The sequence below is a fragment of the Agromyces sp. GXS1127 genome (genome assembly GCF_050565425.1).
Taxonomy (GTDB): Bacteria; Actinomycetota; Actinomycetes; order Actinomycetales; family Microbacteriaceae; genus Agromyces.
In genome coordinates, this window is record NZ_JBOCIG010000010.1 from 55356 (window position 1) to 111765 (window position 56410).

General features: G+C 72.5%; 50 protein-coding genes and 3 tRNA genes (1 of these 53 running past the window's edge). 31 read left to right on the top strand and 22 right to left on the bottom strand.

Annotated elements, in window-relative coordinates; genetic code table 11:
* Positions 1 to 917, top strand: the 3' portion of a protein-coding gene (locus ACQ393_RS16520; RefSeq protein WP_430647954.1) for a nucleotide disphospho-sugar-binding domain-containing protein. It extends 397 nt beyond the left edge of the window; 917 of the gene's 1314 nt are visible here — the last part of the coding sequence; its start codon lies beyond the left edge, outside the window; its stop codon occupies positions 915 to 917.
* Between the two features lie 9 nt (positions 918 to 926).
* On the opposite strand, the gene pgm is transcribed toward ACQ393_RS16520, so the two are convergent.
* On the bottom strand, positions 927 to 2561 hold the full coding sequence (pgm, locus tag ACQ393_RS16525) for a phosphoglucomutase (alpha-D-glucose-1,6-bisphosphate-dependent) (RefSeq protein ID WP_430647955.1): 1635 nt from the start codon (positions 2559 to 2561) through the stop codon (positions 927 to 929).
* 164 nt (positions 2562 to 2725) lie between these two features.
* Positions 2726 to 4012 carry a DUF445 domain-containing protein gene (locus tag ACQ393_RS16530; protein ID WP_430647956.1) on the bottom strand — a complete coding sequence of 429 codons (1287 nt, stop codon included), beginning with the start codon at positions 4010 to 4012 and terminating at the stop codon, positions 2726 to 2728.
* A 126-nt stretch (positions 4013 to 4138) separates the two neighbouring features.
* Between ACQ393_RS16530 and pheA the strand changes: the two genes are divergently transcribed.
* Genes pheA through ACQ393_RS16545 form a run of 3 tightly spaced genes read left to right on the top strand, consistent with a single transcriptional unit; the run spans position 4139 to position 6074 of the window.
* A complete protein-coding gene (pheA, locus tag ACQ393_RS16535) occupies positions 4139 to 5107 on the top strand; it encodes a prephenate dehydratase (protein ID WP_430647957.1) in 969 nt (322 codons plus the stop codon).
* Entirely contained in the window at positions 5104 to 5736 is a 633-nt protein-coding gene (locus ACQ393_RS16540) for a hypothetical protein (RefSeq protein WP_430647958.1), read from the top strand. Before pheA ends, ACQ393_RS16540 begins: the two co-directional genes overlap by 4 nt.
* Complete coding sequence (locus tag ACQ393_RS16545) at positions 5736 to 6074, top strand: hypothetical protein (protein ID WP_430647959.1); 339 nt, start codon at positions 5736 to 5738, stop codon at positions 6072 to 6074. Before ACQ393_RS16540 ends, ACQ393_RS16545 begins: the two co-directional genes overlap by 1 nt.
* Before the next feature lie 6 nt (positions 6075 to 6080).
* Here the strand turns inward: ACQ393_RS16545 and ACQ393_RS16550 are convergent, their stop codons facing one another.
* On the bottom strand, positions 6081 to 7328 hold the full coding sequence (locus ACQ393_RS16550) for a diacylglycerol/lipid kinase family protein (protein WP_430647960.1): 1248 nt from the start codon (positions 7326 to 7328) through the stop codon (positions 6081 to 6083).
* Positions 7329 to 7421: 93 nt separating this feature from the next.
* Here ACQ393_RS16550 and serS point away from each other — a divergent pair, with 93 nt between their 5' ends.
* The 13 genes from serS (at position 7422) to ACQ393_RS16615 (ending at position 24089) form a co-directional block, all read left to right on the top strand.
* Positions 7422 to 8690 carry a serine--tRNA ligase gene (serS, locus tag ACQ393_RS16555; RefSeq protein ID WP_430647961.1) on the top strand — a complete coding sequence of 423 codons (1269 nt, stop codon included), beginning with the start codon at positions 7422 to 7424 and terminating at the stop codon, positions 8688 to 8690.
* Complete coding sequence (locus ACQ393_RS16560; protein WP_430647962.1) at positions 8687 to 9499, top strand: HAD family hydrolase; 813 nt, start codon at positions 8687 to 8689, stop codon at positions 9497 to 9499. The genes serS and ACQ393_RS16560 overlap by 4 nt, the downstream gene beginning before the upstream one ends.
* A 115-nt stretch (positions 9500 to 9614) precedes the next feature.
* Positions 9615 to 11003 carry an LCP family protein gene (locus tag ACQ393_RS16565; RefSeq protein WP_430647963.1) on the top strand — a complete coding sequence of 463 codons (1389 nt, stop codon included), beginning with the start codon at positions 9615 to 9617 and terminating at the stop codon, positions 11001 to 11003.
* A gap of 141 nt (positions 11004 to 11144) precedes the next feature.
* Positions 11145 to 11232: transfer RNA gene (locus ACQ393_RS16570), tRNA-Ser, on the top strand.
* Between the two features lie 45 nt (positions 11233 to 11277).
* Positions 11278 to 12585: an LCP family protein gene (locus tag ACQ393_RS16575; RefSeq protein WP_430647964.1), complete on the top strand. Its 1308-nt coding sequence runs from the start codon at positions 11278 to 11280 to the stop codon at positions 12583 to 12585.
* A 90-nt stretch (positions 12586 to 12675) separates the two neighbouring features.
* Positions 12676 to 12764 (top strand) — tRNA-Ser (locus tag ACQ393_RS16580).
* A 104-nt stretch (positions 12765 to 12868) separates the two neighbouring features.
* On the top strand, positions 12869 to 14155 hold the full coding sequence (locus tag ACQ393_RS16585) for a cytochrome P450 (protein WP_430647965.1): 1287 nt from the start codon (positions 12869 to 12871) through the stop codon (positions 14153 to 14155).
* 152 nt (positions 14156 to 14307) lie between these two features.
* Positions 14308 to 16317 carry an acetate--CoA ligase gene (gene acs / locus ACQ393_RS16590; RefSeq protein WP_430647966.1) on the top strand — a complete coding sequence of 670 codons (2010 nt, stop codon included), beginning with the start codon at positions 14308 to 14310 and terminating at the stop codon, positions 16315 to 16317.
* A gap of 94 nt (positions 16318 to 16411) precedes the next feature.
* Positions 16412 to 16879, top strand: a complete 468-nt coding sequence (locus ACQ393_RS16595; protein ID WP_430647967.1) for a hypothetical protein — start codon at positions 16412 to 16414, stop codon at positions 16877 to 16879.
* Positions 16880 to 17075: 196 nt separating this feature from the next.
* Positions 17076 to 19283 (top strand): glycogen debranching protein GlgX, encoded by a 2208-nt coding sequence (glgX, locus tag ACQ393_RS16600; protein ID WP_430647968.1) that lies wholly within the window; start codon positions 17076 to 17078, stop codon positions 19281 to 19283.
* A 101-nt stretch (positions 19284 to 19384) separates the two neighbouring features.
* Positions 19385 to 21772 (top strand): malto-oligosyltrehalose synthase, encoded by a 2388-nt coding sequence (gene treY / locus ACQ393_RS16605; RefSeq protein ID WP_430648017.1) that lies wholly within the window; start codon positions 19385 to 19387, stop codon positions 21770 to 21772.
* The gene (gene treZ, locus ACQ393_RS16610; RefSeq protein ID WP_430647969.1) at positions 21769 to 23538 is read left to right on the top strand and encodes a malto-oligosyltrehalose trehalohydrolase; all 1770 of its coding nucleotides are present in this window, start codon (positions 21769 to 21771) and stop codon (positions 23536 to 23538) included. The genes treY and treZ overlap by 4 nt, the downstream gene beginning before the upstream one ends.
* Positions 23539 to 23582: 44 nt before the next feature.
* Positions 23583 to 24089 (top strand): ClbS/DfsB family four-helix bundle protein, encoded by a 507-nt coding sequence (locus tag ACQ393_RS16615; RefSeq protein ID WP_430647970.1) that lies wholly within the window; start codon positions 23583 to 23585, stop codon positions 24087 to 24089.
* A 9-nt stretch (positions 24090 to 24098) separates the two neighbouring features.
* Here the strand turns inward: ACQ393_RS16615 and ACQ393_RS16620 are convergent, their stop codons facing one another.
* The 3 genes from ACQ393_RS16620 to ACQ393_RS16630 form a co-directional block, all read right to left on the bottom strand.
* The gene (locus ACQ393_RS16620; protein WP_430647971.1) at positions 24099 to 24416 is read right to left on the bottom strand and encodes a hypothetical protein; all 318 of its coding nucleotides are present in this window, start codon (positions 24414 to 24416) and stop codon (positions 24099 to 24101) included.
* A gap of 51 nt (positions 24417 to 24467) precedes the next feature.
* A complete protein-coding gene (locus tag ACQ393_RS16625; protein WP_430647972.1) occupies positions 24468 to 25442 on the bottom strand; it encodes a Ku protein in 975 nt (324 codons plus the stop codon).
* A gap of 96 nt (positions 25443 to 25538) precedes the next feature.
* Entirely contained in the window at positions 25539 to 26891 is a 1353-nt protein-coding gene (locus ACQ393_RS16630) for a glucose-6-phosphate dehydrogenase (protein ID WP_430647973.1), read from the bottom strand.
* Positions 26892 to 27071: 180 nt separating this feature from the next.
* Between ACQ393_RS16630 and ACQ393_RS16635 the strand changes: the two genes are divergently transcribed.
* Entirely contained in the window at positions 27072 to 29606 is a 2535-nt protein-coding gene (locus tag ACQ393_RS16635; protein WP_430647974.1) for an ATP-dependent DNA ligase, read from the top strand.
* 52 nt (positions 29607 to 29658) lie between these two features.
* Positions 29659 to 30000 (top strand): hypothetical protein, encoded by a 342-nt coding sequence (locus ACQ393_RS16640; protein WP_430647975.1) that lies wholly within the window; start codon positions 29659 to 29661, stop codon positions 29998 to 30000.
* 69 nt (positions 30001 to 30069) lie between these two features.
* Here ACQ393_RS16640 and ACQ393_RS16645 read toward each other — a convergent pair whose 3' ends face one another.
* The 4 genes from ACQ393_RS16645 to ACQ393_RS16660 all read right to left on the bottom strand — a co-directional run bounded on the left by ACQ393_RS16645 (position 30070) and on the right by ACQ393_RS16660 (position 33480).
* Complete coding sequence (locus ACQ393_RS16645; protein WP_430648018.1) at positions 30070 to 31170, bottom strand: fatty acid desaturase family protein; 1101 nt, start codon at positions 31168 to 31170, stop codon at positions 30070 to 30072.
* A 138-nt stretch (positions 31171 to 31308) separates the two neighbouring features.
* Positions 31309 to 32283, bottom strand: coding sequence for a DNA topoisomerase IB (locus ACQ393_RS16650; RefSeq protein WP_430647976.1), 975 nt, complete (start codon positions 32281 to 32283; stop codon positions 31309 to 31311).
* A gap of 10 nt (positions 32284 to 32293) precedes the next feature.
* Positions 32294 to 32566 carry a DUF7218 family protein gene (locus ACQ393_RS16655; RefSeq protein WP_430647978.1) on the bottom strand — a complete coding sequence of 91 codons (273 nt, stop codon included), beginning with the start codon at positions 32564 to 32566 and terminating at the stop codon, positions 32294 to 32296.
* 32 nt (positions 32567 to 32598) lie between these two features.
* Positions 32599 to 33480: an SDR family oxidoreductase gene (locus tag ACQ393_RS16660; RefSeq protein WP_430647979.1), complete on the bottom strand. Its 882-nt coding sequence runs from the start codon at positions 33478 to 33480 to the stop codon at positions 32599 to 32601.
* Between the two features lie 141 nt (positions 33481 to 33621).
* Between ACQ393_RS16660 and ACQ393_RS16665 the strand changes: the two genes are divergently transcribed.
* A complete protein-coding gene (locus ACQ393_RS16665) occupies positions 33622 to 33969 on the top strand; it encodes a hypothetical protein (protein ID WP_430647980.1) in 348 nt (115 codons plus the stop codon).
* Here the strand turns inward: ACQ393_RS16665 and ACQ393_RS16670 are convergent.
* Complete coding sequence (locus tag ACQ393_RS16670; RefSeq protein ID WP_430647981.1) at positions 33966 to 34496, bottom strand: SRPBCC family protein; 531 nt, start codon at positions 34494 to 34496, stop codon at positions 33966 to 33968. The two genes, ACQ393_RS16665 and ACQ393_RS16670, sit on opposite strands and share 4 nt — an antisense overlap.
* A 131-nt stretch (positions 34497 to 34627) precedes the next feature.
* Positions 34628 to 34951, bottom strand: a complete 324-nt coding sequence (locus ACQ393_RS16675) for an ATP-dependent DNA ligase (RefSeq protein ID WP_430647982.1) — start codon at positions 34949 to 34951, stop codon at positions 34628 to 34630.
* Positions 34952 to 35086: 135 nt separating this feature from the next.
* Between ACQ393_RS16675 and ACQ393_RS16680 the strand changes: the two genes are divergently transcribed.
* The 8 genes from ACQ393_RS16680 (at position 35087) to ACQ393_RS16715 (ending at position 43795) form a co-directional block, all read left to right on the top strand.
* Positions 35087 to 36268, top strand: a complete 1182-nt coding sequence (locus ACQ393_RS16680; protein WP_430647983.1) for an alcohol dehydrogenase catalytic domain-containing protein — start codon at positions 35087 to 35089, stop codon at positions 36266 to 36268.
* Positions 36269 to 36407: 139 nt separating this feature from the next.
* Positions 36408 to 37793: an ABC transporter substrate-binding protein gene (locus ACQ393_RS16685; RefSeq protein WP_430647984.1), complete on the top strand. Its 1386-nt coding sequence runs from the start codon at positions 36408 to 36410 to the stop codon at positions 37791 to 37793.
* Positions 37793 to 38812, top strand: a complete 1020-nt coding sequence (locus tag ACQ393_RS16690) for a carbohydrate ABC transporter permease (protein ID WP_430647986.1) — start codon at positions 37793 to 37795, stop codon at positions 38810 to 38812. The genes ACQ393_RS16685 and ACQ393_RS16690 overlap by 1 nt, the downstream gene beginning before the upstream one ends.
* Positions 38809 to 39738: a carbohydrate ABC transporter permease gene (locus ACQ393_RS16695; protein ID WP_430647987.1), complete on the top strand. Its 930-nt coding sequence runs from the start codon at positions 38809 to 38811 to the stop codon at positions 39736 to 39738. Before ACQ393_RS16690 ends, ACQ393_RS16695 begins: the two co-directional genes overlap by 4 nt.
* 169 nt (positions 39739 to 39907) lie before the next feature.
* A tRNA-Arg gene (locus ACQ393_RS16700) sits at positions 39908 to 39980 on the top strand.
* A gap of 180 nt (positions 39981 to 40160) precedes the next feature.
* Entirely contained in the window at positions 40161 to 42041 is a 1881-nt protein-coding gene (locus ACQ393_RS16705; protein ID WP_430647989.1) for a glycoside hydrolase family 15 protein, read from the top strand.
* A gap of 156 nt (positions 42042 to 42197) precedes the next feature.
* Positions 42198 to 43439: a DUF998 domain-containing protein gene (locus ACQ393_RS16710; RefSeq protein ID WP_430647990.1), complete on the top strand. Its 1242-nt coding sequence runs from the start codon at positions 42198 to 42200 to the stop codon at positions 43437 to 43439.
* Between the two features lie 41 nt (positions 43440 to 43480).
* Entirely contained in the window at positions 43481 to 43795 is a 315-nt protein-coding gene (locus ACQ393_RS16715) for a GNAT family N-acetyltransferase (protein ID WP_430647991.1), read from the top strand.
* Between the two features lie 271 nt (positions 43796 to 44066).
* Here ACQ393_RS16715 and ACQ393_RS16720 read toward each other — a convergent pair whose 3' ends face one another.
* The 3 genes from ACQ393_RS16720 to upp all read right to left on the bottom strand — a co-directional run bounded on the left by ACQ393_RS16720 (position 44067) and on the right by upp (position 46841).
* Positions 44067 to 44537 carry a MarR family winged helix-turn-helix transcriptional regulator gene (locus ACQ393_RS16720; protein ID WP_430647992.1) on the bottom strand — a complete coding sequence of 157 codons (471 nt, stop codon included), beginning with the start codon at positions 44535 to 44537 and terminating at the stop codon, positions 44067 to 44069.
* A 317-nt stretch (positions 44538 to 44854) separates the two neighbouring features.
* Positions 44855 to 45667: a winged helix-turn-helix domain-containing protein gene (locus tag ACQ393_RS16725; protein ID WP_430647993.1), complete on the bottom strand. Its 813-nt coding sequence runs from the start codon at positions 45665 to 45667 to the stop codon at positions 44855 to 44857.
* 541 nt (positions 45668 to 46208) lie between these two features.
* Entirely contained in the window at positions 46209 to 46841 is a 633-nt protein-coding gene (gene upp, locus ACQ393_RS16730; protein WP_430647994.1) for a uracil phosphoribosyltransferase, read from the bottom strand.
* A gap of 49 nt (positions 46842 to 46890) precedes the next feature.
* Between upp and tadA the strand changes: the two genes are divergently transcribed.
* Entirely contained in the window at positions 46891 to 47370 is a 480-nt protein-coding gene (gene tadA / locus ACQ393_RS16735; protein ID WP_430647995.1) for a tRNA adenosine(34) deaminase TadA, read from the top strand.
* A gap of 35 nt (positions 47371 to 47405) precedes the next feature.
* Here the strand turns inward: tadA and ACQ393_RS16740 are convergent, their stop codons facing one another.
* Both ACQ393_RS16740 and ACQ393_RS16745 read right to left on the bottom strand, forming a co-directional pair.
* Positions 47406 to 48155, bottom strand: a complete 750-nt coding sequence (locus tag ACQ393_RS16740) for a glutamine amidotransferase-related protein (RefSeq protein ID WP_430647996.1) — start codon at positions 48153 to 48155, stop codon at positions 47406 to 47408.
* Positions 48152 to 49114, bottom strand: coding sequence for a cation diffusion facilitator family transporter (locus ACQ393_RS16745; protein WP_430647997.1), 963 nt, complete (start codon positions 49112 to 49114; stop codon positions 48152 to 48154). Before ACQ393_RS16745 ends, ACQ393_RS16740 begins: the two co-directional genes overlap by 4 nt.
* A gap of 23 nt (positions 49115 to 49137) precedes the next feature.
* Between ACQ393_RS16745 and proC the strand changes: the two genes are divergently transcribed.
* The gene (gene proC / locus ACQ393_RS16750) at positions 49138 to 49983 is read left to right on the top strand and encodes a pyrroline-5-carboxylate reductase (RefSeq protein ID WP_430647998.1); all 846 of its coding nucleotides are present in this window, start codon (positions 49138 to 49140) and stop codon (positions 49981 to 49983) included.
* Positions 49984 to 49987: 4 nt separating this feature from the next.
* On the opposite strand, the gene rlmC is transcribed toward proC, so the two are convergent.
* The 3 genes from rlmC to ACQ393_RS16765 form a co-directional block, all read right to left on the bottom strand.
* A complete protein-coding gene (gene rlmC, locus ACQ393_RS16755; RefSeq protein WP_430647999.1) occupies positions 49988 to 51118 on the bottom strand; it encodes a 23S rRNA (uracil(747)-C(5))-methyltransferase RlmC in 1131 nt (376 codons plus the stop codon).
* 67 nt (positions 51119 to 51185) lie between these two features.
* Positions 51186 to 52817: an ABC transporter permease gene (locus ACQ393_RS16760; protein ID WP_430648000.1), complete on the bottom strand. Its 1632-nt coding sequence runs from the start codon at positions 52815 to 52817 to the stop codon at positions 51186 to 51188.
* The gene (locus ACQ393_RS16765; protein ID WP_430648001.1) at positions 52814 to 53746 is read right to left on the bottom strand and encodes an ATP-binding cassette domain-containing protein; all 933 of its coding nucleotides are present in this window, start codon (positions 53744 to 53746) and stop codon (positions 52814 to 52816) included. The genes ACQ393_RS16760 and ACQ393_RS16765 overlap by 4 nt, the downstream gene beginning before the upstream one ends.
* 110 nt (positions 53747 to 53856) lie before the next feature.
* On the opposite strand from ACQ393_RS16765, the gene ACQ393_RS16770 reads away from it, so the two are divergent.
* Positions 53857 to 54255, top strand: coding sequence for a hypothetical protein (locus ACQ393_RS16770; RefSeq protein WP_430648002.1), 399 nt, complete (start codon positions 53857 to 53859; stop codon positions 54253 to 54255).
* A gap of 35 nt (positions 54256 to 54290) precedes the next feature.
* Here ACQ393_RS16770 and ACQ393_RS16775 read toward each other — a convergent pair whose 3' ends face one another.
* Positions 54291 to 54959, bottom strand: coding sequence for a potassium channel family protein (locus ACQ393_RS16775; RefSeq protein WP_430648003.1), 669 nt, complete (start codon positions 54957 to 54959; stop codon positions 54291 to 54293).
* On the bottom strand, positions 54952 to 56397 hold the full coding sequence (locus ACQ393_RS16780; RefSeq protein WP_430648004.1) for a TrkH family potassium uptake protein: 1446 nt from the start codon (positions 56395 to 56397) through the stop codon (positions 54952 to 54954). The genes ACQ393_RS16775 and ACQ393_RS16780 overlap by 8 nt, the downstream gene beginning before the upstream one ends.
* Positions 56398 to 56410 lie beyond the last annotated feature (13 nt).

Below are 56410 nucleotides of genomic sequence, written 5' to 3' on the forward strand. Positions count from 1 at the left end.
TCAGCGCGCGCATCGGGCTCCAGGCCGCGGGGACGCCCCACGGCGACGTCGTGCTCGGCCACCCGACCGCGCTGCCCGTCGGCGACGAGGTCTACGGGGTCCCGCCGGCGTGGCCCGCGGCGTTCCGGCCCGACCCGGCGGGGCTCGACGAGCTGCGCGCCACCTGCCTCGAGGTGGCACGACGCTTCACGGACGCGTGGAACCGGACCGCGGCCGAGCTCGACCCGGCTCACCGTCCCGTCTCCGACGCGTTCGCCGAGCACGGGCCGCTGGTGCTGTACAATCACCCGTCCGAGCTGGTCGACGACGCGCGGCGTCGGCGGCTTCCCCCGCACCGGTTCCTGGGCTCCGCCCGCCGCGACGAACCGCAGGACCCCGAGGTGGAGGCGTGGCTCGCGGACGGACGCCCCTTCGTGTACGTCAGCTTCGGCAGCTTCCTCTCCGTCCGCGACGACGTCCTCGCACGCGTCGCGGCCGCACTGCGGTGCAGGGGCCTCCGGGCCGCCGTCGCCACGGGATCGACGGATCCGGCGCGGCTGGGGCCCGTCCCCGGCGACTGGCTCGTGCGCGGGTACCTGCCGCAGGTCCGGCTGCTCGCGGATGCCTCGGCGGCCGTCACGCACGGCGGCAACAACTCGGTCACCGAGGCGATCGGCGCGGGCGTCCCGCTCCTCGTGCTGCCCTTCTCGACCGACCAGTTCGCGGGCGCGGCATCCATCGAGCGCGCCGGCTTCGGGGTCGCACGCGATCCCAACGCGGCATCCGTCGACGACCTCGCGGCCGCGCTCGACCGCGTGCTCGACCTCGACCCCGGCGCGCGGGCACGGCTCGACGCGGCGGCCGCGCAGCAGGCCGCCCGGCCCGGGCCGGAGATCGCATACGAGTCGCTCGCCGAGAGCGAGGAGTCGGCCGCCTGACGCGCCGGGTCAGCCCGCCGCGGCGAGCGCCGCGTCGACGATCCGCTTCGCCTCGGCCTGCACCTCGGCGAGGTGCTCCGGCCCCTCGAACGACTCGGCGTAGATCTTGTAGACGTCCTCCGTGCCGCTCGGCCGGGCCGCGAACCACGCGTGCTCGGTCGCGACCTTGACGCCGCCGATCGCGGCGCCGTTGCCGGGCGCCGCGGAGAGCTTCGCCACGATCGGCTCGCCCGCGAGCTCGGTGGCCGAGATGGCCTCGCCGTCGAGCCTGCCGAGCGCCGACTTCTGCGCAGCGGATGCCGCGGCATCCGTTCGCTGGTAGGCCGGAGCGCCGAAGCGCTGCACGAGCTCGGCGTACAGCTCGCTCGGCGACTTGCCCGTGACCGCGCGGATCTCGGAGGCCAGCAGGCAGAGCAGGATGCCGTCCTTGTCGGTCGTCCAGACCGTGCCGTCCGCGCGGAGGAACGACGCGCCCGCGCTCTCCTCGCCGCCGAACGCGACCGAGCCGTCGATCAGGCCGGGGACGAACCACTTGAAGCCGACCGGGACCTCCCACAGGCGGCGGCCGAGCGACTCGGCGACGCGGTCGATCATCGAGCTCGACACGAGGGTCTTGCCGATCGCGGCATCCGCCGGCCAGTCGGGCCGGTGCGTGAACAGGTACTCGATGGCGACCGCGAGGTAGTGGTTGGGGTTCATCAGGCCGCCGTCGGGCGTGACGATGCCGTGGCGGTCGGCGTCGGCGTCGTTGCCCGTGAGGATGTCGTAGCCCTCGCGGTTCGCGAGCACCGAGGCCATCGCGTTCGGGCTCGACGGATCCATGCGGATCTTGCCGTCCCAGTCGAGCGTCATGAACGACCAGCGCGTGTCGACCTTCTCGTTCACGACGGTGAGGTCGATGCCGTAGCGGTCGCGGATCGCGCCCCAGTAGCCGACCGACGCGCCGCCGAGCGGGTCGGCGCCGATCCTGATGCCGCTCGCCTTGATGGCATCGAAGTCGATGATGCTCGCGAGGTCCTCCACGTACCGGCCGCGGAAGTCGTAGGTCTCGACCGCGCTCGGCTCGGCCTGGTTCACGTCGCGGCAGCCGTCGGCGATGAGCTCGTTGGCGCGGTTCGCGATCCAGTTCGTGGCGTCGGAGTCGGCGGGGCCGCCGTGCGGCGGGTTGTACTTGAAGCCGCCGTCCTGCGGCGGGTTGTGGCTCGGCGTGATGACGATGCCGTCGGCCTCGCCCTCGGCGCGGCGCTCGGGGTCGTTGTTCCAGCTGAGGATGGCGTGGCTGAGCGCCGGCGTCGGCACGTAGTCGTCGAACTCGTCGGCGAGCACGCGTACGCCGTTCGCGACGAGCACGTCGAGGGCGGTCGTCTGCGCGGGGCCGCTCAGCGCGTGGGTGTCGGCGCCGATGAAGAGCGGCCCGGTGATGCCCTGACCCGCCCGGTACTCGACGATCGCCTGGGTGATCGCGAGGATGTGGTCCTCGTTGAACGCGGTGTCGAGGCTCGACCCCCGGTGGCCCGAGGTGCCGAACACGACGCGCTGCTCGGGGATCGAGGCATCCGGATGCAGGTCGTAGTACGCCCTGAGCAGGGCCTCGACGTCGATCAGGTCGGATTCGGTCGCCGGGGTTCCTGCTCGCTCGTGCATGTCCCCATCCTGCCGCTCGCATCCCGCCCGCGACACCCCCGCCCACCCCTCCCTTGATGCTTTTCTCAGGAGTTCTGCGCCGATCCGGGCCGTTTCTCAGGAGGACACGCCGCGGAATTCGGCGACACGCCGAAGATCTCCTGAGAACGGCATGGCACCGCCCGTCAGGCGAGGGCGCCGACGGCGGTCGCGAGCGAGTGGATGGCGAGGCCCGCCAGGGCGCCCACGACCGTGCCGTTGATGCGGATGTACTGCAGGTCGCGCCCGACCTGGAGCTCGAGCTTCTCGGTCGTCTCGGTCGGATCCCACCGCTCGACGGTCTCGGTGATCACGCCCGCGATCTCGTGGCGATACCGTCCGACGACGTAGGCCGCGGCATCCGTCACCCACACGTCGACCTTCGCGGCGAGCTCCTCGTCGGTCGCGAGTCGCGCGCCCACCTCCATGAGCGCCGAGCGCAGCCCGGCGCGCAGCTCGCTCGCCGGATCCTCGAGCGACGCCGCGAGCGAGACCTTCACCGAGTCCCACACCTCGCCCGCGAACTCGCGCAGCCGCGGGCTGTCGACGAGGTCGAGCTTCAGCCGCTCGACGCGTTCGATCGTCGCGGGGTCGTGCTGCAGGTCGTCCGCGACGTCGGCGAGCCAGCCGTCGATGGCGATGCGAAGCGGATGCCGCGGCTCCTCGCGCACGGACCGGGCGAATGCGAGCACCTCGCGGTAGGCGCGGTCGTCGACGAGCCCGCCGACGAAGCCGGGCACCCACCGCGGCAGCCGGGTCGAGACCATGCTCCCGAACGCCTCGGGGTGGGCGGCGAGCCACGACTCGGCCCGCTCGAGCACCGCGTCGACCGCCGCGCGCTGCTGGTCCGCGGCGACGAGCCGCGCCCCCACCCGGCCGATCGCCGGACCCCATTCGGGTTCGAGCAGGTGCCGCCGGGCGAGCTGCTCGATCACGTCGGCCACGTCGTCGTCGCCGAGCAGGGCGATCACGCCGCGTCCGGCGACGGATGCCTCGGCGGTGACCCGCTCGGCGTTCGCGGGTTCGCGCAGCCACTCGCCGAGCCGGCGCGCGACGCCCAGCGACCGCAGCTTGCCGGTCACGACGGCGTCCGAGAGGAACTCCTCCTCGACGAACGCGCCGAGCGTGGCGCCGATCTCGTCCTTCCGCCGCGGGATGATCGCCGTGTGCGGGATCGGCAGCCCGAGCGGGTGCCGGAACAGGGCCGTGACCGCGAACCAGTCCGCGATCGCCCCCACCATGGCGCCCTCGGCGGCGGCGCGCACGAACCCCATCCACGGCACCGTCTCCTGCAGCGGGAACGCGACCGCGAACACCGCCGCGGCCACGAGCAGCAGGCCGAGGGCGATCCGCTTCATCCGCCGCAGCGCGATGCGCCGCTCCTCGTCGGTCGGCATCGCGCGGCGCGCGGCCGCGGCATCCGTCGTCGTCATTCGCCCACCCATCCCTTTCTCAGGAGTGTTCGCCGCGAACCGCACCGTTCTCAGGACGCCACGCCGCTGCCTGCAGCGACCCGCCGGACAACTCCTGAGAAAAGTAGACCGCCCTAGGCTGAGGGCATGACGGATGCCGCGCTGCCACGCCCCGACGAGACGTACTCGTACCTGGGGCCGGCCGGCACGTTCACGGAGGCCGCGCTCAAGCAGGTGCCCGAGGCGGCGGGCAAGCACTGGCGGAGCGTCAACAACGTGGGGGAGGCGCTCGCCGACGTCGTCGAGGGGCGCTCGACCGCGGCGATGATCGCGATCGAGAACTCGGTCGACGGCGGCGTGTCGGCCACGCAGGACGCGCTCGCGACCGTCGCGGGCCTCCGCATCATCGGCGAGTACCTCGTGCCCGTGAACTTCGTGCTCGTCGCCCGGCCCGGCACCCGGCTCGACGAGGTGCGCGTCGTCAACGCCCACCCGGTCGCCTACGCGCAGTCCCGCGGCTGGCTCGAGCGGGAGCTGCCCGACCACGCCCACCTGCCGGCGACGAGCAACGTGCAGGCCGCGGCATCCCTCTTCGAGAACGGCCTGGCGGATGCCGCGGTCGCGCCGCCCGGCATCGTCGACCACCTCGACGTCGAGGTGCTGGCCGAGGCGATCGGCGACAACCCGAACGCGATGACGCGGTTCGTGCTCGTCAGCCGGTCGCGGCGCATCCCCGCGAGCACGGGGGCCGACAAGACGAGCGTCATCGTCGAGCTGCCCGACGACGAGCCGGGCTCCCTGCTGGCGATGCTCGAGCAGTTCTCGACCCGCGGCGTGAACATGTCGCTCCTGCAGTCGCGCCCGATCGGCGACGAGATGGGCCGCTACCGGTTCGTCATCGACCTCGACGGGCACGTCGAGGACGAGCGCGTGTACGACTCGCTCCTCGGCCTCCGCCGCTTCAGCCCGAAGGTCATCTTCCTCGGCTCGTACCCGCGCGCCGACCGGCGCGAGGTCGAGTACCACTCCAAGTACGACGACGAGATCTTCATCGAGGCGCGCGACTGGCTGCGCGGCATCCTGAGCGGCGAGCCCGAGGAGGACCGAGCGCCATGACCGAGCCGGCGCCGGAGCCGCGGTTCGATCCGCGGTTCGACCCGCGGTTCCAGCGCGGCTGGCAGGGGCGATCGACGGATGCCGCGGGCTCGCCGGGCGACGATGCTCCGACGGTCGGCGCGGCAGGTCCGGTTCCGGCGCGCGGCGGGCCGGCTCCCACGGCCCCGACCCGATCCGACGCGGCGTGGATGACGCGGCCGGTCGAGCCGACTCGTCCGGCGCAGCCGGCCGGTCGGAACGCCGTCTCACGTCCCGGTCCCGCCGATGCCGATGCCGACGCCGCCGACGCTGACCCGGACGCCGCCGCGGGCGCCGATCCGGACGCCCGGCCCGGCGCCGAGGGCGAGGCCGAACGCATCGTGCGCATCGCCTTCGCCATCGCCTGGGCGGTGGTCGGGCTCGCGCTGCTCGCCGGCCTCTGGGCGGTCTGGACGATCGCGGGCCAGGACCCGTTCGCCCCGACGCGGCAGGATCCGGACGAGGCTGCGCAGCGCGCGTTCGCGTACCTGGCCGGGCCGTCGCTGCTCGGCACCGCCGTGCTCGGCGTCGTGCTCCTCATCACGGTCGACGGGATCCGGCGGGCCGGGAGGGCGTCGACCCGGTCGACGCGCGGAGGAGGCGCGAGGTGATGAGCGACGTGCGCCGCGCGGTGCTCTCGCCGCACGTCCTCGCCCTCGTCGTGCTCGCGACGGCCGGGTTCGTGGTCCTCTCGGTCGGGACGTCGTGGATCGTGGAGGCGGACTCCGGCTTCGTGTTCGACGGCGCCGACCCCGAGGAGCAGCGCCGGTTCTACCTGATGTCCGTCCTTCCGCACCTGCTGGCCGGCGCCTGCGTGTCGGCGATCGTGGGCGGGCTCGTGGGCCTGCCGCTGCTCGTCGGCGCCCGGCTCACGGCGCTGCGACGGGCCGAAGCGCGGGCCGAGGCGCGGGCCGCAGGTCCGGCCGGTCGCGAGCCCGGGACGTCCTGAACCCGACTACCGGTCGGTGCGGTCCGTCCCCGTGCCCGTTCCGGCTGCGCCGGCCTCCGCCGCGGCGATCTCGGCGGTCGACAGCTCTCCCGTGACGGGCTGGGTCGCCGCGGCCTCCTCGGCGGCGGCCTCCGCCGCCTCGAGCTCCGCCTCGTCGAGCTCGGCCTCGAGCCCCTCGTCGGACGGCGGTTCGTCGGAGATCGGCTCCTCGTCGCCGCGCGCCGCCGCCGGTCCGCCGGCCGTTCCACCGCCGGATCCGACCCGGATCACGAGCGCCTTCGGGTCGATCGCGAAGCGCGCGGCCGTGATCTCGCCCATCTCCTCGCCGTCGATCTCGAACTCCTGCGGTTCGCCGTCGATCACGACGTCGACCGTGCCCCCGCTCGAGTAGACGACCTCGCGACGCTTGTTGCCGCCCGTCAGGTCGATGAGCTGGCGCCCGAGCGCCGACCTGCGGAGCACGCGGTTCTCCCACACGACCTTGCGCCACACCAGCATCCAGCCCCAGAAGTTGCGCGGCTGCAGGCGCACGACGTCGAGCCGGCCGTCGTCGACCTCGGCGTCGGGGATCAGCTCGATGTTGCCGGGCAGGTAGCCGAGGTTGGCGATGAGGATGCTCGACACCCGCGAGCGGTGCGTGCGCCCGTCGTCCATCCGGTGCGCGACCCGGAACGGCTCCGAGTTCGGGATGGCGCGCAGGCCCGCGTCGACGTAGGCGAGCCATCCGACCCGCTTCTTGAGGTCCGGATCGGTGTTGGCGATCATCGCCGCGTCGAGCCCGATGCCGCTCATCACGAGCGAGACCTCCGTCTCGGTCGTGCCGTCGGGCCGGCGGACCCGCGCCCGGAGCACGTCGACCGCGCGGTCGCGACCGGCGAACGCGAGCCGCACCGCGCCGGGGATGTCGTTGACCGGGATGCCGAGGTTCCGCGCGAAGAGGTTGCCCGTGCCGAGCGGCACGAGGCCGACCGGCGTCTTCGCGCCCTCGAGCCCCTCGGCGACCGCGCGCACGGTCCCGTCGCCGCCAGCGGCGACGACCAGGTCGACCCCGGCCTCGCGCGCCTCGCGCGCCTGCCCGGTGCCCGGGTCGTCCTCGGTGGTCTCGATCCACAGCGTCGGCCCGAAGCCGTGCTCTCGCTCGACGGCCTCGACAGCGGTGCGCAGGTGCTCGATCCCCTGCTTCACCGGATTGAAGATCACCGCTGCGCGCTTGTCGCCGCCCGCGGCATCCGTCGTCTGTTCGCCCCCGCCCATGGATCGAATCTAGGGCATCCGACCGGAAGGCGACCCCAGCGCCCCCGCTCCCGCCCGCGGGTCGCCCCGGAAGCCCCGGCTAGACTTGCTCGGGTGATCGACCCCGTGCTGCTCCGCGAGAACCCAGACCTGGTCAAGCGCTCGCAGGAGGCGCGCGGCGAGTCTCCCGCCCTCGTCGACGACGCCGTGGCCGCCGACGGTGCGCGCCGTGCCGCCATCACCGCGTTCGAGACGCTGCGAGCCGAGCAGAACGCGTTCGGCAAGCAGGTCGCGAAGGCCCCCAAGGAGGAGAAGGCCGCACTCGTCGCGCAGGCCCAGGAGCTCGCCGCCAAGGTCAAGCAGGCCAACGCCGACGCGTCGGCCGCCGAGGAGGCGTTCGCCGCCGCCGTGCAGCGCATCGGCAACGTCGTCGTCGAGGGCGTGCCCGCGGGTGGCGAGGAGGACTTCGAGATCCTCCGCGAGGTCGGCGAGATCCCCGCGTTCGGCTTCGAGCCGCGCGACCACCTCGAGATCGGCGAGCTGCTCGACGGCATCGACATGGCCCGCGGCGCGAAGGTGTCGGGCGCGCGCTTCCACTTCCTCAAGGGCGTCGGCGCGCGACTCCAGCTCGCGATCATGAACATGGGCCTCGACACGGCGATCGCCAACGGCTTCACGCCGCTCATCACGCCGACGCTCGTGCGGCCCGAGATCATGCAGGGCACGGGCTTCCTCGGCGCCCACGCCGAGGAGGTCTACCACCTGCCGGCCGACGACCTCTACCTCACGGGCACGAGCGAGGTCGCGCTCGCCGGCTACCACTCCGACGAGATCCTCGACCTGTCGGCCGGGCCGATCCGCTACGCGGGCTGGTCGACCTGCTACCGCCGCGAGGCCGGCAGCCACGGCAAGGACACGCGCGGCATCATCCGCGTGCACCAGTTCGACAAGCTCGAGATGTTCTCGTACGTCGACCCCGCCGACGCCGAGGAGGAGCACGAGCGGCTCCTCGCCTGGCAGGAGGAGATGCTCCAGGCGCTCGGCCTCGCCTACCGCGTGATCGACGTCGCCGCGGGCGACCTCGGCTCGAGCGCGGCGCGCAAGTTCGACGTCGAGGCGTGGGTGCCCACGCAGCAGGCGTACCGCGAACTCACGTCGACGTCGAACTGCACCACGTTCCAGGCCCGCCGCCTCGACATCCGCCACCGTACCGAGAGCGGGAGGACGGCGCCGGTCGCCACGTTGAACGGCACGCTCGCCACGACGCGCTGGATCGTCGCGATCCTCGAGACGCACCAGCAGGAGGACGGCTCGGTGGTCGTGCCCGAACGCCTGCGCGGCTACCTCGGCGGCCTCGAGGTGCTCCGCCCCGTCACGCGATGACCGTCGCGCCCGACGACCGCTGGTTCGTCGCCCTCGACGTCGACGGCACGATCATGCACGAGGACGAGTCGATCGATCCCGCGGTCGTCGAGGCCGTGGCATCCGCCGCCGATCGCGGCCACCTCGTGACGCTCGCCACCGGGCGATCGTGGTCCACGACCCGGCCGGTGCTCGAGCACCTCGGGCTCGAGCCCGACTACGTGGTCACCGCGAACGGCGCGATCACGATGCGCCGCGACCCGTCGTCGCCCGACGGCTGGACGCAGGCTCACGTCGAGACCTTCGACCCGACCGACGTGCTGCTGCGCATCCGCGACGAGCTCCCCGAGGGCCGGTTCCTCGTCGAGCTCGCCGACGGCTACCGGCTCTACACGCGGGGCATGTCCGACTGGAACCTCGAGCGTGCGCGCGAGGTCGAGTTCGAGGGCCTGTTCGGCCAGCCGGCGACGCGCGTGGTCGCCACGTCGGTCGACCACGACCTCGACGAGTTCTTCGACCTCGTCGAGCGGATGGGCCTGCACCACGTCAGCTACGCGATCGGGTGGACCGCGTGGCTCGACATCGCGCCCGACGGCGTGAACAAGGCCACGGCGCTCGAACGGGTGCGCGGATGGCTCGGGGTGCCGCTGCGTCGGGTGATCGCCGTCGGCGACGGGCGCAACGACATCGAGATGTTCCACTGGGCCGGCGCCGCCGGCCGTGCCGTCGCCATGGGCCAGGCGCCCGCCGAGGTCGCCGCGGCCGCCCGCGAGCGCACGGGCCCGATCGAGGAGGCGGGCCTCGCGCCCGTGCTCGACTCGCTGCCCTGAGCCGGCCGCCGCGGCCTGCTGGGCGACATCCGACGCTCCGCGTCACGCGACCCGCAGGACGTCGTTCCCGCGCTGAGCCGGCCGATCGTGGTTAGGATCGCCCTCGGGGGCATGCGTGAGCGATCTGGTGGACGCACCGCAGGACGACGCGCCGACGGCTGACGACGGCGCGCCCCACGAGCACGTCCCGCTCGTCGAGGTCCTCCCGCCGCCGGCGCCGGCCGGCCCGCGGCTCCCGCCGGTCCTCACCGAGGCGCCGGTGCCGCCGGCGCACCACGGCCGGCTCCCTCGGCGTACCGCCGGGCGCGCGATCGCGAAGGGCGTCGGTTCCGCGGTCGCGGTGCTGCTCGTGGCCTCCGGTGCGATCGCGGCGTATGCGGTCACCGACCTCGTCGCCCCCGTCGCGGCGAAGCCGAGCGTCCGGTTCGAGAGCGAGCGGGTCCTCGAGAGCGTGCCCGACATCGGCGCGATGGAGGGCGGCCTGAACTTCCTGCTCGTCGGCAGCGACAAGCGGCCGGCGGACGGGTCGTTCGGCGACCCGATGGTCGATTCCGCCGAGCTGAACGACGTCACGATGCTGCTCCACATCGCCGAGGACCACTCGCATGTCGAGGTCGTGAGCTTCCCGCGCGACCTGCTGGTCGACGTCCCCGCGTGCGAGGACCCGGAGGACCCGGGCACCATGCTGTACGAGGGATACGACGTGCGCCTCAACACCGTGCTCGGACACGGCGGGCTCTCGTGCGTCGGGCGGACCATCGAACAGCTCGTCGGCATCACGATCCCGGTCGGCGGCATCGTCGAGTTCAAGGGCGTCGCGGCGCTCGCCGAGGCCGTCGGGGGCGTGGAGGTCTGCCTCGTCGACCCGATCGACGATCCCTACTCGGGGTTGAAGCTCGACGCCGGTCGCCACGAGATCACCGGCGCGACCGCGCTCGCGTTCCTCCGGACCCGGCACGCCGTCGGCGACGGCAGCGACCTCGGACGGATCTCCGCGCAGCAGACGTTCCTCGCGTCGCTCGCCCGCACGCTCCAGGCCGACGGGACGCTGAGCAACCCGCTCCGGCTGTACTCGATCGCGCAGGCCGTGCTGAAGAACATGACGCTGTCGTCGGGCCTGCAGGACGCCTGGCGACTCGTCTCGATCGCGCGCACGCTGCAGGCGGTCGATCTCTCGAAGATCGCGTTCATCCAGTACCCGACGGCGTACACGCCCGACTTCTCGGCGGTCGTGCCGACGGAATCCGCTGACGCGCTCGCCCTCGCGCTGCGGGCCGACGAGCCCGTCGTCTTCGATCCGGATGCCACGGGCGACGCCTCGTTCGGCACGGTCGAGGCCGGCGGCGGCACCGAGGAGGACGTACCGGATGCCGCGACCGCGCCGCCGTCCGACGCGACGGTGCCGCCCGCCTCCCCGCCGCCCGGCGCGGGGGAGGTGCTGCCGCCGGACGTGACCGGACAGACGGCCGCGGACGTGCGGTGCACGACGGCCAACGGCGGCTGACCCGTCGCCCTGGCGGCCGCCGCGGCCCGTCGGTTCAGGAGTCGCCCAGACTCGCCTGCGAGGCTCGCTGAAACACTCGTCGGCTAGAATCGGCCCGTTCGCGAGAGCGGTGCCGCCGTCGGCGGTGTCATCGCGCGAGCTGGAGGGCTGTCCGAGCGGCCGATGGAGCTGGTCTTGAAAACCAGTGGGCAGCAATGCCTCGTGGGTTCGAATCCCACGCCCTCCGCCAGTGCCGCCCCCGCACGCAGCCGCCAGGAGAGAGGAGATCACCGGAGTGAAGGATCACGAGCCGCGCACCCCCGCGCGACGCGATGATGCGTCTCCGGCGATCGCCCGTCACGGTCGCCTGCGTTCGAACGGCGTCTGGGCCACCGTGACCAAGATCGCGGCATCCACCCTGGCCGTCGTGCTCGCATCGGGCACCGCGGTCGCCGCCTACGCCGCATTCGACCTCGCGGCGACGGCGAAGCCGACCGTGTCGCTCGGCAACGAGTCGGTCCTCGAGGGCGTGCCCGACGTCGGCGCGATCGAGGGCGGCGTCAACCTGCTCGTCATCGGCAGCGACAGTCGACAGGGCCAGGGCGACGGCTTCGGCGACCCCGACGAGGAGACGGCGGTCCTCAACGACGTCAACCTGCTGCTCCACATCTCCGAGGACCACTCGCACGTCGAGGTGGTCAGCTTCCCGCGCGACATGCTCGTCGACATCCCGGCCGGCTGCACCGACCCCGAGACGAACGAGGAGCTCTGGGAGCAGTACGACGTCAAGATCAACACCGTGCTCGACTACGGCGGCATGCCGTGCGTGGTGAAGACGATCGAGAACCTCACCGGGGTCTCCGCGATCCCGTTCGCCGGCATCGTGCAGTTCATGGGCGCCGCGGCGATCTCGGAGGCGGTCGGCGGCGTCGAGGTCTGCGTCGCGGAGCCCATCGAGGACGTGCACACCGACCTCTACCTCGAGGCGGGGACGCACGAGCTGAAGGGCCTCCAGGCGCTGCAGTTCCTCCGCACCCGGTACGGCGTGGGCGACGGGTCCGACCTGGGCCGGATCTCGAACCAGCAGGTGTTCATGTCCGCACTGGCCCGGGAGCTGCAGTCGGCGGGCACGCTCGGCGACCCCCTGAAGCTCTACTCGATCGCGAAGGCCGCGCTGGACAACATGCAGCTCTCGTCGACTCTCGTCGACCCCACGATGATGGTGTCGATCGCGATGGCGGCGAAGGACGTCGACCTGTCGAAGATCGCGTTCGTGCAGTACCCCACCGCGTACGAGGAGGGCTACGGCGCGGTCGTGCCCACCGAGTCGGCCGAGGCCGTCAACCTGGCGTTGCAGCAGGACCTGCCGATGACGCTCGACCCGACCGCCCTCGAGGACAACTCCTTCGCCTCGGCGACCGATCCGAACGCGACGCCGACCGAGGAGCCGGTCGCCGAGGAGCCGACGGAGGAACCGGCGACCGACGCGCCCACCGAGACGACGGCTCCCGAGCCCACGGAGCAGGCGCTCCCGAGCGACGTCACCGGCCAGACGGCCGCGGAGACCCGCTGCTCGGCCGGCCGCACGCTGGCCGACCAGTAGGCCCGGTCGCGGTGCCCGCACCCGACGAATCGTCTTTTCGGCGGGATGCCGGTTATGATGGCAGTCGCGTTCGCCTTCGGGGGTCCGCGAGGAGACGTCGCATAGTCCGGTCGAGTGCACCACCCTGCTAAGGTGGAGTCCCCGTAAGGGGACCGCGGGTTCAAATCCCGCCGTCTCCGCTCCATATCGGCTCCGATCAGCGGGCTGTGCCCGCTCGTTAGCACGAATGCGGTCGACTCGCCTCCCCTTGGAGCACGCAGCCGCGCCGTGTCACGGTGGCCGCATGCGGTTGCTTCACGACGACTCCATCTCGCTGCTCACCCGGGGGTACGGATTCGGGGCGCACCTCTGGCGCCGGGCCCGTCCCGGTGCCCGTGCCGTTCCGTTCCGGCTCCTCGGCCGCGAGGCGCTGCTCGTTCGCGGTGCCGAGGCGGTCGGGCTCTTCTACGACCCGGACCTCGTGGCGCGGCACGGTGCGATGCCCTCGCTCGTGCAGGAGACGTTGTTCGGCCACGGTTCGGTGCACAGCCTCGACGGCGCAGAGCACCGGCACCGGAAGCAGACGTTCGTCCGGGCCCTCTACGACGACGAGGAGGTGCGGCGCCTGTCGCCGCTGCTGGAGACCGAGTGGCAGGAGGAGCTCGACGCGTGGCTCGACGGCGGCGGGCGGTCGGCGTACGACGCCGCGGTCGGTGCTCTGGGGCGGGCGATCATGCGCTGGGCGGGCCTGCCCGGGACGCCGGCGGCGAAGACCCGCTGGGCGGCGCGCCAGGCGCAGATCGTCGACGGGTTCGGCGTGCCGTACTCGCCCGAGTACCTGCTGGCGGCCGCGAACCGACGGTGGTCCGACCGGCACGCCCGACGGCTCATCGAGGCGGTCCGCGCCGGCGGGCTCGCGTCCGAGCCCGGCACGGCGCTCGACGCGTGGGCGTGGCACCGGGACCGCGGGGGCGACCTGCTGCCCGCCGAGCTCGCCGGGGTCGAGCTGCAGAACAGCTTCCGGCCGATGATCGCGGTCGCCCGGTTCGTCGCGTTCGCCGCGAAGGAGCTGCACGACCGCCCGGAATGGCGCGAGCGCATCGCCGCGGAGACCTCCGTGCGCGGCCGCCTGACCGAGGGACCCGTGGCGACGGCGTTCGCACAGGAGATCCGGCGCACCGCGCCGTTCGTCCCGATCCTCCCCGGCTGGGCGAAGGCCGACATCGAGCACGACGGCGAGCACCTGTCCGCGGGCGGGCGGCTCGTGCTCGACATCCTCGGCACCGACACCGACGATCGGTCATGGGTGCGCGCGGCGGAGTTCGAGCCCGAGCGCTTCCTCGGCGTCGACGACTCCGAGTCGCTGGAGGCGTTCATCCCCCACGGCGGGGGCGAGGTCGCGACCGGCCACCGCTGCCCCGGCGAGAAGCTGGCCGTCGCGGGCCTCGCGACGGCGGTGGCCGTCCTGAGCGATCCGCGCCTCACCATCCTCGACCGCGGTCTCCGGGTGAACCGCCGACGACTGCCGACGAAGCCCGCCTCGGGGGGAGTGGTCCGTCCGAGGACGGGATGCCCGGTGCACCACGGCTGAGGGTGCGCTGAGGGGCCGCAGCGCACGACCGCCGCGCTGCGGCGCACGAACGCGAACGGCTCGCGCAGCCGCATGACGAACGGAGACGCCCGTGCCGGCCGCCTCCGCGATGCGCCGGTAGCGTCGGAGGCCTGCACGACCCCAGGAGCCCCATGTCCCAGCCGTCCGGCCGCCTGCCCACGATCCGCACCCTCGCCGCCGAGACCGCCGCCGTCCCGCCGCCGCCCGGGTTCGCCGCGCAGGCGAACGCCGACGCCGCGTTCGTCGGGGCGGGACGCACCGACCCGGTCGGCTTCTGGGAGCGCGAGGCCGGACGTCTCGACTGGGCGACCCCGTGGCGCACGGCGCACGAGTGGCGACCGACGGATGCCGCGGGGCGGACGATCCCGCAGGCGACCTGGTTCGCGGGCGGGCGCCTCAACGCCGCGGTGAACTGCATCGACCGGCACGTCGCCGCGGGGCGCGGCGGGAAGGCGGCGTTCCACTTCGAGGGCGAGCGCGGCGACCGCCGGACGGTGACGTACGGCGAGCTCGAGCGCGAGGTGGCGCGTGCGGCGAACGCCCTCGCCGCGCTCGGCGTGGGGCAGGGCGACCGGGTGGTGCTCTACCTCCCCGTGCTCGTGGAGACCGTGGTCGCGACGCTCGCGGTCGCGCGGCTCGGCGCGGTCCACTCGCTCGTGTTCGGCGGGTTCTCGGCCGAGGCGCTGCGGTTCCGCGTCGCCGACACGGGCGCGAAGGTGGTCGTCACGAGCGACGGGCAGTTCCGGCGCGGCGAGGCCGTCGCCGTGAAGCCCGCGGTCGACGAGGCGGTCGAGGGACTCGACCACGTCGAGCACGTGCTCGTCGTGCGGCGGACGGGCGACGAGACGCCCGACCTCCCCTGGACCCCCGGACGCGACGTCTGGTGGCACGACGCGGTCGACGCGGCATCCGCTCATCACGAGGCGGAGGCGTTCGACGCCGAGACGCCGCTGTTCATCATCTACACGTCGGGCACGACCGGGCGGCCGAAGGGCCTCGTGCACACCACCGGCGGCTACCTCACGCACGTCGCGAGCACGTTCCACAGCGTGTTCGACGCGAAGCCCGACGACGTCTACTGGTGCACGGCCGACCTCGCGTGGGTGACGGCGCACAGCTACGTGCTCTACGGGCCGCTCGCCAACGGCGTCACGAGCGTCATCTACGAGGGCGCGCCGAACACGCCCCACCCGGGCCGCCACTTCGAGATCATCGAGCGCTACGGCGTGACGACCTACTACACGGCGCCGACGCTGATCCGGTCCTTCATGGGCTGGTTCCCCGACGGCGTGCCGGCGACGTACGACCGGTCGAGCATCCGCCTGCTGGGGTCCGTCGGCGAGGCGATCAACCCCGCGGCGTGGGAGTGGTTCCGGCGGGAGGTCGGCGGCGGCGTCGCGCCGATCGTCGACACGTGGTGGCAGTCGGAGACGGGCGGCGCGATCATGGCGCCCCTCCCCGGCCTGTCGCACCTCAAGCCGGGCTCCGCGCTCCGGGCGCTGCCGGGCCTCACCACGCGGGTGGTCGACGAGCACGGCGACGACGTCGCGCGCGGCGAGGGCGGCTACCTCGTGATCGACGGCACCTGGCCGGGCATGGCGCGCACCGTCTGGGGCGATCCCGAGCGCTACCGCGACTCGTACTGGGCGCGGTTCGCCGACCGCGGCTACTTCTTCTCGGGCGACGGGGCGCGGCTCGACGTCGACGGCGACGTCTGGCTGCTCGGCCGGGTCGACGACGTGATCAACGTCTCCGGTCACCGGCTCTCGACGATCGAGATCGAGTCCGCCCTGGTCGCGCACCCGCAGGTGACCGAGGCGGGCGTCGTCGGCGTGAGCGACGAGCGCACCGGCGAGGCGATCGCCGCCTTCGTGATCAGCGACGGCGTGGTCGGGCGCGGCGATCGGGGGTCGGATGCCGCGGAGCGGGCGTCGGCGCTCCGAGCCCACGTCGCGGCGGCGATCGGGCCGGTCGCGAAGCCCCGCGACATCCACTTCGTCCCGGACCTGCCGAAGACCCGATCGGGCAAGATCATGCGGCGCCTGCTCGTCGACCTGGCCGAGGGGCGGCCGTTGGGGGACACGACGTCGTTGCAGGATTCCACGGTGCCCACGCGGATCGGCGCGCTGATCGGGGACTGAGCACGCCCGTGCGTTCCCGCTCCACCGGTGGGCGGAGGTCGGTGCGGGGGACTATGCTCCATCTGTTCGAACCGAAAACAGGGGGAGTTGCAGTATGCGACGTTTCACCATGCCCGCCGCGCTGGTCTTCGCCGGTGCGCTCGCGCTCACGGGCTGCGCATCCGGCGACGGCGGCGACACCGCCGCGTCGGGCGAGGACAGCTGCGCGACGATCGCCGCGGACGTCCGCGACATCTCGAACGGCGTCCAGAACAACATCGCGGCGCCGTCCTCGCTCGAGGGGCTCCAGGACTACCTGGGCGACGCGTCCGAGCGGACCGACGCGCTGATCGAGGAGGCCGGCGACGACGATGCGCTCATCGACGCGCTCGGCGGCTTCCAGACGGCGCTCAACGAGGTGTCGACCTACGCCGACGGCCTCGAGGAGGTGCCCTCCGAGGAGGACCCGTCCGTCATGACCGTCGAGCAGGACCCGGAGGAGCTCGCCGCGCAGCAGACGGCGGTCCAGGAGGCGTCGAGCGAGGTCGCCGCGTCCTGCGACGCGGACTCCGACTCCGAGTAGGAACGGCTCCGACACGACCGGCGGCCGGGTGCGCGACGCGATCGCGCCCCGGCCGTCGTCGTCCCGAGCGCGTCGTGACCGCGGCGCGGGAAGCGGGCGACCGTCACCCGACCACGTCGAGCGGGGTCGCGTCAACCGACGCCGTCCGGAACGCTCCGCCCCCTACGATGGCCGGAGGCACACCGTTGGGGGACGAATGCACAGCTGGCCCGGCTCCACCTACCCGCTCGGCGCGACGTTCGACGGGAACGGCACGAACTTCGCGCTCTTCAGCGAGGTCGCCGAGCAGGTCGAGCTGTGCCTGTTCGACGACCGGCGGCGTGAGCAGCGCGTCGAGCTGGTCGACGTCGACGCGTTCATCTGGCATGCGTACCTGCCGCAGGTGCAGCCCGGCCAGCGCTACGGCTACCGGGTGCACGGGCCGAACGACCCGGCCCGCGGCCTGCGGTGCAACCCGAACAAGCTGCTGCTGGACCCCTACGCGAAGGCGGTCGACGGCGAGCTGAACTGGAACCAGTCGCTGTTCGGCTACCCGTTCGGCGAACCCGACGGGCGCAACGACCAGAACTCCGCCAAGAGCATGATGCTCGGGGTCGTCACGAACCCGTTCTTCGACTGGACCGGCGACCGGCATCCGAGGACGCCCTACGCCGCCTCGTTCATCTACGAGGCGCACGTGAAGGGCCTCACGAGGACGCTGCCCGGGGTGCCGGAGGAGATCCGCGGCACGTACGCCGGCATCGGCCACCCGGTCGTCATCGAGCACCTGCGGAAGCTCGGCGTGACCGCGATCGAGCTCATGCCCGTCCACCAGTTCGTGAACGACGGCACCCTGCAGGACAAGGGCCTGTCGAACTACTGGGGCTACAACACCATCGCCTTCTTCGCGCCGCACAACGCGTACGCGTCGACCGGGCAGCGCGGCGAGCAGGTGCAGGAGTTCAAGGCCATGGTCAAGGCCCTGCACGCCGCCGGGATCGAGGTGATCCTCGACGTCGTCTACAACCACACCGCCGAGGGCAACCACCTGGGGCCGACGCTCTCGATGCGGGGCATCGACAACGCCGCGTACTACCGCCTCGTCGACGGCGACCAGCGGTACTACATGGACTACACGGGCACGGGCAACTCGCTGAACGTCGGCAACCCGCACGCGCTGCAGCTCATCATGGACTCGCTGCGCTACTGGGTGCTCGAGATGCACGTCGACGGGTTCCGCTTCGACCTCGCCTCGACGCTCGCGCGCGAGTTCTACGAGGTCGACAAGCTGTCGACCTTCTTCGAGCTCGTGCAGCAGGACCCGGTGGTCTCGCAGGTCAAGCTCATCGCCGAGCCGTGGGACGTCGGGCCGGGCGGCTACCAGGTCGGCAACTTCCCGCCGCAGTGGACCGAGTGGAACGGAAAGTACCGCGACACGGTCCGCGACTTCTGGCGCGGCGAGCCCGCGACGCTCGGCGAGTTCGCGTCGCGGTTCACGGGCTCCGCAGACCTGTACGAGCACTCGGGGCGGCGGCCCGTGGCATCCATCAACTTCGTCACCGCGCACGACGGGTTCACGCTGCGCGACCTCGTCTCGTACAACGAGAAGCACAACGAGGCGAACGGCGAGGACGGCAACGACGGCGAATCGCACAACCGCTCGTACAACCTCGGCGTCGAGGGCCCGACCGACGACCCCGAGGTCCTGACGCTGCGTGCGCGCCAGCAGCGCAACTTCATCGCGACGCTGCTGCTCTCGCAGGGCGTGCCGATGCTCTCGCACGGCGACGAGCTCGGGCGCACCCAGCAGGGCAACAACAACGTCTACGCGCAGGACGGCCCACTCAGCTGGGTCGACTGGGAGCACGCCGACCAGCCGCTCATCGAGTTCACCGCGGCCGTCGCGAAGCTCCGCGCCGAGCATCCGACCTTCCGGCGCAGCCGGTTCTTCGACGGACGGCCGATCCGGCAGCCGGAGGGCGGGCCGGTCCCCGACATCGTGTGGCTCCGTCCCGACGGGTCGATCATGGCGCCGGAGGACTGGGACGCGGGCTTCGGCAAGGCCATCGGCGTCTTCCTCAACGGCGAGGGCATCCGCGAGCGCGACCGCCGGGGCGAGCGCATCGTCGACCGCCACTTCATCGTGCTCTTCAACGCGCACGACGACACCGTCGAGTTCACGATCCCCGACCACGCGCTCTCGCCGGAGTGGGAGGTGCTCATCGACACCGCCGGCCGTCGCGCCGACAGCGATCCCATCGCGCCCGGCGGCGTGATCCCGCTCGAGCAGCGCTCGCTGGTGGTGCTCTGCCAGCACGACCCGACGCCCGAGGAGGTCGACCACTCGGTCGCGGCGTCGCTGTCGGCGATGGTCGCCGCGGCGAAGGAGGAGGCGCCCGCCCCGAAGGCGGAGGCGGGCGCGTGACGACGGATGCCGCGGGCCGGGCGGGGCACGCCGGCGCCTCCCCGGCGCCACGACCGCAGGGGCCTGCCGCACGCGAACCGCGTTCGACGTACCGGCTCCAGGTGCGGCCGTCGTTCGACCTGCACGACGCGGCATCCGTCGTCGACTACCTGGACGCGCTCGGCACCGACTGGCTCTACCTGTCGCCGATCCTGCCGTCGCGCGCCGGCTCCGACCACGGGTACGACGTCGTCGCGCACGACCGCGTCGATCCGGCCCGCGGCGGGGACGCCGGCCTTGCCGCGGTCGCGGACGCCGCGCATCGCGCGGGACGCGGCATCCTCGTCGACATCGTGCCGAACCATGTCGGGGTCGCGGACGCCGCGCAGAACGCCTGGTGGTGGAGCCTGCTGGAGCTCGGCCCCGAGTCGCCGCACGCCGAGGCGTTCGACGTCGACTGGGCGCTGACGGGCGGGAAGGTGCGCCTGCCCGTGCTCGGCGGCACCGTCGAGGAGGCGGCCGAGGCCGGCGACCTGCGCGTCGAGCACGGAGAGTTGCGCTACTTCGACCACCGGTTCCCGCTCGCTCCGGGATCGGCCGGCGACGGCGCCGACGTGCTCGCGGTCCACGCGCGTCAGCACTACGAGCTCGTGAACTGGCAGCGCGCGGACACCGAGCTCAACTACCGGCGCTTCTTCGCGGTCAACGAGCTCGCCGGCATCCGCGTCGAGCTGCCCGAGGTGTTCGACGCGACGCACGCGGCGATCGTCGGCTGGGTCCGCGACGGCCTGGCCGACGGCCTCAGGATCGACCACCCGGACGGGCTGGCCGCGCCCGGCGCGTACCTCGAACGGCTTGCGGTGGCCACCGACGGAGCGTACCTCCTCGTCGAGAAGATCCTCGAGGGCGACGAGCCGCTGCCGCCGCACTGGCGCGCCGACGGCACGACCGGGTACGACGCGCTGGCCGACGTCGACCGGGTCCTGATCGATGCCGAGGGCGAGTCGGCGCTCGACGCGCTCGACGCGCGCCTGCGGGCCGAGACCGGCGTCGACGGGCCGACCGGGTGGCACGCGCTGATCCACGGCACCAAGCGCGGCATCGCCGACGGCATCCTCCGCAGCGAGGTGCTCCGCCTGGAGCGGATGCTGGCCGAGCCGCGGCCGGCCGACGCCGCCGACGCGCTCGCCGAACTGCTCGCCTGCGTCCCGGTGTATCGGTCCTACCTCCCGGCGGGCCTGGCGCGCCTCGCGGAGGCGGCCCGGCTCGCGCGCGAGCACCGGCCCGACCTCGCCGCGACGTTCGACGCGCTGCTGCCGGTGCTCTCCGACCCGTCGCACCCGGTCGCCGTCCGATTCCAGCAGACGAGCGGCATGGTCATGGCCAAGGGCGTCGAGGACACCGCGTTCTACCGCTTCACGCGGCTCGGCTCGCTCACGGAGGTCGGCGGCGACCCGTCGGAGTTCGCGATCCCCGTCGAGCGGTTCCACGAGCGGCAGATCCGGCGGCACGCGTCGTGGCCCCACTCCATGACGACGCTGTCGACGCACGACACCAAGCGCGGCGAGGACGTGCGGGCCCGTCTCGACGTCCTCGCCGAGATCCCCGAGCGCTGGTCGATCGAGCTCGACGGCCTGCGTGCGACGGCGGGTTCGACCGGCGACGGGCCGTTCGACGCGCTGCTCTGGCAGGCGATCCTGGGCGCCTCGCCCCTCGAGCGGGAGCGCGCGCACGCCTACGCCGAGAAGGCCGCCCGCGAGGCATCCGTCTCGACGCACTGGGCCGCGCCCGACGCGACGTTCGAGCGCCGCATGCACGAGGTCGTCGACCGCGCGTACGACGTCCCCGCCGTGCGCGAGCGCCTCGACGCGTTCGCGGCGTGGCTCGCACCGGCGGGCTGGTCGAACTCGCTCTCGGCGAAGCTGCTGCAGCTGACCGTGCCCGGCGTGCCCGACGTCTACCAGGGTTCCGAGCTGTGGGAGACGAGCCTCGTCGACCCCGACAACCGTCGGCCCGTCGACTTCGGGCTGCGCCGACGCATGCTCGCGGACCTCGACGACGCCGCGCGCCGCGGCGAGCTGCCGGCGACGGACGCCACGGGCGCCGCCAAGCTCCTCGTCACCTCGCGGGCGCTCCGCGCCCGCCGCGACCATCCGGAGTGGTTCACGCGGTACCGGCCGCTCGAGGTCGTCGGCGACGCGGCCCGGCACGCGATCGCGTTCGACCGCGGCGGTGCCGTCACCGTGGCCACCCGGCTGTCCGTCGGCCTGGCCGCCCGGGTCGGCGCCGAGCCCGCGGCGGCCGCTCCGCCGGGTGCCTGGGGCGACAGCGCCGTGCTCACCGCGGGCGGGCCGGTCGTCGACCTGCTCACGGGCCGGCCGTGGGGCGGCGGGGCGATCATGCTCAGCGAGCTCCTCGCGGCCTATCCGGTCGCGCTGCTCGTGCCCGCGGCATCCGCCCCCGACCTGCCGGGCGCACGCCGACCCGACGACGAGCAGGCCGGCGCATGATCCCCGAGCTCTGGGCCCCGGATCCCACCCGGGTCGCGCTGCGCCGCCCCGGCCGCCCCGACCTGCCGATGGTCCGCGACGACCGCGACCGGTGGCACGCCGACGTCGAGCTCGCGCCCGGCGACGAGTACGGCTTCGTGCTCGACGACGACCACCGGGCCCTGCCCGACCCGCGTTCGCTGCGGCAGCCCCAGGGGGTGCACGAGCTGAGCGCGGCATTCGACCTCGGCGCGCACGAGTGGGCGGATGCCGCGTGGACCGGCCGGCAGCTGGCGGGCGGCAGCGTGTACGAGCTGCACGTCGGAACGTGGACCCCCGACGGCACGCTCGACTCGGCGATCGAGCGCCTCGACCACCTCGTCGAGCTGGGCATCGACTTCGTCGAGCTGCTGCCCGTCAATGCGTTCAACGGCACGCACAACTGGGGGTACGACGGCGTGCTCTGGTACGCGGTGCACGAGGCGTACGGCGGGCCGGCCGCCTACCAGCGGTTCGTCGACGCGTGCCACGCGCGCGGGCTCGCGGTGATCCAGGACGTCGTCTACAATCACCTCGGGCCGAGCGGCAACGTCCTGCCGCGCTTCGGGCCGTACCTGCGCACGGCCGAGCGCACCACGTGGGGCGACTCCGTGAACCTCGACGAGCCCGAGGTGCGCCGCTACATCGTCGAGAACGCGATGATGTGGCTGCGCGACTTCCACGTCGACGGGCTCCGACTCGACGCGGTGCACGCGCTGCGCGACCGATCCGACCGCCACGTCCTCCGCGAACTCGCCGAGCACGCCGACGCGCTCTCGGCGCACCTCGGCCGGCCGCTGACGCTCGTCGCGGAATCCGACCTGAACGATCCGACGCTCATCATGCCGCGCGAAGCGGGCGGGTACGGCCTCACGGCGCAGTGGAGCGACGATCACCACCACGCCATGCACGTCGCCCTCACGGGCGAGACCGCCGGGTACTACGCCGACTTCGCCCCGCTCGACGCGCTCGTGAAGACGATGACCCGCGGCTTCTTCCACGACGGCACGTACTCGTCGTTCCGAGGTCGCGACCACGGCCGCCCGCTCGAGCCGACCGTGCCGACCTGGCGGCTCGTGACCTTCACGCAGGACCACGACCAGGTCGGCAATCGCGCCGCCGGCGACCGGCTCTCGCCCGCCCTCGGCGAGCGTCGCCTCGCGCTCGCCGCGGTGCTGAACCTCACGACGCCGTTCACGCCGATGCTCTTCATGGGCGAGGAGTGGGGTGCGGCCACGCCGTGGCAGTTCTTCACGTCGCACCCCGAGCCCGAGCTCGGCCGGGCGACCGCGGAGGGGCGCATCGCCGAGTTCGCCCGCATGGGCTGGGACGAGTCGCTCGTGCCCGATCCGCAGGACCCGTCGACGTTCGAGCGGTCGAAGCTCGACTGGTCGGAGCCCGCCGACTCGGGCGGTGCGCACGCCCGGCTCCTCGACCTGCACCGCCGGCTGCTCGCGCTCCGTCGCGCACGCCCCGAGCTCACCGATCCGGCGTTCGAGCACACGACGGCCTGGGCGGATGATGCGGCCGGCCGGTTCCGGATGGACCGGGGCGCGCCCGACGCCCGCGAACGCGTCGTCGTGCTCGCGAACCTCGGGGCGGCACCGTGGTCCGTCGAGCTCGACGGGCCGTCGGAGCTGCTGCTCGCCACCGACCCGGCGGTCGCGGCCGGCGGTGCGCCCGATCGCATGCTCGCGCTGCCGGCCGAGACGGCCGCGATCCTCGCCGTCGTGCGCGGCGCTGCGTGACGGGCTCGCGGTCCGCGGCGACCATCGGCTCGTAGGCTGGGCGCGTGACGATCCCGCAGCACCGCTCCGACCTCGTCCGCCAGGCGGTCGATCGCTTCGCCGAGCTCGAGCGCGCACTCGACTCCCTCCACGGGGTCGCCCTTCCCGCGCGCACCGCGCCCATGACGGATGCCGCGGCCCCCGAGCCGCGCGACCGGGACGCGCTCGACGTGGTCAACCACCTGCACGCCTGGCACGTGCTGCTCCTCGACTGGATCACCGCCGACGCTGCGGGCGAGGTACCCGCGTTCCCGGCCGACGGCTACACGTGGCGCGACCTCGACCGGCTCAATCGCGACCTGCGCGACCGCTATCGCGGCGAGGCCGACGCCGCCGTTGCGCGCGAGCGGCTGCGCGCCAGCCACGCCTCCGCGCTCGCCCGGCTCGACGCGATGACCGACGCCGAGATCTTCAGCGAGGGCAGGGCGTGGCTCCGCGGTGCGACGCTCGCCGAGCCCGCGCACGAGTGCCTCGGCGGCCACTACGCCTGGGCACTCGGCGTGCTCCGTTGAGCGGCCGGTTCAGGACCGGCCGGGCAGGTTCAGCTCGTCGGGGTCGACGTCCACGTCGCCCGCGTCGTCGGGACCGCCGGTGCCCGGCACCGCGCGCACCTGCGACTCGTCGATGTCGGCGGCCACGCGGTCGGGCATCGGGTCCTGCTGCTTCTCGATCGTCTCGGTCTCGCTGCCGGGCGAGGTGCGGGTGTCGTCGGTGTCGGTGTTCGCGCCGGGGATGTCGTCGTCCGGACGCGGGAGGTCGTGGGGTCGCTCCGGCGCCGGCGGACCGTTCTCGCCCTCACCGGCCGCGAATCGGGAGAGGATGTCCTCGTTGTCGCTCATGGCGTCACGCTACGTCGCGCGGCTCCACCCGGCACGGGGTTGACGCCGGCGTCAGCCCGCCTTCTTCGTCGTGCGACGCTTCGCCGCAGGCTTCTCGTCGGCCGAGTCGGCCTTGGAGGCCTTCGATGACGCGGCCTTCGCCGCGGGCTTCTTCCCGCTCGCCTTCGTCTTCGACGAGGACGAGGACGACCTCGCGGACGATGCCGGCTTCGACGACGTCGACGCCTCGCCGTCCGCCCCGCCGCCGCGCTTCGCGGCGATCGACTGCCGCAGGGCCTCCATGAGGTCGATGACCTCGCCGCCCTCCTCCTCGGGCTGCTCGCCGAACGTCGCCGCGGTGTCGAGCGCGTCGCCCTGCTCGAGCTTCGCCTGGATGAGCGTGCGGAGCTCCTGCTGGTACTCGTCGACGAACTGCTCGGGCTCGAAGTCGTTGGAGAGGCTCTCGATGAGCTGCTTGGAGAGGTCGAGCTCCTTCGAGGTGATCTTCGCCGGCTCGTCGAGCGCGGGGAAGTTCGCCTGCCGCACCTCGTCGCTCCAGAGGAGGGTCTGGACCATGAGCACGTCGCCGAACACGCGCAGCGCGGCGAGTCGCGTCTTCTGGCGCAGCGCCATCCGGACGACCGCGGTGCGGTCGGTCGACTCGAGGGCCTCGCGCAGCAGCACGTACGCCTTGTTCGACGCCGAATCGGGCTCGAGGTAGTAGCTGCGGTCGAACATGATCGGGTCGATCTGCTCGGTCGGCACGAACTCGACGACCTCGATCTCGCGGCTGCGCTCCGCGGGCAGCGACTTCAGATCCTGGTCGGTGATGACGACCGTGCGCTCGCCGTCGTCGTAGGCCTTGTCGATGTGCTGGTAGGGCACGACCTCGCCGTCGATCTCGCACACGCGCTGGTAGCGGATGCGCCCGCCGTCGGCGTCGTGCACCTGGTGCAGGGACACGTCGTGGTCCTCGGTGGCGCTGTACAGCTTGACGGGCACGTTGACGAGGCCGAACGTGACCGCCCCCTTCCACACGGCTCGCATGCCCCCCAGTACACACCCGACCGGATGCGAGCGGTAGCCCTTGCGCCCCGGGCCCGATCGGGCGACGGATGCCGCGGCCCCGCACCGGGGGACGGATCAGCCGCCGGTCGGCCCGTCCGAACCCGCCGGATACTCCTCCAGCGGGACCCGACCGTCGCGCCAGGCCGCCAGGACCGGCTCGACGATCCGCCAGGACTCCTCGGCGATGTCGCCGCGCACGGACAGCGTCGGATCGTCGGTGAGGATGCCCTTCAGGACCTCCCCGTACGGCAGCAGCGCGCCGGGGACCTGCTGCGCGACGAGCGTCGTCTGCTCGAGCGCGAACGGGTCGCCCCCGCCGTTCATGGTCAGGCCGAGCTCGACCTGTCCCGAGCTCAGGTCGAGCTCGAGCCAGTCGGCACGGGGACGGCCCTCGAGGCCCTCGATCGGCGGCACGGGCCGGAACACCGCCCGCACGACCTTGCGGGCGCGTCCCAGCGCCTTGCCCGACCGGAGCAGGAACGGCACGCCGCGCCAGCGGTCGGTGCCCACTTCGACGACGACCTCGGCGAGCGTCTCCGTCCCGCGCCGGGGATCGACGCCCGGCTCGTCCGCGTAGGCGGGCAGTGCGCGGCCGTCGACGGATCCCGCCGTGTACCTGGCCCGGCGGCTGGAGGCGATCGGGTCGTCGCCGCGCACCGACGTCCGGCGGAGCACCTCGGCCATCGCGTCGCGCAGCCCGACCTCGTCGACGCTCGAGATCGGTTCCATGGCGACGAGCGCGAGCACCGCGAGCAGGTGGCTCTGGATCATGTCGACCAGCGCGCCGGCGCCGTCGTAGTAGCCGGCGCGGTCCTCGAGCGCGAGGGTCTCGTCGTAGACGAGGTCGATCCGCTCGATCGCCGTGCCGTTCCAGACCGGCTCGAGCAGGCGGTTCGCGAAGCGCATCCCGAGGAGGTTGAGCACCGTCGCGCGCCCGAGGAAGTGGTCGATGCGGTAGATCCGGCGCTCGGGCACGATGCGCGTGAGCAGGGCGTTCAGCGCCCGCGCCCCGCCGAGGTCGCCGCCGAACGGCTTCTCGAGCGCGAGGCGCATGCCATCCGGGGTGTCGAGGGCCTCGAGCACGGCGCAGACGCGGGCGGTCACCGACGGCGGCAGCGCGAAGTAGACGACGGGCACGAAGCGGCACTCGGCGAGCAGTCGCGAGAGCTCGGCCGGCTCCGTGGCATCCGCCCGCAGGTAGCGCGTCGTGTCGAGCAGGCGCGCCCGCCGGGGTTCCGGCACCCCGTCGAGCGCCGTCTCGACGCGTGCGCGCCATGTCGGCGCGTCGAGATCGCCGAGGCCCGCCCCGATGACCTCGATCTCGAGGTCGGCGGAGGCGAGCAGCGTGCCGAGACCCGGGAGGAGCAGCCGTCCCGTCAGGTCGCCGTCCGCTCCGAGGACGAGGAGCGTGGCGGGTGCGGCGGTCATGTCGGGCTCCCTCGGTCGTCGGAACGGCGGGCGCACCCCACGCTATGGCGGTGCGCGGCGATCCGCTCGAACGGCGGCCGGGGTTGACACGTGGGCCATGGCGTCGCCCGGTCCACCGGGCGATGCGCAACCCCCGCCCGGTCAACGGCACGTCGGGCTCGGAGCGGGCAGGATGGGGGCATGGCGCAGGGCCCAGCGCAGACGGTGGACGTCGACGGTCGTCGGCTCCGGTTGACGAGCCTCGACAAGGTCATGTACCCGGAGACCGGCATGACCAAGGGCGAGATGATCGCGTACTACGCCGAGATCGCGCCCGTGCTGCTGCCGCACGTGGCGGGCCGGCCGGTCACGCGCAAGCGCTGGGTCGATGGCGTCGGCACCCCGAGCCATCCGGGTCAGGCGTTCTTCGAGAAGAACCTCGAGCACGCGCCGGACTGGCTGCGGCGCGGCGTGCAGCACCACTCCGACGGCGACAAGGCCTATCCCGTCGCCGACAGTCGCGCGAGCCTCGTCTGGCTGGCCCAGATGGGCGCCATCGAGCTGCACGTGCCGCAGTGGCGGTTCGACGCGTCGGGCGAGCCCGCGAATCCCGACCGCATGGTGTTCGACCTCGATCCGGGGGAGGGCGCGGGCCTCGCGGAATGCGCCGAGGTCGCCCGGATGGTCCGCGGCATCCTCGGCCCCATGGGACTCGATCCCGTGCCGGTGACGAGCGGCAGCAAGGGCATCCACCTGTACGCGGCCCTCGACGGCGCCCAGACCTCCGACCAGGTGTCGGCGGTCGCACACGAGCTCGCCCGGGCGCTCGAGGCCGACCACCCCGACCTGATCGTGTCGAGCATGAAGAAGGCGCTGCGCGGCGGCAAGGTGCTCATCGACTGGAGCCAGAACAACGGCAAGAAGACGACCATCGCCCCGTACTCGCTCCGCGGGCGCTTCCGCCCCACCGTCGCCGCGCCGCGAACCTGGGAGGAGCTGGAGGATCCCGGCCTCCGGCACGTCGAGGCCGATGAGGTCGTGGCGCTCGTGGCCGAGCGCGGCGATCCCATGCTCGCGGTGACCGGAGCGAGCGCCGACGGCCCGTTGAGCACCTACCTGTCGATGCGCAGCGCCGGGTCGACGCCCGAGCCCATGCCCGACTCGGCGTGGGGCGTCGCGAACGACGGCGATCCCCGGTTCGTCATCCAGGAGCACCACGCCCGTCGGCTCCACCACGACCTGCGGCTCGAGCGTGACGGCGTCCTGAAGAGCTGGGCCGTGCCCAAGGGCGTGCCGGATGACACGGGCACGAACCACCTCGCCGTGCAGACCGAGGACCACCCGATGCAGTACCTCGTCTTCGAGGGCACGATCCCGGAGGGCCAGTACGGCGCCGGGTCGATGACGGTCTGGGACACGGGAACCTACGAGACCGAGAAGTGGCGCGACGACGAGGTCATCTTCACGCTGCACGGCCGGGTCGGCGGGCCGCTCGGGCGTGTCCGGCTCGCGCTCATCCGCACGCAGGGCGACGGGGAGAAGAGCCAGTGGCTGCTGCATCGGATGAAGGAGCAGCGCGGCGGGTCGGCCCAGGAGCCGGGGGCGGATGCCGCGTCGGCGGCGGGCACGGCCGCGCCGCGCCCGACGCGCTCGCGACGTGGGGCGTCCTCGTCCGCGTCCTCCGCGCGGACCGCCGACCCGGTCGTGCCGCGCGCACGCTCGAGCGCGATCTCGCGCGAGCCCGTGCCCAAGCCGATGCTCGCCGTCCCGGGCGCCGCGGGGCTCGTGACGGGCGACGACTGGGCGATCGAGTGGAAGTGGGACGGGATCCGGGTGATCGCGCGCGTCGAGGACGGCGCCGTACGGCTCGTGAGCCGCAACGGCATCGACCAGACCGCCACCTACCCGGAGCTCGCGGCGCTCGCGTCCGCGCTCCGCGCGGACGCCGTCGTCGACGGCGAGATCGTCGCGCTCGACGAGGATGGGCGACCCGACTTCGGGCTGCTGCAACGCCGCATGAACCTCGGCCGGCCCCGCGAGATCGCCGCCGCCGCGGCATCAGTCCCGGTCGGGCTCCACCTGTTCGACGTGCTCGAGGTCGCGGGCACGCCCACGCTCGACGAGCCCTACCTGCGACGGCGCGAGCGGTTGGAGCGACTCGTGCGGCCGCAGGGGGACGGGTCGCCGGTGGACGTTCCGCCGATCGTCGCGCTCGCCCCGGATGCCGCGCTCGATGAGGCCCGCCGCCTCGGCCTCGAGGGCATCGTCGCGAAGCGGCGGGCATCGCGCTACCGGCCGGGCATCCGCAGCGACGAGTGGGTCAAGGTCAAGCTCTCGCGCACCCAGGAGGTCGTCATCGGCGGCTACCGCCGCGGCGAGGGCACGCGGACGGGCCGCATCCGCTCGCTCCTCGTCGGCGTGCCGACCGCCGACGGCCTGCGCTACGCCGGCCGGGTGGGCTCGGGCCTTCGGGAACGTGAGGCCGAGCGGCTGCGGGGAATGCTCGACGAGCGGGTGGGGGACACGTCGCCGTTCCTCGAGGTGCCGGCGACGGACGCCGCGGACGCCGTCTGGGTCCGCCCCGAGCTCGTCGGGGAGATCGAGTTCGGCGAGTGGACGCGGACCGGGGTGGCGAGGCACCCCCGTTGGCGTGGCCTGCGGCCCGACAAGGCGCCGTCAGAGGTGCGCCGGGAGCCCGACGGTCGAATGGGGGACACGGCCCCGGGATCCGCGTGATTCCGCGAATCCCCGCATTCCCTTGTCACCCGATCGGGGGTAATCTGCAGGCGTGGGAACCCTCTACTACGGCGACGCCGGAACCCCGATCGACATCGACGATCGCGCGCTCGCACACCTGAAGATCGCGATCACGACGAAGCTCCGCCGGAACGAGAGCTTCATGCTCTCGTGGCGCCATGTCGACACCCCAACGCCGGGGCGGAGCTCGCTCTGGCTCCACCCCGCGATCCCGCTCCGGTTCGTCTTCGAGGCCCCGATCGCGCCGCAACTCGACCGCGAGTGGATCGAGGACCTCATGCGCGGCGCGAACTCCGGCGGCGGCATCGTGCTCGACCTCGAGCGCGCCGCCGGCGCGCCGCCGAGCGGCCCCGAGCCGGCGCGAGCCGCCTGACCCGTCGGGCCGCTCCGACGGTTCCGGTCGCGGGCACGGCGACCGGGTCTTGCGCGCCGTCCGAGGGGATCAGCGACGCCGGAACTCGCCCGCGGCCGGGCAGTCGAACGGGTCGCGGGCCGCGAGGCCGACCCGGTTGAGGTACCGGATCACGATCGCGTAGGAGTCGACGAGCGTCGTCTCGGTGTACGGGATGCCCAGCGACCGGCAGTGCTCGCGCACGATCTCGCGCGCGCGACCGAGGTGCGGGCGCGGCATGCTCGGGAAGAGGTGGTGCTCGACCTGGTGGTTGAGGCCGCCCATGAGCGCGCCCGTCCACCGCCCGGTGATGTTCCGGCTCGTGAGCACCTGCTTGCTGAGGAAGTCCAGCTTCGCGTCGGCCGGGACGATCGGCATGCCCTTGTGGTTGGGCGCGAACGAGGCGCCCATGTACACGCCGAACACGGCCAGCTGCACCCCGAGGAACGCGAAGGCCAGGCCGAGCGGCAGGAACCAGAAGACGACCGCGAGGTAGGCGCCGAGCCGGAGGGCGATGACCGTGAGCTCGAGGACCCGACCGGGCACGGGGCGCCGCTCGAACAGCGAGCGGATCGAGGTGACGTGCAGGTTGAGGCCCTCTAGCAGGAGCAGCGGGAAGAACAGCCAGCCCTGGCGGCGCGCGATCCAGCGGAGGGGTCCACGCTGCCGCGCCGCGTCCTCCTCGACGAACGAGATCGTGTCGAACTCGATGTCGGGGTCCTTGCCGACCTTGTTGGGGTTCGCGTGGTGGCGCGTGTGCTTCGTCATCCACCACTGGTAGCTGATCCCGACCACGCCCGTGGCGACGAGCCGCCCCACGCGGTCGTTCGCGCGGCCCGAGGCGAGCACCGCGCGGTGCGACGCCTCGTGGGCGAAGAAGGCGAACTGGGTGAAGATGATGCCGAGCGCCCCGGCGATGAGCAGCTGGAACCACGAGTCGCCGAGCAGCACGAAGCCGGTCACCGCGCCGCCGAGTGCGAGCGCCAGCCCGCCGACGAGCAGCGCGTAGAAGACCGGCGTGCGGCGGAGCAACCCGCTCTCCTTGATCACCTGCGACAGCGCGGTGTAGCTCTGGGTGACGGGCGGCCGATCGCCGCGCGCCGTGGTCGAACGGATGGCACCGACCCGCGGTGCTGAGATGGGAGAACTGATGATCCGGCCCGTCGTCGTCGACTTCCCAGCCGGTGTGATGCGGGCGTCCACCCGCGGATATGGCAAGCGTACGTGCGCGTATGTGCCGCCGGACGTACGTGCGGGGGATCCCCAGCAGACGCACGGGCGGCGCGCGGGTCAGGCGGTGTCGTCGACCAGCAGCTGGAGCAGGGCGCGTTCCCGGCCGCCGCGCAGGTCGACCAGTCGGCCGTGCTCGTACGCCTCCACCACGCGCGGGTCGACGTAGCTCGCCTTGGCGATCGCGGGCGTGTTGCCGAGCACCTCGCTCGCCCTGACGATCGCCTCGCGGACCGCCGCGTTGCGCGCCCGGGCCGTGCCGGCCGTGCCGAGCTGCGCCAACCGGTCGGCGGCGGCGATCGTGCCGCGGAGGGTCCGGAAGTCCTTCGCCGTGAAGTCGCCGCCGGTGCGCGCGCGGATGTCCTCGTTGACGTCGATCGGGCCGAGCGGACGCATGCGCCGCCCCTCGGTGAACGCGTAGAGCCGTGCGGCGGGCGAGCGTCCCGACATCCCCTCGACGAACGCGGCGAGCGCCGCGTCCTCCAGCATGAGGTCCTGCGCGATGCCGCCCTTCGCCCGGAACCTGAGCCGCACCGCGTCGGCGCCCTCCAGACGCGCGTTGCGCACCAGGAGCGTCGTCAGCCCGCGGCTGCGCGCCTGCGCGAGCGACTCCTCGGAACCGATCCGGATGGCGCCGAGGTCGAGCGTGCGGAACGCGGCGGCCAGCACGCGCTCGCGTCGCAGTTCCTCGAGCGCGAGGTCCCGGCGGACGCCGCGGCGCGCCCCGGGCAGGACCCCGGCGAGCGCCGTCATCCGCTCGAACTTCTCGGCGTCCTGGCGCTCGCGCCAGACCGGGTGGTACAGGTACTGCCGGCGGCCGGCCGCGTCGACCCCGACCGCCAGGATGTGCGCGTTCGGCGCCTCCGCGATCCACACGTCCGTCCACGCCGGCGGGATCGCGAGGTCCGCGATCCGGTTCCGCTCCGCGCGGTCGGCGAGCGTGCCGTCCCCATGGCGGTACGTGAATCCGCGGCCGCTGCGGCGGCGCAGGATGCCAGGCGACGCGTACGGTTCGACGCGTCGCAGCCGCGGCATCCGTCGCCTCTCAGTGGTTGCGCAGGGCGCTGATGAGCTGGCCCTTCCGCATGTCGCTGTAGCCGCTCAGGCCGAGCTCCTTGGCCCGCTTCTTGAGCTCGGGGACGGTCCAGTCGTCGTAGCTGCCCGACTCGCCGCCCTTCCGGCCGACGGAGCTCCGGCCGCGCGCGGCCGCCGCGTTGGAGATGCGGGCCGCCTTCTCCTTGGAGGCGCCGTCCTCGCGCAGCTCCTCGTACATCTCGGGATCCTTCAGCGAGTTCTGCCCGCGTCGGTTGCCTGGCATGTGCGGTTCCCCTTCCGTGTTCGGGCCGCCCGTCAGAGCGGCTTGCCTCCCGTGACGGGCAGGATCGCGCCGGACGTGTACGACGCGTCGTCGGACGCGAGGTAGACGTAGGCGCCCGCGAGCTCGGCCGGCTGCCCGGCGCGCCCCAGCGGAGTGTCCTGCCCGAACTTCGGCAGCTTGTCCGGCCATCCCGTCGACGGGATGAGCGGAGTCCAGATCGGGCCCGGCGCCACCGAGTTGACCCGGATGCCGCGCGGCCCGAGCTCCTCGGCCAACGCCCTCGTGAAGGCGACGAGCGCCGCCTTGGTCATCGCGTAGTCGACGAGCCGGGACGACGGATCGAACCCCTGGATGGAGGAGGTCGTGATGATCGACGAGCCGGCATCCATCCTCGGCACCGCCGCGCGGGCGAGGAAGACGCTCGAGTACAGGTTGACGCGCATGACCGCGTCGAAGTCGTCGGTCGGCACCTCGTCGATGCCGCCTCGATCGCGCTGATGCGCGGCGTTCAGCACGAGCAGGTCGATGCCGCCGAAGGCGTCATGGGTGCGATCGACGAGGTCGGCGCAGTGCTGCTCGTCGAGGAGGTCGCCCGGCAGGAGCTCGGCGCGCCGTTCCGCGTCGCGGATCCAGTACGCCGTCTCGTCGGCGTCGTCCTGCTCGTCGGGCAGGTAGGCGATCGCGACGTCCGCACCCTCCCGGGCGAACGCGATCGCGACCGCGCGGCCGATGCCGGAGTCGCCGCCCGTGATGAGGGCCCTCCGGCCGGCCAGCCGGCCCGAGCCGCGGTAGCTGTACTCGCCGTGGTCGGGCTGCGGGGTCATCCTCGGGGTCAGGCCGGGCGGCGGCTGCTCCTGCACCGGGAACGGCTCCGCGGTGTGCTTGGTGGTCGGATCGACCAGATGGTCTCGCACGTGGACCTCCTCGTTCGAATGTCCGTCAGGTCACGCTACGCGCGGGCGCCGGCGCGGCCGAGGGGTTGACGGGAGCCGGTCGACCGGTGATGGGACCGACGGCCCGTCCCGGCGCGGGACGCGCTCGCTACCCTCGTCGACATGGGCACGATGTACTACGGGAGCCAGGCCACCCCGATCGGCATCGAGGACCGGGCGCTGGCGCACCTGCAGGTGGCGATCGTCACCAAGCTCCGACGCGGCGAGTCGTTCACGGTCTCCTGGCAGCATCCCCTGGACCAACCCGACGGGCGGAGCACGCTGTGGCTGCACCCGAACATCCCGCTGCGGTTCGTCTTCGAGGACCCGGATCCCCCGGAGCTGAGCCGGTCCTACCTCGAGGAGCTCATGCGGAGCGCGAACTCCACGGGCGGGATCCAGCTCGTCCCCGAGCAGATCGGCGCTGAGGCGGGCGCCGCCACCGGCGGGCCCGCCCCACTGCGCGACTAGGGGCGCAGGTCGGGGTCCTGGCCGACGACGCCGTCGCTGCCGAGCGGGTCGGCACCGCCGGCGGCCGTGCCGCCGTGCACCTCGCCGCGCCACGCGCCGGTCGGCACCTCGCGTGATTCGATGAACTCCTTGAACTTCCGGAGGTCGTGCTCGACCTGCCGGTCGTCGAAGCCGAGCGCGGCGCCGGCCTCCTCGACGAAGCCCTCGGGCTCCCACTCGAGCGTGACGTCGACGCGCGTGCGGTCGGCGGCGAGCTCGCGGAACTGGACGCGACCGCGGTGGTGCACCTCGGCCGTCGTGCTGTGCCATGCGACGTGGTCGTCGGGCACCTGGTCCGAGATGTCCGCGTCGAACTCGCGGGTCGCTCCGCCCACCGACGCCACCCAGTGGGTGGTGGAGTCGTCGATCTGGCGCACCGACTCCACGCCGCTCATGAAGTTCGGGAACGACTCGAACTGGGTCCACTGGTCGTAGGCCACGCGGATCGGGACGTCCACCTCGATGTCTGCGGTCACGGTCGTGCTCATGGTGATCTCCCTCCTTCTGGACGCGCAGTACTGCACGTCGGCGGCCACCGTAGGCAGGCCCGGCCCCAGGGGGCGAGGGGGTTGCCGCATGGGAGGGCGGCTGTTACCGCGGGAGGCGTCCGGCGCGACGCTCACTCGAAGTCGAACGGCTCGTTCTCCTCGGGCTCGGGCACGTTCTGGAGGCCCGTGGTGCTGTTCGCCGACAGCAGCATCTGCTCGATCCAGAGTCGGTTGAGCTTGGGCGGCCGGTTGCCGCTGAACACGAACTGCAGCGGGACCGACTCGTGCAGCCAGAGGGTCGTGCGGCCGCTGCCGTGCTCCATGCCGTGCTCCCACGTCATGGCGAAGCTCTCCGAGCGCCGAAGCTTGTTGATGATCGCCACCCGCAGGTGGGCCAGGGTCCGGTCCTCGATCTCGATCTCGCGGTTCGACGAGTTGTAGATGAGCTTGCCCATGTCCCGCACTCTAGTCGTCAGGAGGCGGGCTCGGGCACCGTGGAGCCGCGGCGACTCCGACGCGGTGGGCGGACTGCGGCAGGCCGAGCTGTCAAGCCTCTCGCGAGCGGGACGTCGACCGTCTGGAATGGCGCGATGCGCGCAGTCACCTGGCACTCGGCCCGACACGTCCGCGTCGACGACGTCGACGACCCCCGCATCCTCGAGCCGACCGACGCGATCGTCCGGATCACGTCGACCGCGATCTGCGGCTCGGACCTGCACCTGCTCGACGTCTTCGGCCCGGTCATGCATCGCGGCGACATCCTCGGTCACGAGGCCATGGGCATCGTCGAGGAGGTCGGTCGCGACGTCGAGCGCATCGCGGTCGGCGACCGGGTCGTCGTGCCCTTCGTCATCGCCTGCGGCCACTGCGAGATGTGCCGTTCGGGTCTCACCACGCAGTGCCGGACCACCCGGAACGACGACCGGGGCACCGGTGCCGCGCTCTACGGCTACACCGAGCTGTACGGCCGGATCCCGGGCGGCCAGGCCGAGGCGTTGCGGGTCCTGCGCGCCGACGCCAACCTCCAGGTCGTCGGGCGCGACCTTCCCGACGAACGGTACCTGTTCCTGTCGGACGTCGCTCCGACCGCCTGGCAGGCGGTCGAGTACGCCGGGGTGGGACCGGATCAGGTCCTCGCCGTCCTCGGCCTCGGGCCGATCGGGCAGATGGCCGTGCGCATCGCGCGGCACCGCGGCATCCGCGTCATCGCGGTCGACCCCGTCGAGGAGCGCCGCCTGATGGCCGAGCGGCACGGAGCCGAGGTGCACGACCTCGAGGGCCACGATGCGGCCGTCGACGCGTTGCGCGACGCGACCGGCGACGAGGGGCCGGACGCCGTCATCGACGCGGTCGGACTCGAGGCCCACGGTCATCCGGCGGTCGCCCTCGCGCAGAACGTGATCGGCTCGCTGCCGTCGTTCGCGGCCGAGCCGATGCTCCGGGTCGCCGGCCTCGACCGCCTCGGTGCGCTGCATCTCGCGATCGACGCCGTCCGGCGCGGCGGCACGCTCTCGGTGGCGGGCGTCTACGGCGGCAACGCCGACCCGATGCCCATGCTCACGATCTTCGACAAGCAGCTCACCATGCGCTTCGGGCAGGCCAACGTGCACCGGTGGCTGCCCGAGCTGATGCCCCTCGCCGAGGCCGACGACGATCCGCTCGGCCTGGAGGACTTCGCCACCCACCGGGCCCCGCTCGAGGAGGCACCCGCCATGTACGAGCTCTTCAAGACCAAGTCGGAGGGATGCATCAAGGTGCTGCTGCGTCCCTGACGGCGGCATCGCCCGTCACCCGTTCGGGGGTCGTTGCTGCTCCCGTGCGGCACTGGTGTCAAGCCCCTTCTGGAGGCGTTCGGCCCGGTCGTACGGTGTGCACGTCCGGTCGAGATCCGACGGGGGAACGGGGTTGCAGATGCGATTCGGTCAGGGAGTCCGGGCAGGCGCGATGCTCGCCGCGGCCGGGCTGATGCTCACGGGCTGCGCCGTCGGCACCGGCGGACAGGCCGACGACACCGATGCCGAGTACGATCCGGGCGCCGAGCTGTCCGGTTCGCTCACGGTGATGGGCTTCTCCGGCGTCGACGAGGTCGCCACCTCGCGCATGGACTTCGCGGAGGCGGAGCTCGGAGACGTGGAAGTCGAGCTGATCGAGGGCGACCTCGACATCCAGCAGTTCCTCAGCGCGGTGGCCACGGGCGACCCGCCCTCGATCCTGTACGCGGATCGCGACCAGATCGGATCCCTCGCCGCGCGCGGCGCGTTGATCCCGCTCGACGACTGCATCGACGGCGAGGGCATCGAGACGGGTGACTTCGTCGAGTCGGCGATCGAGCAGGTGACGCTCGACGGCACGGTCTACGGCATCCCCGAGTTCAACACCGTGCAGCTCACGATGGCCAACGCCGACCTGCTCGACGAGGCCGGCGTCTCGATCGACGACGTGAACGGTTCCGACCGCGAGGCGATGACGGATGCCGCAGCCGCGATGGTCCGCCAGGACGGCGGCAGTGTCGACGTCATCGGCGTCGACTCGAAGCTGCCCGAGTTCCTGCCGCTCTGGGTCGCCGCCGCCGGCGGTTCGATCCTCAGCGAGGACGGCCGGACGGCCCAGCTGGACTCGGCGGAGGCCGTCGAGTCGCTCGAGTGGGCGGTCGGCGTCTACGAGGAGCAGGGCGGCTTCCCCGCCATCAAGGCGGCACGCGACTCCGCCGACTTCTTCGGCGAGGGCAACCAGTTCGCGACCGGCACGCTCGGCGCGATGCCGATGGAGCAGTGGTACCTCAACGTGCTGAACGACGTGTCCCCCGACGCGCCGATGGCCTTCGACACCGTGCGGACGACCGAGGGCGAGCCCATCGCGTTCTCCGGCGGCTCCGCCTGGGCCATCCCCTCCGGCAGCGACAACCCGGAGGCGGCGTGCCGCTGGGCCCGCGCCATGACCTCGGTCGACGCGTGGCGTGCCGCCGCGGAGGCGCGCCTCGCCCTCCGCGAGGAGGAGGGCAAGCCCTTCACCGGCATCCTCACGGGCAACGCGGTCGCCGACGAGGAGATCCGGGGCATGACGACGGATGGCGGCGAGCCGTGGAACTCGGGCGTCTCGGCGATGTACGAGGCGAACGAGAACACGGTCTCGCTGCCGGCCAACCCGGCCGACGCCGAGTTCGACGACGCGATGCAGGAGGCCGTGAACCGCGTCCTCAATGGACAGGCCGAGCCGGCCGAGGCGCTCGCCGAAGCGCAGGAGACCGCGCAGGCGGCGCTGGACGAGGCCTGGGCGGAACTGGACGGCGGGAACTGATGTCGACCGCGACGCGGCCCGAGGTCGGCTCCGCACCGGAGCCCGGCCGCGGGCCGTCGTCGCGGCGCCCGATCCGGCCGCCCGAGCACTCGGCCGGGGCGACCGACCGGCGGCGCAGCCGTCGGCGCGCCTCGCGGCGGAACTTCGGCTCGGCCCTGCTCTTCCTCAGCCCGTGGATCGTCGGCTTCCTCGTCTTCACGGCTTGGCCGATGATCTACAGCGCGTACCTGTCGCTCACCGACTACGACGTCATCAACGATCCGGAGTTCATCGGCCTCGAGAACTACGCGAGGCTCGCGGCCGACGACGACCTGCTGCTCGCGCTCGGCAACACGCTGTTCTTCACGGTGCTGCAGGTGCCGCTGTACGTGCTGGTGTCGCTCGCGCTCGCGCTCCTGCTCGACCGGGCCGGGCGCGCCTCCGGTTTCTTCCGCACCATCTACTTCCTGCCGAAGATGACGCCGCCGGTCGCGGTCGGCGTCCTGTTCCTGCTGCTCTTCAACGGGCAGAACGGGCTCGTGAACTCGGTCCTCGGCATGTTCGGCATCGACGGACCCGCGTGGACCACGGACCCGGCGTGGGTGAAGCCCGGGCTGGTGTTCATGTCGCTGTGGACGGTCGGCGCCTCCGTGCTGATCCTCCTCGCCGCCCTGCGCAACGTGCCGCGCGAGCTCTACGAGTCGGCGCAGCTCGACGGCGCGGGGTTCTGGCGCCAGGCCCGCAACGTCACGTTGCCGATGATCAGTCCCGCGCTCTTCTTCATCGTGGTGGTCAACACGATCGCGGCGCTCCAGACCTTCGACGAGGCGTACACGGCGTTCTTCGGGTCCGGCAACACGACGTACAGCAACGACGCCGCGCTCTTCTACGTCATCTACCTCTTCCAGCAGGCCTTCCAGTTCCTCAACATGGGATACGCCTCGGCGATGGCCTGGCTGCTGTTCGTCATCATCATGGCGGTCACCGCGGTGCAGCTCATCGTGTCCCGCCGACTCGTGCACTACGAGGGGGAACGGTGAGCACCGACATCCGCGTCGCCGCAGCCGAGTCCGGCGCCGTCCGCGACGACCGGGCCACGCGCTCGGTGCCCCGCCACCGATCGGGCCGCGGGCGCACGCGCCGGCGGGCGGGCACGGTGCTCGCCTGGGTGGCGCTGAGCCTCATCGGCATCGTCTTCGTCTACCCCTTCGTGTGGCTCGTGAGCGCGTCGTTCAAGCCGCGGGGCGAGGTGTTCGACAACCTGCTGATCCCGCAGACCTTCACGCTCGACAACTACGTGCAGGTCTGGCAGGAGGCGCCGCTCGCGCTCTGGCTGCTCAACACGGCGATCGTCACGGTGCTCGCCGCGGTGACGGTGACGCTCTCGAGCGCGATGGTGGCGTGGGGCTTCGCGTACTTCCGGTTCCGCGGGCGCGGGGCGCTGTTCGGCCTGGTGCTCGCGACGATGATGCTCCCCGGGGCCGTCACGATGATCCCGGTGTTCCTCATCTGGAACTCGCTCGGGCAGGTCGGCACGCTCACCCCGCTCTGGGCGGGCAACCTCTTCGGAAGCGCGTTCTACATCTTCCTGCTGCGGCAGTTCTTCCTCGGGCTGCCGCGCGACCTGTTCGACGCCGCGCGCGTCGACGGGGCGAGCCAATGGGGCGTGTTCTGGCGCATCGCGCTGCCGCTCACCGGACCGGCGCTCGCGGTGGTGCTCGTCTTCGAGGTCCAGGCCGTCTGGACCGACCTGATGAAGGCCCTGATCTACCTTCGCGATTCGGACACCTTCACGATCCCGCGAGGGCTCAAGTCGCTCGTCGACGCCTACGGGTTCGGCGGCGAGTGGCACTGGGAGATCATCGTCACCGCGAGCGTGATCACCACGGTGCCGCTCATCATCGTGTTCTTCCTCGCCCAGCGGCGCATCATCGAAGGCGTCGCGTCGACCGGCATCAAGGGATGACGGAGCGACGGACCCGCCGCCGCGTCATCCTTCGACCGACGTCGTGTGATGGGGCATGCCGACGGCCGCGACGCGCCCGGGCGGAGGCGCCCGATTGGCGTGTGGGCGCGACGTGGGATAAAGTAACGGGGTTGCCTGATGAGCCGAGAGGTTCCGGGCGACATCCCATGCGCCCGTAGCTCAATGGATAGAGCATCTGACTACGGATCAGAAGGTTGGGGGTTCGAGTCCCTCCGGGCGCGCAGGGAGGAAGCGGTTCGCACGAGCGGGCCGCTTCCGTCGTCTCCGGGTGCTTCCGCCGTGTCCCGCCGCTTCCGCCGCCGGCCCGCCCTCGTCCGACGGGCGCCTCGCTGCGGCATCCGCTCGCCCTTGCCCGGAGTCGGCGTGCATGCCACGATCCCCAGTGGGGGAAGGGGCGACGCATGGCCAAGCGGTACCCGGACATCAGCGACCACGGCCTGATCGGCGACCTGCAGACGGCGGCGCTCGTCTCGACGGACGGCACGATCGACTGGTTCTGCTGTCCGCGGTTCGACGCGCCGAGCGTGTTCGGCTCGCTGGTCGACGCCGACCGGGGCGGGTACTTCCGGGTGCGCCCGGTCGGCATGGAGTACGTCACCCGGCAGCTCTACCTGCCGGACACCGCCATCCTCATCACCCGGTTCCTCACCGATGCCGGCGTCGGCGAGGTGATCGACTTCATGCCGGTGGCGGAGGGGCCGGCGACCGACCGCCACGTGATCGTGCGGATGGTCCGCGTCGTCCGAGGGGAGATGACGTTCGAGGGCGAGATCCAGCCGCGCTTCGACTACGGACGGGCGCCGCACCGACTGGTCCCGGCGGGCGTCGGCGCGAAGTTCGTCTCCGACGACCTCACCCTCACGCTCCACCGGGTCGGCGACCCGATCCTCCACGGCGACGAGCGCGCCGGGCGGGTCGAGGTCGTCGGCGACGGCATCCGGGTGACGATCACGCTGCGGGCCGGCGAGCTCACCGGCGTGATGCTCGAGTCCGGCGACGTCGAACCCCGTCAGGTCGGCGAGGACGAACTCGTCGAGACCTTCCTCGAGGCGCGGCGCTTCTGGCGCGAATGGAACGACCGCTCGACCTACACAGGGCGCTGGCGCGAGATGGTCTCGCGGTCGGCCATCACCCTGAAGCTCATGACCTACGCGCCGACGGGCGCCCTCGTCGCGGCGCCCACGACCGGCCTGCCCGAGCAGGTCGGCGGCGAACGCAATTGGGACTACCGGTACACCTGGATCCGCGACGCGTCCTTCTCGGTGTACGCGCTCGTGAGCCTCGGGTACAGCCGGGAGGCCGAGGCCTTCGTCTCCTGGCTGCTCGACCGCATCCACGAGAGCGTCGGCACCGATTCCGGCCCGCTGAAGATCATGTACCGCGTCGACGGCTCCTCCGACCTGGCCGAGACGGTCCTCGATCACCTCTCCGGCTACCGGAGGTCGGCCCCGGTCCGCGTCGGCAACGGCGCCGCCGACCAGCTGCAGCTCGACATCTACGGCGAGGCGATGGACTCGATCCACCTCGCCGACACCCACGGCGTCGAGCTGCCCCACGCCGGCTGGATGAAGGTCCGCGAGATGCTCGACTGGCTCTGCGACCACTGGGACACGCCCGAGGAGGGCATCTGGGAGACCCGCGGCGGCCCGCAGCGGTTCACCTACGGCCGCTTCATGTCGTGGGTGGCGCTCGACCGCGGCATCCGGCTCGCCCGGGCCCACGGTCGCCCTGCGTCGCTCACGCGGTGGACCCACGAGCGCGACCGGATCTACGAGCGCATCATGGAGGCCGGATTCGACCCGGAGCTGCGGGCCTTCGTCCAGCACGAGGGCAGCGACGTGCTCGACGCGTCGCTGCTGCGGATGCCGCTCATGGGGTTCGTCACGCCGCGCGACCCGCTCTGGATGTCGACGCTCGACGCGATCGACGACCAGCTCGTCTCCGACAGCCTCGTGTACCGGTACGACCCGGCCGCGAGCCCCGACGGCCTGACCGGCGGCGAGGGCACGTTCACGCTGTGCTCGTTCTGGTACGTCGACGCGCTCGCGCGCTCGGGGCGTCTCGACGAGGCGCGGCTCGTGTTCGAGAAGATGCTGACCTACGCCAACCACCTCGGGCTCTACGCCGAGGAGATCGGCCTCACCGGCGAGCAGCTCGGCAACTTCCCGCAGGCGTTCAGCCACCTCGCCCTGATCGACGCGGCCGTGAACCTCGACTACCAGCTCGACCACGGGTCGGGCGACGTCGGACCGGTGCTCCGGCGCGGACGCCGGATCGACTGAGCGGGGCCGAGGCGATGGGCCGGATGTCGCGGGGGCCGCGCCGGCGTCTGTGAATCCGCCATGCATCCCGGGCCTTCGATCCATCCGCCCCTCGATCGGAGGCGAGCCGCCGGTTAGGCTCGGACCAGTCAGATTCCCGCGATCGAGAGTTCGGCTATGAGGGGTGCGCGAGCCGTTGCGACCGGCCAGGCGCCGGTCGCCCGTCACGCTGCCCTCATCTCCGCGATGGTCGCCATCGCCGCAGCCGTCGCCGTCTCGGCCGGGAGCCGGCTGGTGCACCTCGTGCCGCACGCGCACTCCGGTGCCGCGCACGGGCCGCAGCACGTCGTCGTCGACGTGCTCTGCCTCGTCGTCGCCGTGCTGGTCGCCGCGCTGCTGCTCACCGCGCTCACCGTGGCGTCCGTGCCGGCACGGCGACGGAGCGCGCGCTCGCGCTGCCCCGTGCCCTGGGGCGGCCCGCTCGTCGGGGCGTTCGCGAACGCCTCCGTATGGACGACCATCGCCGCGCTCGCCGTGGGCAGCGCCGCTGACGCGTTCGCGGGCGTTCCGGGCGGGCACGTGGCGGCGTGCGCGGTGCTCGCCGGCGGGCTCGGCGGAGTGACGGGCGCGGTGCACCGCCGCGCGCACCACCAGGGCGTCTACCGGTCGTTCAACGTGGTGGCGATGCTGCTCGCCGCCGGATGCCTCGCGAGCATGAGCCTCACCGACACGGGCGAGTGGTGGGCCCGCAACTTCAGCACGCTCGGGACCTCGGACGACGTGGCGGCCGTCTGGTTCAACGCCGGGCTCGTGCTCTCGGGCGGGGCGATGGCGGCGATGGCCGGGCGCCTCGTCCGCGGTCTCGCACGTGCGCAGTACCGGGCGCGCCGCGGCGCGCTGGTCGTCGTGCGGGGACTGGTCGGCGTCATCGGGTTCGCGCTCGCCGGCGTCGGGCTCGTCCCCATCGACGCCGACGAGACGTTGCACAACGTGTTCGCGAGCGCCGCGGGTCTCGCCTTCTTCGGCCTTGCCGCGGGTGCGCCGTGGCTCGTGCGACGCCTGCCGCGGCGGCTCATCGCGACCTCGGCGGCGGCGATCGTCGTCGAGGTCTCCGTGTGGGCGGTCTACGACGGCCTCGGCTGGGCGTCGCTCACGGTGTTCGAGGTGGTCGCCTTCGCACTCGTCTTCGTGTGGCTGATCGCGCTCGTGGTCACGACGCACCCCGAGCGTGTCGACGCGGCGGCCGGCGCGGCCGTGCGCATCGCCGCCCCCGCCGCCCCGCTCGTGGCCGCCGAGGCCGCGGCGCGCGGACACCTCGTCGTCCGCGGCGGGCGCGTGCGGGCGCCGACCGTCTCGAGGTTCGCATTCAGCGGCGCGCCGCCGCCGGGAATGCACCCGGGCCTCGCACGTTCCACCTGATGAACCCGCGGGCCGAGCGGTCCGCGCTGAGAGGAGATCCCGTGACCGACGACGATGTCGAGATCGTCCGCGACGACGAGACGACGCGCTATCGACTGCTGCTCGGGGGGAGCCAGGCGGGCTTCGCGAAGTTCCGCGCAAGCCCCGGGCGGATCATCTTCACCCACACCGTGATCGACCCGGCCTTCGAGGGACGTGGCCTCGGGTCGATGCTGGCGCGGTTCGTCGTGGAGGACGCCGTCCGCCGCGGCGAACGGATCGTGCCGCGATGCCCGTTCATCGCCGCGTGGCTGCGGAAGCATCCCGGCTACGAGGACTCCGTCGACTGGCCCGAGGGTCGCGTCACGACCGCCTGACCGACGACCGGCCGACGCGCGGCCTCCGCCGTACCCCCCGCTCTGGGGCACTGCCGACGCCGCCGCGAAACGATACGATTCCTCAAAACCCGAGTCGGGGCCCGACCCGACAGATCGCTGCACCGCGGCGGATGCGACCGGATGTCCCAGCATGGTCGCTCGGGAGGTGCTCGCCGAGCTCAGTTCGGGTCGCTCGGCGGGGAGGGCCTCCTGTGAGGCCGCGGTGGGGCGGGAGGTAGGGTTCCCGTCCCACCGTCATTTCCCGGCCCGGTCAGTCTTCGAGGTGCCGGCTCGGTGGCGGCGTGGGTCCCTGCGCCTCGCGGAGTCGATCGCAGAGGCTGATGAGCTGCCGCAGCTCGTCGTCGTCGAGCGTCCCGCCGACGCGATCCGTGATCGCCTCCATGTGGTGGAGGGCGGCTCGCCGGAACTCGTCGAAGCCCTTCGCGGTGAGTTCGACGATGGTGCCCCGACCGTCGAGCGGGTCGTCGGTCTTGAGCACCCAGCCGCGCGCGGCCAGGCGGTCCACGAGCCGGCTCACGCTGGGCTGCGAGATGAGGAGGTGGCGGTTGAGGTCCTTGAGGCGGAGCCGGCGCCCGGGTGCCCGCGAGATGTTGAACAGGACGTCGTACTCGTTGAGGGACATCACCTCGGAGGGGAACACGGCCGACAACCGGCGCATGATCGAGACCTGGGCGCGGAAGAGCGCCTCCCATGCCGCCACGGCCATCGCGCGATCAGCCAACTGCGCCCCCTTCGTCGGATCGGCGGCGCACACGGACGCCGATGAGACCAAGGATAGGGATGCGCGCACCGTCGCGCAGACCCCCTTCGCGGGGTGGCGCCGGTCGGCGGGTCGGGCCGGCCCCGGCACGGTTGAGGGCCGGTCGTAGAGGCTGACGACCGGCCCTCTCCCTTGCACCAAGAGTGTCCTGCAATCACATTCCGCACCGGCCGCCACAGCAAACAACCGGTGCTCTCCGAATATATAACGGATCGGTAACGGGCGCTAGTGGAATGTGCCCCGAATGCGGGGGAGTTTCCTGAGGGATCCTCGCGAGATCAGAACACGTCGGGGCTCGGCGTCGACGCCTGGCGGATGGAGACGTCGGCGTGCCGGTCGAACCGGTACCCGACGCCGCGGACAGTGCGGACGATGTCCTGGTAGTGCGCGAGCTTCGAGCGGAGCCTGCGGATGTGCACGTCGATCGTGCGCTCGTTCGGGATCTCGTCGTCGCCGGCCCACAGGCCGTCGATCAGCTCGTGCCGGTCGATCGTGCGGCCCTCGCGGAGCACGAGGTACTGCAGCAGCTCGAACTCCTTGTACGTGAGCCCGGCGGGCTCGCCGTCGAGCAGCACGCGCTTGCGCGAGATGTCGATGATCACGCCGTCGGGGTGCCGGTCGGCGTCGTCGCTGAGGCCCTGCGACTCGCGCTGGCGGGCGAGTGCGGCCGGGTCCTGCAGCGCGAGCCGGACGACGTCGACGTCGCGGCCGCCGGCCCCTTCCGGCGCGAGGGCCACGGCCGCGTAGGTCTCGGCCGACGGAGCGAGCTCGGCGGTCAGCGTGCGGAGGGCCTCGACGATGCGGTGCAGGCTCGTGCCGTCGGCCGCGGCCTTGAGCTCGTCGATGCCGACGTAGAGGACGAAGCCGCGAGCCTCGGTGCCCTCGGGCACGGCACGGACGCGGGGCGCCGCGGGCGCGGCCGGAGCGGCGACCGGCGTCGGTGCGGGCGCCGGCGCCGCCGTGGCCGTCGCGGGCCGTGCGGCCGCCGGCTGGGGCCGGTACGCGGCGGGGTGCGTCGGGCGGGCGACGGGGTGCGCCTGGCGGACGACGGGGTGGGCGGTGCGGACGGAGGGTGCGAGAGCGAGAGACATGGCGGATCCTTGTGCGGAAGATGCGTCGACGGCCCGTCATCGGGGTCGGAGCGAATGGCCCGAGTGGGCCGGGAAGAACCCGATCACGCGTCTCGGGTTCGACGGAGCCCGTTCCGATCGGGGTGGGATCGGTCGCGTGCTCGGCGGGGGTTCGCTGGTCAGCGGCACATTCGACAACACATGGACGCACGCGCCGGCATCATCGTGCCGGCAGTCCGCTGAGCCTCGAGGGCGGTCAGGGAGCGTGCGGTGTCAGTCATGGGCGAAAGTCAAACCCAGGCGCCCGGATGTGTCAAACCGTGACCGCCCGATGACCGTGCGTGACGTCGCACGCGGTGCGCGAGGCGCGCGTGCGATGGGGGAGGTCCGACTGCGACCTCACGAGCTGCGAAAGATCCTTCGATTCGAAGCGAATTCCTCGAATCTTGCCAGATCGATCGCGCACCGGCGTGTCTCACAATGCAGATCCTGCGAGGTGAGGGGTTCGTAACACGAATCGGTCGCCGACGCCATGCCATGACGCGGGCGCCCGAAGAGCGGGTCAGACCGTGCCGTAGAGGCGATCGCCGGCGTCGCCCAGGCCGGGCACGATGTACCCGTGCTCGTTGAGTCGCTCGTCGACCGCGCCGAGCACGACCGTGACGTCGCGGCCCGCCATGGCCTGCTCGACGGCCTCCAAACCCTCGGGCGCCGCGAGGATGCAGATGGCCGTGACATCCGTCGCTCCGCGCTTCAGGAGGAAGTCGATCGCCGCGATCAGCGAGCCGCCGGTTGCGAGCATCGGGTCGAGCACGAAGCACTGCCGCCCCGAGAGGTCGTCGGGCAGGCGCTCGGCGTACGTCGTCGGTTCGAGCGTCTCCTCGTTCCGCGCCATGCCGAGGAACCCGACCTCGGCCGACGGCAGCAGCTTGACCATGCCCTCGAGCATGCCGAGCCCGGCCCGCAGGATGGGCACGATGAGCGGCTTCGGGTCGGCGATGCGCACCCCCGTCGTCGGGGCCACCGGCGTCACGATGTCGACCGGCTCCACGCGCACCTCCCGCGTGCCCTCGTAGGCGAGGAGCGTCATCAGCTCCTCGACGAGCGAGCGGAACACCGGGGACGGCGTCGTCTCGTCGCGGAGCACCGTGAGCTTGTGGGTGACGAGCGGGTGGTCGGCAACGTGGACTCGCATAGGCTCGAGTCTAGTTGCGGGGGTTCCGCCGATGAGAAGGGGCGAACGGATGCCGGTGCAGCGCCCTGAGCACGTCGACTGGATGCGGCTGGCCCTCGCCGAGGCATCCGCCGCGCTCGTCACGGGCGACGTGCCCGTCGGCGCCGTCGTGGTCCGCGACGGCGAGCTCGTGGCGACCGGGCGCAACGAGCGGGAGCTGCACGAGGATCCGACCGCGCACGCGGAACTCCTCGCCATCCGCGAGGCGGCCCGGGTGACCGGCGACCGACACCTCACCGACTGCACGCTCGTCGTCACGCTCGAGCCGTGCGTGATGTGCGCCGGGGCGATCCTCGCCGCGCGCGTGCCGACCGTCGTGTTCGGCGCGTGGGACGAGAAGGCCGGAGCCGCCGGTTCCGTCTACGACGTGCTGCGCGACCGGCGCCTGAACCACCGGGTCGAGGTGTACGCGGGGGTCGAGGCCGATGCCGCGGCGCGCCTGCTGCGCGACTTCTTCGAGGACCCGCTGCGCCGCCCCGGCCCGGCCTGAACTGGGGGCCCCGGCCCAGCGCGCGGGCCTCGGGGTCAGCTCGCCCGCGGCAGCTCGCCCCGACGCGCGATGCCCCCGACGAAGTCGCCGAGGATCGCGGCCGACGCCGCCTCGGCGGCCGGCCCGCAGGCCGCCTGCAGCTCGCGCATGCGGTCGACCGTGAGCCCGTACTCCGGCAGCTCGTCGCCCCACGCGGCGAGCCAGTCGGCATGGATCTCCGGCGTCACCTCGGGATGGAACTGCACCGCGAGCAGCCAGTCGCCCCGCCGGAACGCCTGGTTGGCGTACTGCGGCGATCCGGCGAGCCGCTCGACGTCGTCGGGCAGGTCGAACGTGTCGCCGTGCCACTGGACGAAGCGCACCCCCGCTGCGTGCCGGACGGGCGACGCCTCGCCCGCGTCGGTGAGCTCGACGCCGAGCCAGCCGACCTCCTTCCGCGGTCCGCGGTAGACGTCGGCGCCGAGCGCCGCCGCGAGCAGTTGGGCGCCCAGGCAGACGCCGAAGATCGGCGCCTCGGCGGCGATGCGGGCGCGCAGCAGGTCGATCTCGTCGGCGAGGTACGGGTAGCGGTCGGCCTGGTAGACGCCCTCGTCGCCGCCGAGCACCACGACGAGGTCGGGCGCCAGGGGGTCGATCGCGGTGACGTCCTCCGACGGGGCGTCGAGGAACCGGATCTCGTAGCCGTGCGCCTCGAGCGTCGGGCCGAGGTTGCCGAGCCCGATGGTGGAGTCGTGGCGGAGGACCAGCGCGACGGGTCGGCCGGCGGCGCCGGCGGCATCCGTCATTCGAGGCCCTTGATGACGATGGCGTCGGTCGGCGGCGCGGCGAGGTTGGGGTCGACGTAGATGTCGGGCTCGACGTAGATGACGCGGGCCGCGGGGACGGCGTGCCGCACGCGCTCCTCGATGACGTTGATCGCGGTCGAGACCTCGGCGAGCGTCTCGCCGCCGTGGAAGCCGAGCTTGGCCGCGACGAGCAGCTCGTCGGGGCCGAGGTACAGGGTCTTCATGTGGATGATGCGCTCGGCCTCGGGACCGGCCACGATCGCCTGTTCGATCTTCTTCACGTCGGCCTCGTTGGCGCCCTCGCCGACGAGGAGGCTCTTCGTCTCGATGCCGAGGATGATCGCCACGACGATGAGGAGCGTGCCGATCATGAGCGTGCCGATCGCGTCGAACAGGGTGTTGCCCGTGACGATCGTCAGGCCGACGCCGAAGAGCGCGAACACGAGGCCGAGGAGCGCCGCGACATCCTCGAGCAGCACGACGGGCAGCTCGGGCGCCTTCGCCCGGCGGACGAACTGCACCCACGTCTGCTTGCCGCGCACCAGGTTCGACTCCTTCACCGCGGTCCGCAGCGAGAACGACTCGAGGATGATCGCGATGACGAGGACGACGATCGGCAGCCACGGCACCTCGAGCTCGTGCGGGTGCTGGATCTTCTCGACGCCCTCGTAGATCGAGAACACGCCGCCGACCGAGAACAGGATGATGGACACGACGAACGCGTAGACGTACCGCTCGCGGCCGTAGCCGAACGGATGCTCGCGGTCGGCCTCGCGCTTGGCCTGGCGGCCGCCGAAGAAGAGCAGCAGCTGGTTGCCGGCGTCGGCCACGGAGTGCACGGCCTCCGCGAGCATCGATGCCGATCCCGAGAAGAACCACGCGATGAACTTCGTCACGGCGATGCCCGTGTTCGCGAGGAATGCCGCCAGGATCGCCTTCGTGCCGCCGGATGCGCTCATGCGCCAATCCTAGGATGGCCCCCATGGCCCCTTCGCAACCCGTTGACCTGCCCGCGATCGCCTTCCTCGGCGCCGGATCGATGGCTCGCGCGGTCCTCGCGGGACTGCTGCAGCCCGGCGTGCGGGTGGCGGGCATCACGGCCACGAACCGCAGTGCGGCGCGTGCGGCCGAGTTCGATGCCGAGCCGCGCGTGACCGCGCACGCGACCGAGACGGATGCCGCGGCGAATCGCCGCGCGGTCGCCGGCGCGAAGCTCGTGGTCGTCGCCGTGAAGCCGGCCATGGTGCCCGACCTGCTCGACGAGATCGCCGACGCGCTCGAGCCGGACGCCGTCGTGGTGAGCGTCGCCGCAGGCGTGACCGTCGCGACCTTCGAGGCGCACCTCCCCGCGCACGTGTCGGTCGTGCGGACGATGCCGAACACGCCTGCGGTCGTCGGTCGGGCCGTGACGGGCGTCTCGGCGGGCACGCGGTCGAGCGTGACCGACCTCGCGCTCGTCCAGTCGCTCTTCGAGACCGTCGGCGAGGTGCTGGTCGTGCCCGAGTCGCAGCTCGATGCCCTCTCGACGGTCTCGGGCTCCGGGCCCGCGTACGTGTTCCTCCTCATCGAGGCGCTCGAGCGGGCCGCCGTCGCCAAGGGCTTCACGCCCGAGCAGGCCGCCGTGATGGTGCGGGGCACGTTCCGCGGCGCGAGCGAGCTGCTCGCGGCATCCGACGACGACCCGGCCGAGCTGCGCCGACGCGTCACGAGCCCGAAGGGCACGACCGAGCGCGCCGTCGCGGTCCTCCAGGACGCCGACCTGCCCGACCTGTTCGCCCGCGCGACTGACGCCGCCCTCGCCCGCGCCCGCGAACTCGCCGCCGGCTGACGCGCTAGCGCCGCTCGAGGAGGACCATGACCTCGAAGTGCGTGGTCTGCGGGAACATGTCGAACACGCGCGCCTTCACCGGGCGCAGCGACGGCATCGCGGCGAGGTCCTTCGCGAGCGACGCGACGTTGCACGACGAATAGAGGACGTGTGCGGCGTCCGACCGCTCGAGCCAGCCGGCGAGCTCGGCGCCGATGCCGCGCCGGGGCGGGTTGACCACGACGAGGTCGGGGGCGGATGTCGCGGCGAGCGCGAACTCGGTGGCGTCGCCGGCGGCGAAGCGCACGCGCGAGAGCGCGGCATCCGTTCGGCTCAGCTCGGCGCTCGCGACCGCCTCGACGCTCGTCTCGATGCCCGTGACCTCGGTCCGACCCGCGGCGCCCGCGAGGTGCAGCGCGAACCCGCCGACGCCCGAGTACAGGTCCCAGGCGTCCTCAGGCGCCAGGTCGCCGATCCACTCGCGCGCCTCCGCGTACAGCGCCTCGGCGATCGCGGTGTTCGTCTGGAAGAAGCTCTGCGGCCGCAGGTGCATCGTGACGTCGTTGAGCCGCATCGGCAGCGTGCCGGCGGCGGTGAGCACGACCTCGTCGGACCCCTCCAGCACCGCCTTGTGCTCGGGCAGCAGGTTGGCCGTGACGACGCGGGCCTGCGGCAGCTCCGCGAGGAGCGTCGGCAGGTGCTTGCGCATCCGTCCGAGCGGCTCGGTCGACCGCAGCACGAACCGCACCATGAGCTCGCCGTCCGGCGACTCGGTCACGATGAGGTGCTTGAGCTCGCCGCGCCGGGCGGCGACGTCGTACGGGGTGATCCGGGCGAGGGTGATGAACCGCGCGAGCACCGGGAACGCCGCCCGGTGCCCGGGCGAGCAGATGCCGCACGCCTGCAGGTCGACGCCGTGGCCGTCGCCGTCGAGGATCCCGATCGTCGGCGCGTCCACCGTGCCGCCGACGACCATCTTCGCCTTGTTGCGGTAGTCGCGCTCTCCGGAGGCGACGGGCGGCAGCCACTCCGGCACGTCGAACGGTGCGAGGAGCTCCTCGGCGTGCGCCTGCTTGTCGTCGAGCTGCGACGGGTAGGGGCGGCCCATGAGCGCGCACGACCGGCAGCGCCCCGCGTCGAAGTACGCGCAGTCCACCAGACAAGGCTACGCGGATGCCGCGGGGCGGGTGCCGCGGCTCCGGCCCGCTGGTCCCCGCCGGGCCTCAGCCGTCGGTCGTGAGCTCGCGGCGACCCATCGCCGCGACCGCGAGCCCGATCGTCGCCGCCGCGATGCCGAGCATCCACAACCCGCCGGTCCAGTCGACCTCGCCGCCGACCGGGAGCGGCGAGTGCGAGAACGGGGAGAGGCCGTGCAGCCAGTCCGGCAGGCCGAGGAGCTCGCCGAAGATGCCGAAGAAGGCCCCGGCCGCGAGCAGTGCCCATGCGACCGGGATCGTGAGCCGGGGCGCGAGGACGAAGACGAGCAGCGCGAGGCCGAGGAACACGAGCGCCGCGGGTGCCTGCGCGAGTGCCGACTGGAGCGAGTCGGCGGCCGCGGCGGCGGGGTCGTCCGCGGCGAGCGAGCCGAGCAGCGCCCCGCCGGCGGCCAGCACGAGGACCACGAGGATCGCGAGCGTCCCGACCAGCGCGTACCCGGCGAGCCAGCCGCGCCGCGGCACGGGCGCCGCGAGCACGGGCTCGGCCGTGCCGTGCGCCTCTTCCAGTCGGGCGCGCATGACGGACTGCAGCGCGGCGGCGGCGGCGAGGATGCCGACCATCGAGAAGAAGGTCACGGTGAAGGCCTCCTCGAGCGACGCGTCGTCGCCGGCGACCTGGCGCAGCGTGTCCGCGATCGCGGGCGCGTCCGAACCGATCTCCCCGATCAGGGGCGTGAGGGTCGTGGCGAGGGCACCGGCGACGACCGCCCCGACGGCCCATGAGGCCACGGCGCCGGCGTTCAGCCGCCACGCCAGGCCGACCTGGCCGCCGAGCAGCGGACCGGCGGCCGCACGGCCCGCCCGGCCGGGCAGGACGCTCGCCCCGCTGTCGCGCACGGACTGGAACACGAAGACCAGCGCGATGAGCACCGTGGCGAGCCCGAGGGACAGCAGCAGCGGCGCCGGGTCGTTCGCGTCGAACGGCTCCGTGCGCTGCGCCCAGCCGATCGGCGAGAGCAGGCTCGGCCAGGCGGCGGTCCGGGTGAGGCCGTCCTCGGATGCCTCGCCGAGCGCATCGCCGAGACCGCGCACCAGGTACGCCCCGAGCACCAGGGCGACGGAGAGCGCGTTGGCGCTGCGCGAGGTGCGGAACAGCTGCGCCGCGACGAGTCCGACCCCGAGGAAGGCCACGCCGGTCGCCCCGACGGCGAGGCCCGTGACCGCCGAGCCCGCGGCATCCAGCCCGCTCGCCATGAACGCCAGGGTCACGGCGATCGCGAGCACGAGGTTCGCCAGCACGCCGTGGACGACCGTCGCGACGGTCGGCAGCGCGCGCGCGGCGGGCGTCGCGGCGACGAGTTCGGCGCGACCCTGCTCCTCGTCGGCGCGCGTGTGCCGGACCGCGAGGAACGTGCTCATGAGCCCGGCCATCAGCGCGAGGAACGTCAGGATCAGGAACACCGCGAACTCGCCCTCGCCCGCGCCGTTCGGGGTGCCGCGGAAGATGAGGATCGCCGGCGCGAGGATCGTCAGGCGGAGGATCGACTCGCGCTCCGCGACGTCGCCGAAGGTGCTGCCGACCGCGGTGGTCGCCATGAGCGCGAGGCCGGCCGTGCCGGCGATCCAGAGCGCCAGTTGGAACCGGTCGCGCCGCGCCCGGTGCGCGACCAGCACGACGAGCAGGCGGGCGGGGCTCATGCGGATGCCGCCGCGCTCGCGAGCGCGGGGTCGTCCCCGTAGTGGCGGAGGAACAGCTCCTCGAGCGACGGCGGCGCGACCGTCAGGCCCTGCACGCCCAGCCGGCCGAGCTCGGGCAGGAGCGCGGCGACCCGGTCGCTGTCGGCCGTGAAGCGGACGCGACCGGCGTCCACGACCACGTCGTGCGCGCCGTCGAGCGCGGCGACGGCCGCCTCCTGGCCCGGCACGTGGACGAACGCGACCGACGATCGGGTGAGATGGCGGAGCTCCGCGAGCGTGCCCGCCTCGACGCGCCGCCCGGCGCGGATGATGCTCACCCGATCGCAGAGGGCCTCGACCTCCGAGAGGATGTGGCTCGAGAGCAGCACCGTCGCGCCCTCGGCGGCGACCCGTGCGACCTCGCGGTTGAAGACCTGTTCCATGAGCGGGTCGAGTCCGCTCGTCGGCTCGTCCATGATGTACAGCTCGGCGGGCGTGGCGAAGGCGGCGACCAGCGCGACCTTCTGGCGGTTGCCCTTGGAGTACGCGCGGCCCTTCTTGCGCGGGTCGAGCTGGAACGCCTCGACGAGCCGCGCCTTCCGCTCGGCGTACGCGGTCCGGTCGGCGGTCCCGCCGCGCAACCGAGACAGCAGGTCGATCGCCTCGCCGCCCGAGAGGTTCGGCCAGAGGCTGACGTCGCCGGGCACGTACGCGACGCGTCGGTGCAGCTCGGCGGCATCCCGCCACGGGTCGCGATCGAAGAGGCGGGCGTCGCCTCCGCTCGCGCGGGCGAGCCCGAGCAGGATGCGGATCGTGGTGGACTTGCCCGCCCCGTTGGGGCCGAGGAACCCGTGGATCTCGCCGGCCGCGACCTCGAGGTCGAGCCCGTCGAGGGCGACGGTCCGGCCGAAGCGCTTCTCGAGCCCGCGGATGTCGATGACGGTGGTCATGGGCGCGATCGTACGCGCGCCGGGAGGCGCAGCACCAGAGCCGGGCGACCCGCACCGCGGCGCGCGGTGCCGGCGCCGGACGACCCGAGATCGCGGGTACGCTCAGCGGCATGGAGCCGCTCGACATCGTCGCCCTCGCCGGCGAGGTGATCGCGTGGGTCGCGCTGTCCGCGGGGGGCGTGCTGCTGCTCGCCTTCGCCTTCGCGCGCATGGCCGACGGGGCATGGGATGCCACGGAGGTCGCGATCGTCGAGCGCGACGACGAGACCGTGGTGCGCTGGTTCGCGGGCGGCGAGTTCCACGAGCGGCCGCTCGAACCGGGGGAGGAGCCCAAGCCCGATTCGGAGGACGGCGAGCCGCTGGCGTGGGTGCGCCGACGCAACCCTGATCGGCTGCGGTTCGAGGCGAGCTCGCACGTCCCCCGCGTGCTCGGCACGCTCGCGGTGATCCTCGTCGGGCTCGGCATCGTCGCGACCGTCGCGTCGACCGTCGCGGGCGTCGTCGCCTGAGCACGGATGGCGCGGCTCGCGCCCCGCGGCTTCCGCTATTCGAGCGCCGCGAACTTCTCGATGTCGGACTCGGTGCCGGAGACGATGATCAGGTCGTGGTTCGACACCACCGTCTTCTCGGTCGCGTACGTGAACGGCTTGCCCGGGCTCTTCACGCCGACCACGGTGACGTTGTGCCGCGACCGGACGCCGGATTCGGTGAGGTTCTTGCCGCGGATCGGCTTCGGCGGGTACATCTTCACGAGGGCGAAGTCGTCGTCGAACTCGATGAAGTCGAGCATGCGCCCCGACACGAGGTGCGCCGTGCGCTCGCCGGCCTCCCGCTCGGGGTAGATGACGTGGTTCGCGCCGATGCGCTCGAGGATCTTGCCGTGCGAGCTCGAGATCGCCTTCGCCCAGATCTGCGGGATCTTCAGGTCGACGAGGTTCGCGGTGATGAGCACGGATGCCTCGACCGAGGAGCCGACGGCGCAGACCGCGATCGAGAACTCCTGCGCGCCGATCTGCTTGAGGGCGTCGAGCGACTTGGCGTCGGCGACGACGGCGTGCGTGACGCGCTCGGCCCACTTCTGCACGAGGCCCTCGTCGGCGTCGACCGCGAGGACCTCGCGGCCGAGGCGGTCGAGCTGGCCGGCGGTGGCCGCTCCGAACCGGCCGAGTCCGATGACGAGCACTGGAGCGTCGTGCTTGATGCGATCAACCAACGATGGGCCTCTCTTCCGGTCGTCTGAACAACTGGCGCTTCTGCGCCGCCGCGAGCGCGGCAGCGAGCGTGACCGTGCCGACACGGCCCATGAACATGGTCAGTGCCATGACGTACTTGCCCTCGGGCGGGAGCGATTCGGTCAGCCCGGTCGAGAGCCCGCAGGTGGCGAACGCCGAGATCACGTCGAAGAGCACGAAGTCGAGCGCCGACTTGGTGATCTGCGTGATGATGACGGTCGAGACCGCCACGATCGTCGCGCCCCAGAGCACGACGCTGACGGCCAGGCGCAGGATGTCGCGGGGGATGCGCCGGCCGAAGGCCTCCATCGCGGGCGCGCCGCGCGCCTCCGCGTAGGCGGCGAGGAACAGCACCGCGAGCGTCGTCACCTTGATGCCGCCGGCGGTCGACGCGGAGCCGCCGCCGACGAACATGAGCATGTCGGTCACGAGCAGGCTCGACCCGTAGAGGTCGGCCATGTCGATCGTGGCGAAGCCGCCCGACCTCGTCATCGTCGACATGAAGAACGCCTCGTAGAAGGTCTTCACGAAGCCGAACGAGCCGTAGGTCTTCGGGTTGTTGTACTCGAGCACGAGGAAGGTGACGGCGCCGGCGATCCAGAGCACGATCGTGGTGGTGAGCGTGAGCTTCACGTGCACGCTCCAGCGGCGCGGGGAGCGCCAGGTGCGCAGGAGCGTGAAGATGACCGGGAAGCCGAGGCTGCCGAGGAACACGGCCAGCATCATGAGCGACTGGAACCAGTAGTCGTCGAAGAACTCGACGGGCCCCATGGGATTCGGGTTGAAGCCCGTGTTCGTGAACGCGCTCACGGCGTAGTAGGCCGAGTACCAGAGGCTCAGGCCGAAGTCGTACCCCTTGGCGAGCATGCTCGGCATCATGCCGAGCATGACCGCGGCCTCGATCGCGAGCGTGCTCACCGCGACGGTGACCAGCAGGCCGCCCACCTCGCCGAGCCGCACCGCCTGGCGCTCGGACACCGGTCCGGCGTGCACGCGGGACGGGTTGGTGTCGCTCGCGGCCATGAGCTTCGCGCGGAGGCCGAGCCGCCGCGAGACCACGAGGCCGAGGATCGACGCGAGCGTGAGCACGCCCATGCCGCCGACGTTCATGCCGATGAAGATGATCGTGTTGCCGAACGGCGACCAGTGCGTGGCCATGTCGACCGTGGTGAGGCCGGTCACGCAGATCGTGGAGACGGCGGTGAAGAACGCGTCGTGGAGCGGGGTGCCGCCGGTGCCCGCCCCCGCACGCGCGAGCGGCAGCGAGAGCAGGGCCGTGGTGATGAGGATGAGGGTCGCGAACACGAGGATCGCGAACCGCGAGGGGGAACTCTTGACGAGGGTGTCGAAGGCGTCGCGAACGCCACCGATCCATGAGCGACGGGACGAGCCCCGACGACCCACGGTGTGCGAGGCCATCAGCCCTCCTCCG

Bases quoted from the DNA above. Each gene is read 5' to 3' on its own strand.
- pgm (WP_430647955.1), bottom strand. From the start codon at position 2,561: ATGCACGAGCGAGCAGGAACCCCGGCGACCGAATCCGACCTGATCGAC.
- ACQ393_RS16530 (WP_430647956.1), bottom strand. From the start codon at position 4,012: ATGACGACGACGGATGCCGCGGCCGCGCGCCGCGCGATGCCGACCGAC.
- pheA (WP_430647957.1), top strand. From the start codon at position 4,139: ATGACGGATGCCGCGCTGCCACGCCCCGACGAGACGTACTCGTACCTG.
- ACQ393_RS16540 (WP_430647958.1), top strand. From the start codon at position 5,104: ATGACCGAGCCGGCGCCGGAGCCGCGGTTCGATCCGCGGTTCGACCCG.
- ACQ393_RS16545 (WP_430647959.1), top strand. From the start codon at position 5,736: ATGAGCGACGTGCGCCGCGCGGTGCTCTCGCCGCACGTCCTCGCCCTC.
- ACQ393_RS16550 (WP_430647960.1), bottom strand. From the start codon at position 7,328: ATGGGCGGGGGCGAACAGACGACGGATGCCGCGGGCGGCGACAAGCGC.
- ACQ393_RS16560 (WP_430647962.1), top strand. From the start codon at position 8,687: ATGACCGTCGCGCCCGACGACCGCTGGTTCGTCGCCCTCGACGTCGAC.
- ACQ393_RS16585 (WP_430647965.1), top strand. From the start codon at position 12,869: ATGCGGTTGCTTCACGACGACTCCATCTCGCTGCTCACCCGGGGGTAC.
- acs (WP_430647966.1), top strand. From the start codon at position 14,308: ATGTCCCAGCCGTCCGGCCGCCTGCCCACGATCCGCACCCTCGCCGCC.
- ACQ393_RS16595 (WP_430647967.1), top strand. From the start codon at position 16,412: ATGCGACGTTTCACCATGCCCGCCGCGCTGGTCTTCGCCGGTGCGCTC.
- glgX (WP_430647968.1), top strand. From the start codon at position 17,076: ATGCACAGCTGGCCCGGCTCCACCTACCCGCTCGGCGCGACGTTCGAC.
- treZ (WP_430647969.1), top strand. From the start codon at position 21,769: ATGATCCCCGAGCTCTGGGCCCCGGATCCCACCCGGGTCGCGCTGCGC.
- ACQ393_RS16620 (WP_430647971.1), bottom strand. From the start codon at position 24,416: ATGAGCGACAACGAGGACATCCTCTCCCGATTCGCGGCCGGTGAGGGC.
- ACQ393_RS16625 (WP_430647972.1), bottom strand. From the start codon at position 25,442: ATGCGAGCCGTGTGGAAGGGGGCGGTCACGTTCGGCCTCGTCAACGTG.
- ACQ393_RS16630 (WP_430647973.1), bottom strand. From the start codon at position 26,891: ATGACCGCCGCACCCGCCACGCTCCTCGTCCTCGGAGCGGACGGCGAC.
- ACQ393_RS16635 (WP_430647974.1), top strand. From the start codon at position 27,072: ATGGCGCAGGGCCCAGCGCAGACGGTGGACGTCGACGGTCGTCGGCTC.
- ACQ393_RS16650 (WP_430647976.1), bottom strand. From the start codon at position 32,283: ATGCCGCGGCTGCGACGCGTCGAACCGTACGCGTCGCCTGGCATCCTG.
- ACQ393_RS16655 (WP_430647978.1), bottom strand. From the start codon at position 32,566: ATGCCAGGCAACCGACGCGGGCAGAACTCGCTGAAGGATCCCGAGATG.
- ACQ393_RS16665 (WP_430647980.1), top strand. From the start codon at position 33,622: ATGGGCACGATGTACTACGGGAGCCAGGCCACCCCGATCGGCATCGAG.
- ACQ393_RS16670 (WP_430647981.1), bottom strand. From the start codon at position 34,496: ATGAGCACGACCGTGACCGCAGACATCGAGGTGGACGTCCCGATCCGC.
- ACQ393_RS16675 (WP_430647982.1), bottom strand. From the start codon at position 34,951: ATGGGCAAGCTCATCTACAACTCGTCGAACCGCGAGATCGAGATCGAG.
- ACQ393_RS16680 (WP_430647983.1), top strand. From the start codon at position 35,087: ATGCGCGCAGTCACCTGGCACTCGGCCCGACACGTCCGCGTCGACGAC.
- ACQ393_RS16685 (WP_430647984.1), top strand. From the start codon at position 36,408: ATGCGATTCGGTCAGGGAGTCCGGGCAGGCGCGATGCTCGCCGCGGCC.
- ACQ393_RS16690 (WP_430647986.1), top strand. From the start codon at position 37,793: ATGTCGACCGCGACGCGGCCCGAGGTCGGCTCCGCACCGGAGCCCGGC.
- ACQ393_RS16705 (WP_430647989.1), top strand. From the start codon at position 40,161: ATGGCCAAGCGGTACCCGGACATCAGCGACCACGGCCTGATCGGCGAC.
- ACQ393_RS16710 (WP_430647990.1), top strand. From the start codon at position 42,198: ATGAGGGGTGCGCGAGCCGTTGCGACCGGCCAGGCGCCGGTCGCCCGT.
- ACQ393_RS16725 (WP_430647993.1), bottom strand. From the start codon at position 45,667: ATGTCTCTCGCTCTCGCACCCTCCGTCCGCACCGCCCACCCCGTCGTC.
- upp (WP_430647994.1), bottom strand. From the start codon at position 46,841: ATGCGAGTCCACGTTGCCGACCACCCGCTCGTCACCCACAAGCTCACG.
- tadA (WP_430647995.1), top strand. From the start codon at position 46,891: ATGCCGGTGCAGCGCCCTGAGCACGTCGACTGGATGCGGCTGGCCCTC.
- ACQ393_RS16740 (WP_430647996.1), bottom strand. From the start codon at position 48,155: ATGACGGATGCCGCCGGCGCCGCCGGCCGACCCGTCGCGCTGGTCCTC.
- ACQ393_RS16745 (WP_430647997.1), bottom strand. From the start codon at position 49,114: ATGAGCGCATCCGGCGGCACGAAGGCGATCCTGGCGGCATTCCTCGCG.
- proC (WP_430647998.1), top strand. From the start codon at position 49,138: ATGGCCCCTTCGCAACCCGTTGACCTGCCCGCGATCGCCTTCCTCGGC.
- ACQ393_RS16760 (WP_430648000.1), bottom strand. From the start codon at position 52,817: ATGAGCCCCGCCCGCCTGCTCGTCGTGCTGGTCGCGCACCGGGCGCGG.
- ACQ393_RS16765 (WP_430648001.1), bottom strand. From the start codon at position 53,746: ATGACCACCGTCATCGACATCCGCGGGCTCGAGAAGCGCTTCGGCCGG.
- ACQ393_RS16770 (WP_430648002.1), top strand. From the start codon at position 53,857: ATGGAGCCGCTCGACATCGTCGCCCTCGCCGGCGAGGTGATCGCGTGG.
- ACQ393_RS16780 (WP_430648004.1), bottom strand. From the start codon at position 56,397: ATGGCCTCGCACACCGTGGGTCGTCGGGGCTCGTCCCGTCGCTCATGG.